Source organism: Actinomycetes bacterium (assembly GCA_024222295.1).
Taxonomy (GTDB): domain Bacteria; phylum Actinomycetota; class Acidimicrobiia; order Acidimicrobiales; family Microtrichaceae; genus JAAEPF01.
Window position 1 is genome coordinate 115,344 of record JAAEPF010000023.1, and the last position, 57,671, is coordinate 173,014.

At 67.0% G+C, this 57,671-nt stretch carries 41 protein-coding genes and 3 tRNA genes (2 of these 44 cut by a window edge); 20 read left to right on the top strand and 24 right to left on the bottom strand.

What is annotated here, in order from left to right; all coding sequences use genetic code 11:
- Positions 1-888 carry the 3' portion of an AMP-binding protein gene (locus GY812_06415; protein ID MCP4435122.1) on the top strand. 816 nt of this gene lie to the left of the window's left edge, so only the last 888 of its 1,704 coding nucleotides appear in the window; the start codon falls outside the window, past its left edge; its stop codon occupies positions 886-888.
- 28 nt (positions 889-916) lie between these two features.
- On the opposite strand, the gene GY812_06420 is transcribed toward GY812_06415, so the two are convergent.
- A complete protein-coding gene (locus GY812_06420; GenBank protein MCP4435123.1) occupies positions 917-1,729 on the bottom strand; it encodes a hypothetical protein in 813 nt (270 codons plus the stop codon).
- 207 nt (positions 1,730-1,936) lie between these two features.
- On the opposite strand from GY812_06420, the gene GY812_06425 reads away from it, so the two are divergent.
- Together GY812_06425 and GY812_06430 are read left to right on the top strand one after the other, a co-directional pair.
- Positions 1,937-3,958, top strand: coding sequence for a hypothetical protein (locus GY812_06425; GenBank protein MCP4435124.1), 2,022 nt, complete (start codon positions 1,937-1,939; stop codon positions 3,956-3,958).
- A gap of 144 nt (positions 3,959-4,102) precedes the next feature.
- Entirely contained in the window at positions 4,103-6,097 is a 1,995-nt protein-coding gene (locus tag GY812_06430; protein ID MCP4435125.1) for a PKD domain-containing protein, read from the top strand.
- A gap of 273 nt (positions 6,098-6,370) precedes the next feature.
- Here GY812_06430 and GY812_06435 read toward each other — a convergent pair whose 3' ends face one another.
- Both GY812_06435 and GY812_06440 read right to left on the bottom strand, forming a co-directional pair.
- On the bottom strand, positions 6,371-7,276 hold the full coding sequence (locus GY812_06435; protein MCP4435126.1) for a GGDEF domain-containing response regulator: 906 nt from the start codon (positions 7,274-7,276) through the stop codon (positions 6,371-6,373).
- Positions 7,273-7,728: a response regulator gene (locus tag GY812_06440; protein MCP4435127.1), complete on the bottom strand. Its 456-nt coding sequence runs from the start codon at positions 7,726-7,728 to the stop codon at positions 7,273-7,275. Before GY812_06440 ends, GY812_06435 begins: the two co-directional genes overlap by 4 nt.
- Before the next feature lie 112 nt (positions 7,729-7,840).
- Between GY812_06440 and GY812_06445 the strand changes: the two genes are divergently transcribed.
- The gene (locus GY812_06445) at positions 7,841-9,601 is read left to right on the top strand and encodes a hypothetical protein (GenBank protein MCP4435128.1); all 1,761 of its coding nucleotides are present in this window, start codon (positions 7,841-7,843) and stop codon (positions 9,599-9,601) included.
- Positions 9,602-9,635: 34 nt separating this feature from the next.
- Here GY812_06445 and GY812_06450 read toward each other — a convergent pair whose 3' ends face one another.
- The 4 genes from GY812_06450 to GY812_06465 all read right to left on the bottom strand — a co-directional run bounded on the left by GY812_06450 (position 9,636) and on the right by GY812_06465 (position 13,091).
- Positions 9,636-12,017, bottom strand: coding sequence for an EAL domain-containing protein (locus GY812_06450; GenBank protein ID MCP4435129.1), 2,382 nt, complete (start codon positions 12,015-12,017; stop codon positions 9,636-9,638).
- Between the two features lie 239 nt (positions 12,018-12,256).
- Positions 12,257-12,330, bottom strand: a tRNA-Arg gene (locus GY812_06455).
- 118 nt (positions 12,331-12,448) lie between these two features.
- Positions 12,449-12,814 carry a hypothetical protein gene (locus GY812_06460; GenBank protein MCP4435130.1) on the bottom strand — a complete coding sequence of 122 codons (366 nt, stop codon included), beginning with the start codon at positions 12,812-12,814 and terminating at the stop codon, positions 12,449-12,451.
- Between the two features lie 185 nt (positions 12,815-12,999).
- Positions 13,000-13,091, bottom strand: a tRNA-Ser gene (locus GY812_06465).
- A gap of 240 nt (positions 13,092-13,331) precedes the next feature.
- Between GY812_06465 and lon the strand changes: the two genes are divergently transcribed.
- Entirely contained in the window at positions 13,332-15,695 is a 2,364-nt protein-coding gene (lon, locus tag GY812_06470; protein MCP4435131.1) for an endopeptidase La, read from the top strand.
- 94 nt (positions 15,696-15,789) lie between these two features.
- Entirely contained in the window at positions 15,790-16,314 is a 525-nt protein-coding gene (locus GY812_06475; protein MCP4435132.1) for a hypothetical protein, read from the top strand.
- Positions 16,315-16,378: 64 nt separating this feature from the next.
- Here the strand turns inward: GY812_06475 and GY812_06480 are convergent.
- The 4 genes from GY812_06480 to pheA all read right to left on the bottom strand — a co-directional run bounded on the left by GY812_06480 (position 16,379) and on the right by pheA (position 20,192).
- Positions 16,379-16,465 (bottom strand) — tRNA-Ser (locus tag GY812_06480).
- A 119-nt stretch (positions 16,466-16,584) separates the two neighbouring features.
- Positions 16,585-17,646, bottom strand: coding sequence for a DUF1501 domain-containing protein (locus GY812_06485; protein ID MCP4435133.1), 1,062 nt, complete (start codon positions 17,644-17,646; stop codon positions 16,585-16,587).
- Positions 17,646-19,160, bottom strand: coding sequence for a DUF1800 domain-containing protein (locus GY812_06490; protein ID MCP4435134.1), 1,515 nt, complete (start codon positions 19,158-19,160; stop codon positions 17,646-17,648). The genes GY812_06485 and GY812_06490 overlap by 1 nt, the downstream gene beginning before the upstream one ends.
- Before the next feature lie 78 nt (positions 19,161-19,238).
- Positions 19,239-20,192, bottom strand: a complete 954-nt coding sequence (gene pheA, locus GY812_06495) for a prephenate dehydratase (protein MCP4435135.1) — start codon at positions 20,190-20,192, stop codon at positions 19,239-19,241.
- A 90-nt stretch (positions 20,193-20,282) separates the two neighbouring features.
- Between pheA and GY812_06500 the strand changes: the two genes are divergently transcribed.
- Positions 20,283-20,648, top strand: a complete 366-nt coding sequence (locus tag GY812_06500; GenBank protein MCP4435136.1) for an META domain-containing protein — start codon at positions 20,283-20,285, stop codon at positions 20,646-20,648.
- 24 nt (positions 20,649-20,672) lie between these two features.
- On the opposite strand, the gene GY812_06505 is transcribed toward GY812_06500, so the two are convergent.
- On the bottom strand, positions 20,673-21,734 hold the full coding sequence (locus tag GY812_06505) for a fatty acid desaturase family protein (GenBank protein ID MCP4435137.1): 1,062 nt from the start codon (positions 21,732-21,734) through the stop codon (positions 20,673-20,675).
- Between the two features lie 142 nt (positions 21,735-21,876).
- Here GY812_06505 and GY812_06510 point away from each other — a divergent pair, with 142 nt between their 5' ends.
- Both GY812_06510 and GY812_06515 read left to right on the top strand, forming a co-directional pair.
- The gene (locus GY812_06510) at positions 21,877-22,608 is read left to right on the top strand and encodes a PaaX domain-containing protein, C- domain protein (GenBank protein ID MCP4435138.1); all 732 of its coding nucleotides are present in this window, start codon (positions 21,877-21,879) and stop codon (positions 22,606-22,608) included.
- A gap of 52 nt (positions 22,609-22,660) precedes the next feature.
- Complete coding sequence (locus GY812_06515; protein ID MCP4435139.1) at positions 22,661-23,377, top strand: MBL fold metallo-hydrolase; 717 nt, start codon at positions 22,661-22,663, stop codon at positions 23,375-23,377.
- Between the two features lie 19 nt (positions 23,378-23,396).
- Here GY812_06515 and GY812_06520 read toward each other — a convergent pair whose 3' ends face one another.
- Together GY812_06520 and GY812_06525 are read right to left on the bottom strand one after the other, a co-directional pair.
- On the bottom strand, positions 23,397-23,978 hold the full coding sequence (locus tag GY812_06520) for a GAF domain-containing protein (protein MCP4435140.1): 582 nt from the start codon (positions 23,976-23,978) through the stop codon (positions 23,397-23,399).
- 104 nt (positions 23,979-24,082) lie between these two features.
- Positions 24,083-24,613, bottom strand: a complete 531-nt coding sequence (locus GY812_06525; GenBank protein MCP4435141.1) for a DoxX family protein — start codon at positions 24,611-24,613, stop codon at positions 24,083-24,085.
- Between the two features lie 145 nt (positions 24,614-24,758).
- On the opposite strand from GY812_06525, the gene GY812_06530 reads away from it, so the two are divergent.
- The 3 genes from GY812_06530 (at position 24,759) to GY812_06540 (ending at position 30,717) form a co-directional block, all read left to right on the top strand.
- Positions 24,759-25,877 (top strand): hypothetical protein, encoded by a 1,119-nt coding sequence (locus tag GY812_06530; GenBank protein ID MCP4435142.1) that lies wholly within the window; start codon positions 24,759-24,761, stop codon positions 25,875-25,877.
- A gap of 724 nt (positions 25,878-26,601) precedes the next feature.
- Positions 26,602-27,096, top strand: a complete 495-nt coding sequence (locus GY812_06535) for a hypothetical protein (GenBank protein MCP4435143.1) — start codon at positions 26,602-26,604, stop codon at positions 27,094-27,096.
- 135 nt (positions 27,097-27,231) lie between these two features.
- Positions 27,232-30,717: an EAL domain-containing protein gene (locus tag GY812_06540; GenBank protein ID MCP4435144.1), complete on the top strand. Its 3,486-nt coding sequence runs from the start codon at positions 27,232-27,234 to the stop codon at positions 30,715-30,717.
- On the opposite strand, the gene GY812_06545 is transcribed toward GY812_06540, so the two are convergent.
- Positions 30,714-30,986: a hypothetical protein gene (locus GY812_06545; GenBank protein MCP4435145.1), complete on the bottom strand. Its 273-nt coding sequence runs from the start codon at positions 30,984-30,986 to the stop codon at positions 30,714-30,716. The genes GY812_06540 and GY812_06545 overlap by 4 nt on opposite strands.
- A 138-nt stretch (positions 30,987-31,124) precedes the next feature.
- Between GY812_06545 and GY812_06550 the strand changes: the two genes are divergently transcribed.
- Positions 31,125-33,038 (top strand): methylmalonyl-CoA mutase, encoded by a 1,914-nt coding sequence (locus GY812_06550; protein ID MCP4435146.1) that lies wholly within the window; start codon positions 31,125-31,127, stop codon positions 33,036-33,038.
- Positions 33,035-35,185 (top strand): methylmalonyl-CoA mutase, encoded by a 2,151-nt coding sequence (scpA, locus tag GY812_06555; protein MCP4435147.1) that lies wholly within the window; start codon positions 33,035-33,037, stop codon positions 35,183-35,185. The genes GY812_06550 and scpA overlap by 4 nt, the downstream gene beginning before the upstream one ends.
- 141 nt (positions 35,186-35,326) lie before the next feature.
- Here scpA and GY812_06560 read toward each other — a convergent pair whose 3' ends face one another.
- From GY812_06560 to GY812_06580, 5 genes are all read right to left on the bottom strand, one after another.
- Entirely contained in the window at positions 35,327-36,103 is a 777-nt protein-coding gene (locus GY812_06560; protein ID MCP4435148.1) for an SDR family oxidoreductase, read from the bottom strand.
- A 69-nt stretch (positions 36,104-36,172) separates the two neighbouring features.
- Entirely contained in the window at positions 36,173-36,571 is a 399-nt protein-coding gene (locus GY812_06565) for a cytochrome c (GenBank protein MCP4435149.1), read from the bottom strand.
- A 22-nt stretch (positions 36,572-36,593) separates the two neighbouring features.
- Entirely contained in the window at positions 36,594-37,493 is a 900-nt protein-coding gene (locus GY812_06570) for a cytochrome c oxidase assembly protein (GenBank protein MCP4435150.1), read from the bottom strand.
- Between the two features lie 61 nt (positions 37,494-37,554).
- Entirely contained in the window at positions 37,555-38,028 is a 474-nt protein-coding gene (locus GY812_06575; GenBank protein MCP4435151.1) for a copper chaperone PCu(A)C, read from the bottom strand.
- Positions 38,025-38,720 carry an SCO family protein gene (locus GY812_06580; GenBank protein MCP4435152.1) on the bottom strand — a complete coding sequence of 232 codons (696 nt, stop codon included), beginning with the start codon at positions 38,718-38,720 and terminating at the stop codon, positions 38,025-38,027. Before GY812_06580 ends, GY812_06575 begins: the two co-directional genes overlap by 4 nt.
- 133 nt (positions 38,721-38,853) lie before the next feature.
- Between GY812_06580 and GY812_06585 the strand changes: the two genes are divergently transcribed.
- Genes GY812_06585 through recD form a run of 3 tightly spaced genes read left to right on the top strand, consistent with a single transcriptional unit; the run spans position 38,854 to position 48,013 of the window.
- Positions 38,854-42,408, top strand: a complete 3,555-nt coding sequence (locus GY812_06585) for an exodeoxyribonuclease V subunit gamma (GenBank protein ID MCP4435153.1) — start codon at positions 38,854-38,856, stop codon at positions 42,406-42,408.
- On the top strand, positions 42,405-46,085 hold the full coding sequence (locus tag GY812_06590; protein ID MCP4435154.1) for a UvrD-helicase domain-containing protein: 3,681 nt from the start codon (positions 42,405-42,407) through the stop codon (positions 46,083-46,085). The genes GY812_06585 and GY812_06590 overlap by 4 nt, the downstream gene beginning before the upstream one ends.
- The gene (recD, locus tag GY812_06595) at positions 46,082-48,013 is read left to right on the top strand and encodes an exodeoxyribonuclease V subunit alpha (GenBank protein MCP4435155.1); all 1,932 of its coding nucleotides are present in this window, start codon (positions 46,082-46,084) and stop codon (positions 48,011-48,013) included. Before GY812_06590 ends, recD begins: the two co-directional genes overlap by 4 nt.
- Positions 48,014-48,036: 23 nt before the next feature.
- Here the strand turns inward: recD and GY812_06600 are convergent, their stop codons facing one another.
- From GY812_06600 to GY812_06610, 3 genes are all read right to left on the bottom strand, one after another.
- Positions 48,037-49,074, bottom strand: a complete 1,038-nt coding sequence (locus GY812_06600; protein MCP4435156.1) for a dihydroorotate dehydrogenase-like protein — start codon at positions 49,072-49,074, stop codon at positions 48,037-48,039.
- Complete coding sequence (nifJ, locus tag GY812_06605; protein ID MCP4435157.1) at positions 49,071-52,655, bottom strand: pyruvate:ferredoxin (flavodoxin) oxidoreductase; 3,585 nt, start codon at positions 52,653-52,655, stop codon at positions 49,071-49,073. Before nifJ ends, GY812_06600 begins: the two co-directional genes overlap by 4 nt.
- Before the next feature lie 110 nt (positions 52,656-52,765).
- On the bottom strand, positions 52,766-54,019 hold the full coding sequence (locus GY812_06610) for a DUF3089 domain-containing protein (GenBank protein MCP4435158.1): 1,254 nt from the start codon (positions 54,017-54,019) through the stop codon (positions 52,766-52,768).
- Between the two features lie 83 nt (positions 54,020-54,102).
- Between GY812_06610 and meaB the strand changes: the two genes are divergently transcribed.
- From meaB to GY812_06625, 3 genes are all read left to right on the top strand, one after another.
- Entirely contained in the window at positions 54,103-55,098 is a 996-nt protein-coding gene (gene meaB, locus GY812_06615; GenBank protein ID MCP4435159.1) for a methylmalonyl Co-A mutase-associated GTPase MeaB, read from the top strand.
- Between the two features lie 97 nt (positions 55,099-55,195).
- Entirely contained in the window at positions 55,196-55,900 is a 705-nt protein-coding gene (locus tag GY812_06620; GenBank protein MCP4435160.1) for a trypsin-like peptidase domain-containing protein, read from the top strand.
- A 79-nt stretch (positions 55,901-55,979) separates the two neighbouring features.
- Entirely contained in the window at positions 55,980-57,377 is a 1,398-nt protein-coding gene (locus tag GY812_06625; protein ID MCP4435161.1) for a wax ester/triacylglycerol synthase family O-acyltransferase, read from the top strand.
- Positions 57,378-57,397: 20 nt separating this feature from the next.
- Here the strand turns inward: GY812_06625 and GY812_06630 are convergent, their stop codons facing one another.
- On the bottom strand, positions 57,398-57,671 hold the final stretch of the coding sequence (locus GY812_06630) for a calcium/sodium antiporter (GenBank protein ID MCP4435162.1). It continues 818 nt past the right edge of the window; the window shows 274 of its 1,092 coding nt (coding positions 819-1,092); its start codon lies beyond the right edge, outside the window; its stop codon occupies positions 57,398-57,400.

Here is a 57,671-nt window from a genome sequence, read left to right on the forward strand (position 1 = left end):
CGCCATGACGACGCCGACAACCCCCTCAAGCTCGTGCTGGCGCCAGAGGCGTCGGCGAGAGACATGGCTGACTTCGAGCGACGGTTCGGCTGCCCAGTCCTTGCCGGCTATGGATCGTCGGAGAACGCGGTCATCCTGTTGCCGGCACCCCGGTCGGCCGCCGGGGCCCTTGGCGTGGCACCGCAAGGGGAGGACATCGCGGTTGTGGACCCCGATACGGGCCAGGAGTGCCCCCCGGCGGAATTCGACTCCAACGGCAGACTGCTCAACGCGGAGCAGGCCACCGGCGAGCTGGTGGGGCGCAACGCGCTGGGCCGCTTCGAGGGCTACTGGAACAACCCGGACGCGAGCACTGAACGAAGCCGCGACGGCTGGTACTGGTCAGGCGACCTCGCCTACCGCGATCGCGACGGTGTGTTCTGGTTCGCCGGTCGCACGTCTGATTGGATCCGCGTCGACGGTGAGAACTTCCCGACCGCTCCTGTGGAGCGCATACTCGAGCAGTTCCACGGGGTGCGCACCGCAGTGGTTTACGGCGTGCCCGACGTGCGCAACGCCGAGGACCAGGTGATGGCGGCGCTGCAACTCCACGATCCGGCGCAGTTCGATCCCGGGGAGTTCCGCACGTTCCTGGCCGGGCGTGCCGATATGGGCACCAAGTGGGCTCCGGGCTTCGTGAGGGTTGCGGCTGACCTTCCGGTCACGGGAACCAACAAGGTCGACAAGCGCGCGATGCGATCGGCCGCGTGGTGCACCAGTGATCCCGTGTGGTGGCGCCCCGACCGTCGCGCCGAGACCTATGTAGAACTCGTCGATGCAGACGTGGAGGGCTTGTTGGAACAGCTGCGGTCGAATCGGCCCGGGGTGGAACTGCAGCCCGAGCCCTGACCCCGGGGAAGCGCTCCGGCGCCTGCTGCTAGGTCTGCGGGGTGGTTGAGACCAGGTCCCAGGTGCCGTCCTCGGTGTAGGTGACGGTGCCGACTGGTGAGTCCGAGTCGATGTTGGACGAACGGATTCCCCGCAAGGGAAGCCCGTCAGAGGCGCGGAACCAGTACTCGTTGCGGTTGGTGCCGGACTGGGCACCCGAGATCTCGTGGTCCTGGGTGATGTGGATTGCCTCGAGCTCCTCGTCGCCGACCGTGAGGGTCACGCGACCGACGTGCGTGTCGATTCCCGAGGTGATCGTCGTGCCCTCGACCGCGTCGTTGGTGCCTGCACAGCTTCTCTGTTCGGCGTGGCCGGCATCCTTGTCGAAGTCGAGGAACAGGATCGGCGGGTCACACACGAACGTGGACAGGTTCTCCACCTGCGCCGCGCCCAGGTCCCACTGCTGGTAGGTGTGCCCCCCGTGTTCCATGATGCGATCACCGTCGCGACAGAGGTTCCAGTCCTGCCAGTGCGCCTCGTTGTAGTCGATCCGCACCGAGTAGCAGTCGGACTCGTCAGCAGCTGAGACGGTCATCGGCATTGTTGCGCCGTCGGCCTGCTCCACCGGCGGGAACGAGATTGCCTCGCGGCCTTCACCGGCCAACTCGTACACCCCCGGGGCGGGTGTCGCAGCGGCATCGGCGGTCGCGCCGGAGTCCTCGTCCTCGGAGCGGAAGTCCTCCAGGGCGTCGTCGACCGAGCGCGCCTCCGGTTCTTCGCGCATGGCGAACAGCACGGCCACCACACCCACGGCCACGACGATCACGGCCCCGATCACGGCGAACGGCATCCACCAGCGCATGACACCAAGGTAGCGACGCAGGGGCGGCGGGCCGGAGTCGACCCGCTCCGAGACCGGGACCAGCCCGGCTGTACGGCCGGATCGGCCACAGGAAGTAGGTGCGGTGCCTCGAGGCTGGATCGCGGTCGGAAACTGAAGCTGGTTCACAACGGGCAAGAACTGATACGGTCCCGAAGGGCAGTTCGGCGACCATCCCCGGGGGGATCGATGAAGCACCGATCGGTTAGGCGATCAGTTGGCGCGCGACTGGCGGCCGTAGCGGCCGTGCTGGCGGTTGTGGGCGCTTCCTGCACGACCACGCCCGGAGGCGGCGGCACACCGCCGTCCGCCCAGCAGTTCTGCGAGTTCTTCGAAGAGGTTTCGGTCGACCCACCCGAGCCCGATGAGACGGTGCTGGTCAAGGACGATGTCGTCGCGATGGCCGAGGACACCAATGTCACCGGCAACGACTGCGACGACTCCAATGCCGAGGTCGAGCTCGACGGCGCGCTGCTGGCAGAAGGCGAAGAGGTGCCCTCCGAGCTCGGAGAGCCTGGAGCCGAGCCCATCGCTGCGATAACCGGCGACGAGATCTCCGCCGGTGAGCCGGTGCTGGACAACGTGAGCGTCCACGCGCTCTCGGCCTCCATCAGCCAGGCGGGAATCGTCCTCACGGGCAACGTGCGCGTGACGATCTCCGGGGTCACCTCGACCATCGGGTTCCAGGGCACGTTCCTGAACCTCGACAACTGGTCGGTCAGCCTTTCCTCCAGCGCCCTCACCATCCCGGGTATCACCACCGGCCCGGTGGTGTTCTCCGGCACGCTTGCCTACAGCTACGGGGTTCCTTCGCTGAACCTCTCGGCGAACGCCTCTGAAGTGCAGATCGGCGACATCAAGGTCACCGGGGCGTCCATCAACCTTTCTGCTTCGCAGGCCACAGGGGTCGAGGCCTCGGTCGCGGGCAGCCTGAAGGTGGGTCCGAGCACGGCCACCGGCACCGTGCACGTCGAGTTCGACCGTGCCGGTGCCCTCGTGTCAGCCAACGCGGACATCTCGGCACACCTCGTCGGCTACCAGGCCGGCGGCGACATGATCGACCTGCAGGGAACCGTGAAGCTCGAGGGCAACGCGGACGAGACCACAGTGTCGTTCAGTGGTAGCGGGATCGTGGGCGACCTCCAGGTCAACGCCGCCAACGGCTCGCTCACGCTTGCCACCAACAAGGCCACCTTCGTCGGCAATCTCGACGTGCAACAGGGCGGCAGCTGGGTGCGCTTCAACGGCTCGATCGTGTGGGACGGGATCACCGCCTACACGCCATTCCTCACCCTCGAGGGCGGCGGCGAGTACTCCGGCACGCTGGCCGACGGCCAGGCCGTACGCGCGGCCGGCACCATCGAGACAACGGTGATCGGCAACCAGCTCCGCACCGTGCTCACCGGCGAATTCGAGGTGGGCACGCTTGCCGCCAGCGGCGAGGCGATCATCGAGGTCAACGGTGCGAGCACCGCCCTCTACATCGACGCCGACCTGGTCGGGGCAGGGTTCGACGCCGGGCTCGACGGCGCCGTGGTGATCACCGACGGGCTCGCCGAACAGGTCCAGCTCACCGCCGCGGTGAACGGCGAAGTGGTACTGGGCGACACCACACTCACGGGAGCGACGCTCGCAATCGAGAGTTCCTACGGCAGTCCGCTCGACATCAGCTTCTCGGGTGGTATCGAGGTCGGCAACGAGACCAACCTCACCGGCAGTGTGGATGCGAGCTTCGGTCCGACCGGAACACTGCTGAGCCTCGTCGGCCAGGTGGACGGGACCCTCACGCTCGATTCATGGGGACTGCTCAACTTCTCGGGTTCGATCGTCGCGAGCCCCGAACAGGTGACCATCACCGGCTCGGGCGGCGTCTCCACGATCAACTTCCCGTTGGGGATCAACTTCAGCGGCTCGCTCACTTCGTCGCTGACCACGCCGAGTTGGTCGCTCAACGGTTCGGCACAGTTCCGCATCGGTTCTCTGGACATTGCAAACGCCAGGGTGAAGCTCACCCAGGGCGCAGGGGCCAGGGTCACCCGCGGCGGTTTCTACTTCTCGATCCTGTTCATCCCGACCTACTTTGAAGCCGACTTCCACCTCTTGCCGGGTGGCGGTTGCTCGAAGGTGGACATCACCGGCGGTTCACTGCTCGCGAGGCCTCTGCTGGCCCTTGCACTGCCCAGCGTGGTGGGCTGCCCGGTCAACATCTGAGCGGTACGGACTGACCCGGTGGGTCCGGCAGGCGGACCCGGACACCGAAAATCGAATGACGTTCATTGACACGTAATCAAGTGATTTGGTAGCAATTGTGAAGTGTCAGCTGGCTGCTGACGGCGATTCCTTTTTGGGGGGAACATGAAAGCACGGCGCGTTCTGGTGTCCGTGGTGGGGGCTGTGGCGCTTGTCGCTCTTGCCTGCACCACGCCGGGAAGTGGGGGAGGCCCCACCACTACGACGGTCCCGACCGGGCCACCCGATGCCGTGGCCGGTGCGTCTCCCACCGTTGGCAACGCGCCGCTCAACGTGAGCTTCGACTCGAGTGGGTCCAATCCCGGCACTGGCACCGGCCTCACCTACGAGTGGGACTTCGGGGATGGAAGCCCGGTGTCCAGCGCCGCCAACCCGTCACACGTGTATGACACGCCGGGTAGCTACGACGCTGTGCTGCTGATGACCAACTCGTTGGGCGGATCGTTCTCGGCACCCGTGACGATCACCGTCAACGTCGACCCCGACCCCAAGTTCTATGCGCGCACCGACGGCAGCAGCGGCGCCGCGTGCGGGCCACTCGCGGATCCGTGCTCGACCATCTCCGAGGCCCAGAGCAACGCGGTCGCCAACGGCATCTCCAAGGTCCGCGTTGCGGGCGGCTCCTACACCGACCCGATCTCGCTCGCTTCGGGCATCGACATCACCGGCGGCTGGGAACAGGACTTCAGCGACTTCGGTCCCTCCGAGGTCACAACGATCTTCGGCACCGGCACCGCGACTCCGGTGACGATCGACGGTGTCAGCAACTCCAGCATCAGCGGTGTCAGCGTCCAGGGTGTCGCGCGGACCTCCGGCAACGCAGTCGGTATCGAGGTGACCGGTGGTGCGACCGGCATCAAGATCGGTGACATCAACAGCCCCGACACGCTTGTGGCCGGTGGCACAGGTCCCAACGCCACCGGCGTGCTCGTGTCGGGCGGCTCGCTGGTCAGCGTCGAGAATGCCGACATCAACAGCGGCACCACAACCGGGGCCGGGTCGAGCGCCTATGGCCTGCGGGCACTGGGGCTCTCGGTCGTCAACGTGACCCTCTCCGAGGTGACCGGCCAACCGGGCATCGACGGTGTCGACGCCCCAGGCGGTACCCCGGCGCAGGCAACCTCCGGCAATGGCGGCGGCGGTGGCAGCGATGCCAGCGGCCCCAGCAGCCCCGGCAACGGTGGTGGCGGCGGTGGCGGCACCACGTACGGCGGCGGCGGTGGCGGTCGCGGCGGCCAGTACAGCGGTAGTGGCAACAGCGGCAGCGGCGGCTCCGGTCCTGGTGCCGGCAGTGGCGGCGGCGGTGGCTGCGGCTCGCTGTTCGGCTGCGGTGGTGAGGCCGGTGGCGGCAGTGAGGGCACCGCGGGCGCTGCAGGAACGGCTGGGGCTGCGGGTTCCAATACGCCGACTGCGGGCGATCTCTGGAGCTCCACCAACGGCACAGCCGGCACAGCTGGTAGCGCGGGCAGCGGCGGCGGCGGCGGTGGTGGCGGCAAGTCCGCCAGTGCTTCCGGCGGTGGCGGTGGCGGTGGCGGCGCCGGTGGCAACGGTGGAGCAGCCGGGTCTGTGGCCGGCACCTCCGGCGGCGGCTCGTTCGGTATCTACGCCAATGACGCCAGCGTCAACGTCTCGTCCTCGACCGCCACGTCCTCTGCCGGCGGAGTCGGCGGCGACGGGGCGGCGGCCGGTCGCGGTGGCAACGGTGGCAACGGTGGCGACGGCGGCAACAAGTCCTGCTGTGAGGCCGGCGGTGGCGGCGGTGGCGGTGGCGGCGGTGCCGGTGGCGGCGGTGGCGGTGCCGGTGGCGGTGCCGGTGGTCCGTCGATCGGGATCTACCACATCGGTGTCGGCACCCTGACGCTCACCGCAAGTGCCCAGTTCCGCCCTGTGTTCCCCTCCTCGGGTGGAACCGGTGGCGCATTTGCAGCGCCGGCGACCGGCGGCGTCGGCGGCATACGCGGCAACTGTGCCCTGATCGGTGGCTGCGGCGGTGGTGCCGACGGCGGCACGTCCGGACCGGGCAACACCGGCCCGGCCGGCGGCCAGGGGCCCAACGGCCAGCTGTTCAGGGTCTGGGACAACGGCACCACGACCAGCTGATCCAGCGCCTGCGGCAGCGGGCTCTCAACGACGACAGACGGGGCCGCCTGTGTGGGGTGGTCCCGTCGTCGTGTCCGAGCCCCGCCGCACCATGGCCCGGTTGATCCCCGAGCGGTTTCGGTGGTGCTCAATCATGTCTGGCGCTATCGGGCACCAACAGAGCCAGTCAGGATCCAGGCACCAGCCTCCCAACTCGGGATCCTGTGCTGGAGTCGGGCGACCGTTTTCGCCTGAGGCATGTGCTTGCGTGTGGACGGTCTCGGGGAGCGCGATCTAGGTGTCGCTGATCTCGCCCGAAGCCTGGCCGTTTTTGCAGCTCTTGTCGCGGTACATGTCGCGATCCGCAGCGTCCAACAGGCCTTCCGGGGTCTGGGCGTCTGTGGGGAAGCGCGCACGGCCCAGCGAGACGCTCGGGTAGATCACACCGGCGTCAGTCGTTATGGGTGACTCGAGGTTGCTGGTGAGTCTCCGGTAGATGGCCTCAAGGTCCCATTCGTCTTCGGCCTCTTCGGCCAGTACCACGAACTCGTCGCCGCCAATCCGGCCGGCCTCATCGGTGGAGCGCATGGACTCACTCAGTCGTTCACCGATTTGGCAGAGCACGGCGTCGCCGATTGCGTGGCCGTACTCGTCGTTGATGGACTTGAAGCGGTCAACATCGATGTAGATCACCGTTACTTTCCGGTTGTAGCGCTTTGACCGCTCCACCATCTTGTTGAGGCTCTCGAACAGCGAGCGACGGTTGGGCAGTCCAGTCAGTGAATCGGTGGCTGCTGCCTGCACGAGTTTCTGGTTCAGATCAAACCGCTCGATCGAGTGACGAATGGTCCTCCGCAAGGCCTTGACCGACACCTCGTCCTTGCTCAGATAGTCCTGGGCGCCCAGTGAGAGGCAGGTCGAGTCCAGCTCCGCGTCGTCGGAACCAGTCAGAACCACCGTAGGAATGGAACCAACTTGCTCCAGCCATGTGCGCAGGGTGTCGAGACCGGCACTGTCATCGAGATTCAGGTCGAGAAGGCAGATGTCGAATGCGGAGTCCGAGGCGGAGTCCACAGCCTCTGTCAAGGAACTGCACTCAGTGGCGATCATATTGGGAATAGCGTTGTTCAACGCTCGCATCAGAAGTCGGCGGTCAACAGTGGAGTCCTCGACGACCAGCACCCGGCGCTCGATGCTCACGTTCGCACGCCCAACGGTGTGGGTGCCTCCGCGAACCTTGCCCAGATGACGCAGATTGCGTCGATCAAGCAGGTCCAGTCCTGCAGATGGTGTGGCTTGCCGACGTGTGCAACTGCACCGAGATCGTACGAGCGCCGAACGTCCTCGGTGGTGGAAGAAGTGCTCAGAACGAGCATTGGGAGGTGCTCGCGCAAGTGACCCGCAGAAGCTGCCTCGAGCAGATGATGCCCGCTGAGCCCGGGGAGATGAAGGTCGACGATTGCCAGTGAGGGCCACGGGTCGGTGGGCTCGAGCGATGACAGATACTCCAGGGCTGCCTCAACGCTGCTTTCGACATGGAGTTCCGGAATCCAGCTGGCTTGCCCCAGGGCTCTGCACAGGACTCGCACGTCGGTAGGGTCGTCCTCGATCAAGAGAAAGACGGGAGTGCCAACGCGAGCAGGGATGACCACGCCTCAAGGCTACCGAGCCTCCGTCGCAATCGCGCCTCCGACTTGGCTGCACACTCGAAGTGCAAGGCGGGTCCGGAGGGTTCAGCTGAGACACGCTGTAGCCTTGATGATCATGAGCTCGCGACGCCGTCTCGTGACTCCACAGCGCCTCACCCTCGCGTTCCTGCTGGTTGTCGGACTCGCGTTTTCGGCTGCAGCGTATTCCGTAGCCAGAAGCATGCTGAGGTCGTCTTCTGAGGCAGAGACCGCAGACGCGTTGGGGTCAGCGGAGGACGCCATGGTGCTTGCCTTCGAGCATGTGAGGAAGGAGATGATGGCTCTCGGTGCTCTGCACTACTCCTCGGAGGAGGTGACGCGGCCCGAGTTCACCTCATTTGTGGTGCAAGACGAAATGCTGCGAAATGGCGTCATCGCCATTGAGTGGGCGCCACTGATCCGGCCTCACCAGAGAACCGAGTTTGAGCTCGACCTAGGTCAATTCATGCATGGTCTCGGGCCATCCTCGCCGAGTGTCGCAGTCCATCCGGCAACGACGAACGACCAAGCCCTGCCGGTCGACTTCGTGGAGCCCTTGACGGGGAACGAGCCTGCCCTGGGCTATGACCTCCTCAGTGAGCCGATACGCCGAGCAGCTGCAGAAAGCGCACGCGACTCGGGACTCATCACGGCGACCAAGGCGATTTCTCTCGTTCAGCGGCAGCCTCCAGACGATGCCGGGATCCTTCTATTCAAACCCATCTACGGGACCGGTGATACTCCTGCCACGGTTGACGATCGAAGAGAGGCGTTCATCGGTGCCTATGTAGCGGTCTACGCCCTTGACGACCTGTTCGAAACTCTGAGGCAGGAGTCGCCTACTGACTTCTGGGTGAGCGAAGAAGCTGGGGACTCCATTCCGGAGGACGGTGCGCAACCATCCGACAGGCTCCTCTATGGCTCCGATGACCTTTCCAGCCAACCCAATACGCGATCAGCCACCATCGACTTTTTCGACCGGACATGGGCAGTCGGCGTAGCACAAGTACCAGTTGCGTATGAGGCCCTTCCCTGGCTCGCACTACTGCTTGCGCTCACGGTTGTCGGTCTGTCGTTGCTGTACCTGGCCAACCTCTACAAAGTGCGTGATCAGGCGGAAGCCAAGAGTCGCATACTGGCCAAGAGCGAGAGCAACCTAAGTCGATCGAATCAGGATCTCCGGGACTTTGTATACGGAGTCTCGCATGATCTGCAGGCACCGCTCCGCCACGTCTCCGGCTCATTGGATCTCTTGGTAGAGGACCTACCCGAGCCCGCAATGGATGAGGAGGTCTCAACGTCGATATCGCACATGCAAACAGCGGTTGACTCCATGGCAGCGCAACTCAAGGGCCTTCTGGAGTATTCACGCCTCGACTCAGTAGCCACGTCGGGAGTACAGGTAGACCTCAACGAGGTCCTCGCCGACGCTCTAATACTGCTATCGGCTGAGATCGAGCAGCTTGGTGCGGAGGTGACGGTTCGTGAGTTGCCGCGGGTTACTGGGAATCGGGAGGCTCTGACAAGCCTCTTCTCCAACCTTGTGAAGAACTCACTGGATTACCGGGACCCGAGTAGGACTCCGAGCATCGAGATACTACAAACCGAGCCCACGCAGTCACATGTAGTCATTCTCGTAATCGACAATGGGCTCGGTATCAAGCCCGCGTTTAGAGTCGAAGTCTTCAAGATGTTCAGACACTTCGGCACCCGTCAGGGTGGTGACGGCTCGGGGATGGGTCTAGCCATCTGCCGGCGCGTTGTCGATCGACATGGAGGTCATATCTATGTCGCCGATCCGCCGACTACGGGTGGTAACACCATGCGAATCGAGTTGCCGAAAGCCGGTGCGGGATGATTCGCGGGACGCCACCACCAACTGCTCCGGGGCGTCAGTATGTCACTGAGCTTTCGATCGGGACTTCCACCGCAGGGGAAAATAGATAGCCTTGGCCGAAATGCCAGCCAGCATCCAATACCGCGCGGGCTTCGTTTTCGGTCTCTACTCCTTCAGCGATTAGGAAGCATCCAAGCGCATTGCCAAGCTGGGCGAGACCAGCCACAAGTTCCATAGCTTGGATCCCCTGTGCGGCGGCTGATGTGAATGAGCGGTCCAGCTTGATACCGGAGATCGGATGCTCTGCAAGCGAGGAGATCGACGAGTAGCCCGTTCCAAAGTCATCCAAGACGAGCTGGACCCCCTCTTTGGAGAGGTCCCAGAGCGCTGACTTGGCGTGACCCTGAAGTACGAATAGACCAGCTTCGGTTATCTCCAACCTCACCCTTTGAGGATCAATCTGGGCGGAGTCCATCTGGGTCTTCAGGAGTTGAGCAAAGCGTGGATCCGATAGCTCGTCGGGCGATGCGTTGATTGACATGTGAGTCAGTGGCTCTAGTTGTGCGAGCTGTAAGAAGGCTGCAGTGATGACCGACTCCGCCACTTTGACCATGACGCCTGCTTCTGCTGCGCCGGCCAGGAAGTCTGCCGCAGAAACCACACTCCTGTCTGCGTTGGTCATCCTGGCGAGTGCCTCGTGCCCAACGATCGTTCGCCTACGCAGGTCGACAATCGGCTGGTACCAGGCTGTGACCCGCTCCTCATCCACCGCCCGTCGAGCGTTCGTAACCGCTCGGAGTCTCTCTGCTGCGGATGAGCCAATGGCCGAGTCGTAGGCAACTACGACGCTGTTCGTCCCTGCCCTCGACTCAAGCTTGGCCGTGTGAAGGGCGGCAGCCGCCCTGTGAAGCACCTCCTCGGCCGATAGGGAGGCCGAACTTGCGGCACCCACGGAACTCGTCACTGTCAATCGGAATCCATCAATATCCATTGGGGCAGTTGTCGCTGTAGCAACGAGGCGTTCAGCGAGACTTCGCACTTCAGCCGCGCTCGAAGACTCAGTGCGAAGCGCGACGACGAACTCGTCTCCGCCAATTCTGCTGACCACATCGACGCCGGAGCGGGTGGCTTCTGTCAGCCGCTCGGCGAACTGCCTGAGGACGTTGTCACCTGCTGAGTGGGACATTCCATCGTTGATGGACTTGAACTTGTCGATGTCTATGAACATGACAGTGAAGTTGCCCCTAGCCATCTCGTCCTCGAGTGTTGCAAGGCATCCATGACGGTTCAGAAGGCCTGTCAACGAGTCGGTAGTGGCCAGTATCTCCATTTGGGAAAGGGTGGTGCTCAGCAGTTCGGTCTTCTGCTTGGCCTGCTCGATCGCATCAGTCTCCAGAGTTGCGTCATCGACAACCACCGCTGCCTGGACGCCGGACGGCCCGTCGATCTTCTGAAGTCGCGCGTAGACACTACGAGCCTCGCCCGATTTCGTCAGAAGCTCGACTGGTCTGGTAGGAACCGTTGTCAGCATCGAGGAATCCCAAAAGTGATCCATCAACCGCTGATGCTCGTCCTCGGAGATGGTCGATCCAAGCAATGCAGAGACCGGAGCACCGAGCACCTCATCTTCTGAGTAGCCTGTGATCTCGGTATAGCCACCGTAGGCCTCCACGATCCGACCAGACCGGTCGACCAAGAGGAAGGCATTCGCATCGTGCTCGAGGATATGTTTCCACTGTGCCTGTGATTCAAACCTGTTGAGGGTGGCTGCGACAATCAGTGAAATGATCGCTAGCTTCAGAAGAAGTACTGGCAAGTTGGGTTCTGAAACCCCAAGATCGAACGGGTCGCCCGAAAGGGTTGTCAATACCGACGTCTCGAGGGGCAAGGCCATACCGGCTGAGCCGAGAAGCGCAACACCTAGACCTAGAAGCGACAGCCGATCAGTTCTTCCGACACCGATCTGTAGGATGACAGCGGAGCCCAGAAAGCCAGCAATCCCAACGGCAACCAGCAGCAAAGCAGAGCTGGCGCTATTGCGTGATTGATAGGCGGCGACAATGAGCAAGCTGCCCGAGAAGACCGCCGAGGCGGATATCAGCGCACGGGAGAACTGATGAACCCTCGACGCCCCCGCGCCCACGAGCCACTTCCTTCTACGCCACGCGGTACGGGCGAAACAGGCGGCGAGACCACCTAGGCACGAGAAGAGTGTTGTGAAAGCGAATGCGACGTCACCCTGCACCAGCAGGATGATTGACAGTAGAAGCGCAGAGGCCAGGAGAATTCTCATTGCAACGGCGCTGCGGACAGAGACAAATGAGGCGGCCCCGATCAGGATGATCCCACCGCCCATGGCGGCCATCGCGCCTGGACGGCCAAGGCCACCGGACGGACCGAACAGTCCTGTGAAGAAGAGAAGTATCCCGAGTGCCAAGAGAAGCGCCGAGCTGGCTACCCGAGTCCAGTCGAGGCGAGGCTTGGTTCCAGCTGCAACTGTGCCATGGGAAGGGGCTGGGGGAGCCGCCGTCTCGTGGCTGGATTCTGGGGGGCCAGCGGGCCCGGGTTCTTGCGACTCCACGCACCAAGTCTGCCCGTAGGAGAGCCGGATTGCTACGGCTGCCAGGTGGAGCCCGGATCGCAGTACGAACCGCTTCGGGTCACGGATCTCGTCAGCGCGCTTGGAGGGACTCGAACCCCCAACCTTCTGATCCGTAGTCAGATGCTCTATCCAATTGAGCTACAAGCGCTGGGCGGGAGATGACTGTAGACGTTCGGGCAGCGACGGGCCACACGGCAATGTCGGTCCGAACGCGGCTCCGGTCCACCCGACATGGGGCCGGGTGGACCGGAATCGGTGCGTGGTCGTCAGACCTTCTTGCCGCAGTGCGGCCACTGGCCACGGCCGGCCATGTGCCACAGAGCTCGCGCCATGGCGTCCTGCTCCCAGGGCCATGCCTCGGCCGGGTCGACGCCGTTGAGGTGGGGGTAATGGGTGCGGGCGACGCTGTTCCATGTGGTGCGGCTGAACTGGTAGGCACCGCGGTACTTGCCCGAGGGGTTCAGGGCGTTGTAGTTGCCGCCGGATTCACATCCCCGCAGGCGTGCAAGCCCGTCGTCGGAGACGACATGGGCGAACTTGTCGGGGAAGGGCGGTGCGCCGGCGCATGACGTGATGGCCACGGCCCCGGCTAGCGCGATGAGAATGGTCGAGAGAGTGCGTCGTGTTCGCATGGGGACCATTGATGCAACAGGACGTCACACAAATGCAACATGAGCGACGCCGAATCGTCATAGACTTCACGCGATCGCTGCTCTCCGAAGGGGTCTGACGTCATGTGACAGTTGTCGTACTGCCCTGGGTGACACCGTTGGGACGCGCAACGGGCGCCGGGTTCACACCCGACGCCCGTTGGCTCTGGCGGAGAGGGTGGGATTTGAACCCACGGAGGGGTTGCCCCCTCACCTCCTTAGCAGGGAGGCCCGATCGGCCTGACTCCGGCACCTCTCCAGAACGCCGGACACTGTAGTGCCTCGTGCCCGAGACGGCGAGGGGGAGCTGTGAGCCCGGCGCGGCGAGGACGCTGCCTGAACGGACAACTGACCGATGGGCTGGGAAACTTGAGTGCTTGGTACTCAAGAAATCGGAATAATTGGTTCGCCCGCCTGTTGTTGCAGGTCCGGGCCAGACAACAACACGAGTAGACGGAGTCACCCAACCGTGAATGAAACAGCCACCTTGACCCTTCCCATGCTCACCCTGACCAGCGGAGTAGTCCTGCCGCAGATGGTCTTGACAGTGGCGCTGGAGACCCCGGAGGCCAATGCCGCGGTCGACGCCGCGCTGGGAACCGAGGGCCTCGTGGTTCTCGTACCCAGGATCGGCGATACGCACGCATCGGTCGGCACGGTCGCGAAGATCGACCAGGCGGGCGAACTGCCGGGAGGCACGCGGGCGGTCTTCCTGCGAGGACTGCACCGCGCACGCCTCGGCGTGGCGGTTCCCGGCACCGGCGATGCCCTGTGGATCGAAGCAGACGAGGTCGCCCCATCCGAGCCGACCGAGGAGGACGAGGCCCTGGCCCGCGAGTACCGGGTCGTGCTCGAGGCCATCCTGGAGCACCGGGGTGCCCCGCAGATCGCGGAGTTCGTACGCAGCGTCGAGGGGCCGGAAGCGCTCGCTGACATCGTTGGCTACAGCCCTGACGTCTCCCTCGAGCACAAGGTCGAGGTCCTGGAGACGCCCGACCTCACCCAGAGGCTGCTGATGGTGCTGGACTGGGGTCGCCAGACGCTCGCGGAGTTGGAACTCTCCGCGAAGGTGCGAAACGAGGTCTCCGACAACCTCGAACAGCGCCAGCGCGAGGCCATTCTTCGTGAGCAGATGAGCGCCATCCGCAAGGAACTCGGCGACGACGAGGGATCCGCGCTCGATGAGTACCGCAAGGCGCTCGAGGAGCGCGATCTGCCGGAGGCCGTGGCCAGCGAACTCGCCTCCGAGATCGACAAGCTAGAGCGCACGCCTGAACAGGCGGCCGAACACGGCTGGATCCGGACCTGGATCGAGACGGTGCTGGAGCTGCCCTGGGACGTGACCGTGCCGGAGCGCCTCGACCTGGAGGCGGCTCGCCGGCAGCTCGACTCGGACCACACCGGGCTCGATGTGGTCAAGGATCGGCTCGGCGAGTTCCTGGCAGTGCGCAAGTTGCGCGCAGACCGCGCGGTGTCCGGTGACACCTCCGAGGCAACCGCCCCCCGCAGCAAGGGAGCCATCCTGGCGCTCGTGGGGCCCCCGGGTGTTGGCAAAACATCACTGGGCCGCTCGGTTGCCGAAGCGCTGGGGCGGCCCTACGTGCGTGTGGCCCTTGGTGGCGTGCGCGACGAGGCGGAGATTCGCGGACACCGCCGCACCTACGTCGGTGCGCGTCCCGGTCGCATCGTGAAGGCGATCGAAGAGGCGGGCGCCATGAACCCTGTGATGGTGCTCGACGAGATCGACAAGGTTGGCGCCGACTGGCGCGGCGACCCGTCCTCCGCGCTGCTCGAAGTGCTCGACCCCGCACAGAACTCGACCTTCCGCGACCACTACCTCGAACTCGACCTGGACCTCAGCGACGTGCTGTTCGTGACCACGGCCAATGTGCTCGACACGATCCCGGCCCCGCTTCTGGACCGTATGGAGGTCATAGAACTGGATGGCTACACGACCGACGAGAAGGTCGCGATCGCGCGGGACCACCTGGTGCGCCGCCAGCTCGAGGAAAGCGGTCTCACCGATGACGACGTGAGCATCGAGGACGATGCCTTGCGGTCCATAGTGGAGGGCCATACCCGTGAGCCTGGCGTCCGCGGCCTCGAGCGGAAGCTGGGCGCCGTGATGCGCAAGGTCGCGGCACGCGTCGCAACAACCGACCAGTCCGGGCCCGCGATTGAGGTGGACCCCGACAAGGTCCGCGAGCTGCTCGGTCGACCGCGGCACCGTGTCGACGAGGATCGGCCCAACGGCCTGCCGGGGATCGCCACCGGACTGGCCGTGACCGGCGTCGGCGGCGATGTGCTCCTCGTTGAGGCTGCCCGGGTCGATGACCGATCCGACGGCGAGCGTGACGGTGACCATCTGTCCTCCGGTGCCCTCGAGCTCACGGGCCAGCTGGGTGACGTGATGGTGGAGTCCGGCCGCATCGCGCTGAGCTACCTGCGTGCCAACCCGGAGGTTCTGCGCACCCGCGGTGGAGTCGCGTCGAAGGTTGATCCGGTCGAATCGGTGCACACCGGCCGCTTCCACGTGCACTTCCCGGCCGGCGCGATCCCGAAGGATGGTCCTTCGGCCGGGGTCACCATGACCACGGCCATGGTGTCGCTGCTGACCGGCCGTCCCATGCGGCCAGAGGTGGCGATGACCGGGGAGGTGAGTCTGCATGGCCGGGTGTTGCCGATCGGCGGTGTGAAACAGAAGCTGCTGGCCGCCCACCGCGGCGGGCTGACCGAAGTGATCCTGCCGGCTGACAACGAGGCCGATCTGGAGGACGTCCCCGACCGGGTGCTCGCGGATCTCGATGTGCACCTGGTGTCGAAGGTCGACGACGTGCTCGACATCGCCCTCGTGCCCGCCTGACCGCCACCACCGCCGCCGCCTGACCCGTTTCGTTGGTGCTGGATCACGCCAGGCGTGACCCAGCACCAACGGAGCCACAGGTCATGATTGCGTGATGGAGTTGGAGCACGCACAGGACTGGGAGGCGCTGGTCGCGTCCATGGAGCGCGAGGACCTCTCGTCTCTGGCCGAGATGGTCCGCGACGAGCAGATGCGACGGGCCCTCGAAGCGGAGGACCTCGATGCCGTGATCAGTGATGCCTTCGACAACGGATTCGACGGCCGCGGGATGGCAGTCGAGCCCTGGCTCACTCCCGGGGGCCTGCTCGTGTGCCCCGGGTCCAAGATCCACCGCTCGAAGCAGTCCCACCGATGCCGGTTCGTGGCTGTGGGGGAGCGCTGGGTGTGGGACGCAGCGGAACGCCTGGGTGACGAGGTGCGACAGTTTCCCCAACGGTCTGACTCGGTGCAGACCGTCACCCTGCTCGCCGCGGTGGACGGACTCGTGGTCGACGTGATCACCTCGAAGGCCTCGGGCGGAGCGCATACGCGCGAGTCGGCTTCGGCGTGGGAGGTGAGACACGGGGAGCTGGTGGCAGTGGCGCCCTCGAGCAACACGTCGGGCAGCCACAACCGCTGAGGCCCGGTTTGTTGGTGCTGGATCACCTGAGAGGTGATCCAGCACCAACAAAGGACGTCTGGAGCGGAGGGAGGGGGATTCGAACCCCCGGAGACCGTGAAGCCTCAACGGTTTTCAAGACCGTCGCAATCGTCCGCTCTGCCATCCCTCCACCGGCGACTGTAGCTGCAGGCGCACGCTCGTCCCATGGTGATGGGCGCCCGGCAACGCGGCAGTTCAGACGCGGGTACGGGGATTCCGCACCGTCCATCGGCTGCGTTCGGCTTCGGCTCAGGTGAACAGGTCCAGGGATCCGCCGGGCGACTCCGGGACCACCTGCGCCGGGTCGGTGCCGAGTACGGCACCGGTCACCTCGGCCATCACCACACGAATATCGTTGACCGTGCGCACGTCTCCCTCGTCGAGATCGGAGAGACCGGGCCAGTCACCCTTGACGCCGCCGTTCACTTCCGGGCCCGCCACGACCACAAGGCTGCCTCGCCCATGGTCACAGCCACCCGAGGAGTTGGGAGCCACGCGGCGCCCGAACTCGGTGATCACCACCACGGTCGCGCCCGGCACCCCGGCCATCAGGGCATCGATGGAGCCATCGAGATCCGCCGCAAGGGACGCGAAGGCGCCATCGTTGGTGCCCTGGTTGTCATGGGTGTCCCATCCACCGATGTTGACGACCGCCACCTCGGCGCCGACGCCCGCGTTCAGCGTCGCCACGGTGTCGGCAACACCGTGGTCGCGGCCGTCACTACCGCCTGCACTGATCGACGAGGCGGTCCTGAGGGCGCCGAAACCGGACACCGCAGCCGCCTTGATCGGTGACGCGCTGGTGGCCCACATCTCCTCGAGGGTGTCGGTGAACTGCGGGAAGGGGTCGAGGCGGCCGTTGCCGATGCTCAACCCAGTGAGAGTTGTCGCTGTCACGACATCAGCCGATCCCGCGAGGAGGCGGGGCACCCCGGCCTGGCCGAAGCTGACGCCGCGGAAGGGGTTGGTGTCGCCGGCACTGGATGCCAAGTGCCTGCCCAGCCAGCCCGTGCCGTCGCCGGATCCGCTCGATTTGCCGGCTTCCTCGACGCGGAACTGGGCGTCGAAGTGCGACCGCGAGAGTTCGGGGATCCCACAGGCGGGCACGAGGGCTACCTCACCCCTGACGAACCGGGCGTGCAGCTCACCGAGGGCCGGGTGCATGGCGAAGGTGCCGTCGAGCGGATTGGCGGCGCCGTCTGCGACGGCCAGGCCACTTCGCACCGAGGCGTAGTCGGCGTCGCCGGTCGGCGGTGCGAGCGACAGGCCGTCCGCACCACCGCGAAGGAACACGACGATCAAGGGTCCCATCACCGCTCCTGGAAGTCGGGGCTGGCGAAAACGAGGGTCCGCACGCCGATGGACTCTGCTTGTGAGCCCGGCTGGGCGCCGAGGTCGTTTCCGAGCGCTGTGGCAAGCTCAGGCGATGGCGCCCTGCCCAGCAGCGCTGTTGCCACCGACGTGCGGTCGGCGCCGTCCTCGGTGGAAGTGCCGGGCAGGGGATCGAGGGTCTGGAAGCCGGCGCCGGCGGTCAAGGCGGCATTCCAGCGGCCGACCATTGCGCCGGGGCTGATCCATGCCCTTCCCGGCAACGGGTAGCCGTTGGGTGCCGGCCAGGCCCAAGGCGACTGGCCCAGCACCCGCACGGTGCGGCCGAGCGGGTTCAGCAGGTCGTCGAGTTGGGACTCGGTGACCGGAGTGCTGCCCATCCGCAACATGGCGGCCACCAGGTCGATCGGACGACGCGGTATCGGGGTGCTGTCGGCGAATGCGGGCGAGTCCACGATCGAGCGAACCGCAGACGCAATCGAGGTGTCATCAGCGGTGAAGGCAGCTGCTGCATCGGCTACCACCGGGTCCGTAGGCGACACACTGTCGCCGACGAGGCGGACCGCCAGGCGGTGGCACACGTGGTTGGCCGTGGCCGGCAGGTGGGCGAGGTGGGCCAGGAAGTCCTCGCCGTCGCGCTCACCGGCACCGCTCGGGCGGTACCCGAGCACGTCGCCGGTCGCCGCCGGTCCGAGGTCATGCCAGGCCTGTCTGTAGGTGTACTCACGGGACTTCCTCACCAGCGAGAAGCCGCTGAGTACGTGGGCCGCCTTGAGCACATCTGTCTCGTCGTATCCACCGTCGACACCGACGGTGTGCAGCTCCATCAGCTCGCGTGCGTAGTTCTCGTTGGGCACGTTGTCGCGATCGGCGCGGCTGCTGGCCTGGTCGAGGTAGGTGAGCATCGCCGCGTGCCGTGCCGAGGCAAGCAGCATGTCGGTGAAGCTGCCCATCGCATGGGGGCGGATCACCTCAGCGTCGTAGTAGGGGACGAAGAAGAGCTCGGGCTGCTGTCCGATCGACACGTGCAGGTGGTCGGACCAGAAGTCCACGAGCAGGGCGTGCAGCTGGCGGGACGACCAGGCGGCGCCGGCGGTCGTGCGGAGGGCGGTGGTCTCCACCGCGGCACGACGCCTGTTCTTGCTGCCCCCGTCCGACGGGGGTGTGGAGGCAATGTCCTCACCGCGGGCGTCGATTGCGGCGAACAGGTCGGCCATGGCGGGTGCCTCCGCCGCTGCAGGGTCCAGCTGGTCGGCCAGGTAGGCGTCCACCCCGCCCTCTGCCAGTGCAAGCAGCTCAGGACTCGGCCCGAAGGAGAGGCGACTGGCGAGCAGGAACGCGGCCGGGTCACCCGCGTTGCCGACCACGGTCGTGGTGGGGGTGGTGGTCGTGGGTGAGGGATGCTTGGGTGGGGTGCATGCCGCGACGGTCCCGGTGGCCCCGCAGATGGCCAACGCTTCCATCACCTGTCGCCTGGTCAGTTGCAGACGTGCCATGGCCGCACTGTGCACCCGAAAGGTTGGAGCGCGGTAAGAGGAAGTTCAGAATTCGTCAACGGTGTGGCCGGCGACGGATCAGCCGATCTGGTCACGCAGCCCCGAGATCCACGATCGTGCATCCTCGTGCGCCGTGTTGGCTGCTGCGCGCCTGTCGGGACCATCGGCGCCAGCCGCTGGATAAGAGCCGAGGAACTTCACACCGCCCTGGTTGGCCTTGAGGGCACGTAGAGCGTCGGCCACCACCTCATCCGCAATGTGTCCCTCGAGGTCGAGCACGAAGCAGTAGTCACCGAGGTGGGTCTTGGTGGGACGGCTGAGCAGCAACGTCAGGTTGATCGACCGGGCGGCGAACTCCTGGAGGATCGACATGAGCGACCCGGGCTCATCCGCGCGCTGGTAGACGACTATCGAGGTCTTGTCGTGCCCCGTCGGTGCCGGAATCCCGTCGCGCCCCACGACCACGAATCGGGTCTGGTTCTCGGGATGGTCCTCTATGCCCGTCGCGGCGATCTCGAGCCCGTAGACCTCCGCGGCGCGTTCATTGCCGATGGCGGCAAGCGTCGGATCGGCCTGCTTCGCGACGAGGGCCGCAGCCTCCGCCGTGGAGTTGGCGGCCAGATGCTCTGCATCGGCGAGGTTGGTGCGCAACCAGGAGCGGCACTGCGCAGTGGCCACCGGGATCGACATCACGCCGCGGATGGCATCGAGCGACGTGCCGGGGGCCACGAGCAGGTTCATCGCCACCGGCTCGAGGAGCTCGCGCTGCACCAGCAACTCGACGTCCATGGCAAGTGTGTCGATCGTGGCGTTGACCGTGCCTTCGATGGCGTTCTCGATCGGCACGACGCCGAAGTCGGCCGGCCCCTCGTGTACCGCGAAGAGCACATCGACCATGGAGTCACATGGCATGAGTTCGCCTGCGCTGAGGTCGGCCTCGCGGTGCAGGGCCTGCTCGGTGAACGTGCCGGCCGGGCCGAGGAACGCGACGCGTCGCTCCTGGTCTCCGGTCGGATCGGGGCTCTGGGGCATGGCACCGAGGCTACCGGCGTCGCCGTCGGTCACCCTCAACCCGTTTCGCGGCTGTGAGGGGGGAGCCGGCAGCAGTCGTAGTCTTGCTGCGTGTACCCCGATGCTCTGGACGGAACCCGATGGGCACTCGAGTACGTGACCCTGCGGGGAGTGAGCCACATGGTGAGTGGCAGGCGTATCCCGGAGCTGGCCTTCCTCGATGGCAGGGTGTCGGGCGACGACGGTGTCAACCTCGGCGAGGGCACCTACTCCTTGCGCGGCAATGCCCTCACGGTTGCGATCGACACCGTGACGTCGCTGCAGTACGGCTCGGAGCCGCTGGTCGAGTACGACCTCTTCGAGTACCTCCGTGGTGCACGCTTGGCCACGGTGCACGCCGACTTCCTGCACATCGCGTTCGGTGAGGGATCCGACGAGCTCGTCTACCACTCCGAGGTACTGGAGACCCCGGCGTGACCGGCCGGCGTCCCGGCACCCCGGTCAGTTCCTCGGGAAGTCGGTGCCACCTGCAGCGGTGTCGCTCAGGTCGACACCCTTTTCGGCCAGGTCGACGTCGTCACCCGGGGCCGGCTCGGGCACGCCGCTTCGGGCGTGGCGCCAAAGGGCCAGGTAGCTGGGCCACTCGAGCTCGGCGGTGATGTAACCCGCCTCTTCGAGCTCGCGCTGCAGTGCGGGGAGCTTGGAGAACGGCACGCCGATGTCGACGTGGTGCGCGAGGTGGTAGCCGGTGTTGAACGGCACGAACACGAACTTGGCGATCCACGACTGCCGGATGTGGTGGGTGGTCACCCTGCGGTCGGGCGACGCCCCCAGGCCGCCGTGTTCGGCAACCGAACGCAGGCGGTTGAGCACCCGCCATACGGTCATCCAGGGCAACAGCCAGAACACGGGCCACACCCACCAGTGACCGGTCGCCAGCCACATTCCGGCAAACATGAGAGCCTGCACCCCGAGGATGCGCAACACGATCGGGCGCGCGGTGGGGCTCCTGAGTGCGCCGAGGAGTCCCATGAGGTTCTTCCACCCGGAGTTGCCGAACAGGTCGCGGCGCATCTTGCGCCACCACGAGTCAGCCGGCACCGGGTATCCGCGGTAGTAGGCGATGTCGGGCTCGTTGCGCCCGAACTCCTCCTTGTGGTGCGCCATGTGGCCGCGCCTGTATGCCTCGATGGGAACGAATGCGGGGTAGGCGACGAGCCAGCGGCCCACCCAGTCGTTGGCCTTCTTGTTGCTGAACAGCAGCCTGTGGGCCGCTTCGTGCATGAGGATGGCGAAGCGCACCATGCCTCGGCCGCACAGCAGCCACGCCAGTATCCACCCGAGCGGGTTGCCCCACCAGGCTGCCAACACCACTGCGCCGACCGACTGGAGCCACACACCGATCACGTGGGCGGCGTTGGCGGCGTTGGGGATGCGGTACAGGTCGTCACGGAGCTCGCCGAGTGGGCGACCGTCTTCGTTGAGGCGGTCGGTGGGCAGTGCATCGGTCAGGGTGCCGTCGGGCGGGAACATCGTTGCGGGCACCACGCGGGCTGAAGTCATGGACACCATCTTACAGATGGGGTCACAGCTGTAGTCAAGGTGTAATGCCATCGGACCCTTGGTAGGATCGACCTCCGTGACCGAGCGCCCCGCCCCCATCGTCGGCGGCAAGCCCCTGCCACCGCTCACCGCCCGCTCCGTCGTGGCGTCCGTGCTGCTCGGTACCCACCCCCCGGTGATGTCGGCGCGTGCCCTGGTGCGCTCCGCCACCTTGTTCGGCCTCGCCGAAGGAACCGTGCGCACCGCGATATCCCGGATGGTGACCAACGGCGAGCTGTCGCCACAGGGTGAGCATCGCTACGAGCTCGCCGGCGACCTCGCCGAACGCCAACGGCGTCAGCAGGCCAGCCGCCGCCCTCGGCTGCGCACGTGGGGTGGCCAGTGGGAGATGTGGGTGGTGCCCACCGCCGCCCGTGAAGCGGGCCGACGCGCCGAGTTGCGACGCGCCGCGCGGGCGCTGCGCCTCGCCGAGGTGCGTGAAGGGGTGTGGATGCGCCCCGACAACCTCGACCCGGCGAGGCTGCCGGGCCAACGGGAAGTCATCGCCGCTCAGGCGCGCCGAATGACGGCCCAGCCAGACGCCGACGACGAGCTGGTGTCGATGCTGTGGGGCCTCGACTCCTGGAACGACGGGGCGCTCGAACTGCGAAGGTTGATGGCTCCGATCAAGAAACGACTCGACGCCGACGATGTGGAGGTGCTGGGCAGCGGATTCGTGCTGGCGGCTGCGGTGCTGCGTCACCTCAACGAAGACCCGTTGCTCCCGCGCGAGTTGTTGTCCCGCCACTGGCAGGGCGACCGCCTGCGGGCCGACTACGAGTCGTATGACGCCGCCTACAGCGCCACGCTCACCCGCTGGCTGCTTGCCGACTGAACCGTCGGGCACCGAGTCGAACGATTCGGTGCCCACGGCGTAGCGTCTTGGTGTGAGCGACGACCGTTTCTACTTCCGCCAGCTCCTTGCCGGAGCCGACTTCGCCGAGTCCGACCTTCTCGCACAGCAGATGGTCAACTTCTCCTACCTGATCGGAGACCGCGAGAGCGGCGAGTGCCTGGTGGTCGATCCTGCGTACGGTGTCGCGGAACTCAAGTCCATCGCCGAGTCCGACGGCATGACCATCGCCGGCGCACTCGTGACCCACTACCACCCCGATCATTGCGGCGGCGACATGATGGGCATGCGCATCGAGGGCGTCACCGAGCTGCTGGCCCTGCAGTCGATGCCGGTGCACGTGCAGGCAGACGAGGCCGAGTACGTGCTCAAGGTCACCGATCTCGAGGCGGGCGACCTGGTCCAGCACAGCTCAGGCGACAAGGTCAGCGTCGGCGAGGTCGACGTGACCCTGCTGCACACTCCCGGCCATACCCCGGGGAGCCAGTGCTTCCTGGTTGAGAACAACCTCGTCGCGGGCGACACGCTCTTCCTACAGGGTTGTGGCCGCACCGACCTGCCCGGCGGTGATCCGGCGCAGCTCTACGAGAGCATCACGACGCGACTCGCCAAGGTGCCCGACACCGCCACCCTGTTTCCCGGCCACCTGTACTCGCCTAAGCCGTCGGAGCAGATGGGCGAGGTACGCCGTTCGAACATGGTGTTCAAGCCCCGCTCGGCTTCGGAATGGCTGCGGATCTTCGGGTCCTGAGGCGGGTCGCTGCGGTTGCTCAGGTGTCGGTGCCACGTCGCCCGCCGGCGACTCCCGCGGCACCGGCACCCGGAAGCACCCGGCAGAGGGTGAACACGCCCAGTGCGCGCAGAGCAGCTCCCACCCGGTCGTCCCACTCACTCATGGGTTCGCTCCAGTAGATCTGAAGAGCCCCCAGCATGCGGTTTCCGTCGCGCAACGGTAGATGCACGGCGCTCGAGTAGCCGAGGTCGCCTGCGCGGCCCGAGACGGGCAGCGGCAGGTCGCCCGCAGCTTCCACGAGTACGAACCGCGACGGCTGCAGTGAGGGCATGGCCCAGGGGAACTCCTCAGCCTGCTGGTCGCGCAACAATGGCGATGCCAGGTGTGGTGGTGCAAGGCCCATGCAACGCACGGTGTTCGAGTCGCACTTGTACAGCGCCACCTGCGCGGCGCCCGTCATCTCGGCTGCCACCTCCACCAGTTCCTGGGCCAGGCGCGAGGGCGTCCAGCTCGCGGCCGAGTCGATCACGGCATCGAGGGCGGCCGTGGGCACTCCGGGCGGAAGGAACGATCGCTCGTCACTGACGGCGTCGAGGCGCGGGTCGTTTCTGATAATCACCAGTCCGGGGATCGGCGCGATCCTCGTCCGACTGAAATCGTTTCGTGCCCACGCGCGCGGGTCGGCGGGCCGATGCCTGCAGGGCGCCTCGTGCAGAAGCTGGTTCAGGTGTCCGCAGTCGGCGGATCCGGGCGGTGGAAGAGCGCAAGCGTGCCGAAGCCAGCGACCAGGCCCAGGCCGGCCGAGATCGCAAGGCCGGTCCAGCCAGCGAGGTCCTCACCGATTCCCAGCAGGTGGTCCACCGACCACTGGCCGGCGCCCAGCGTGCCCACGGCGATCGCCACGGCCCCGATCACGAAGTTGTACTCCCAGCCGTCCTTGAACACGAAGAACTCGCCACGGTGGGTGAACCAGGCCACGACCATCACACCGACCATGCCTGCGGCCGCGAACGGTGTGAGCAGCCCGATGGTCATCAGCACGCCGGTTCCGGTTTCGGTCAGGGCCGCCGCCCACGCGTTGAGCTTGCCCGGCTTCATTCCCATCGACTCGAACCAGCCGGCGGTGCCCTCGATGCGTCCGCCGAGGAACAGCTTCTGGTAGCCGTGGGCGAACAGCATCGGACCCAGCGCCAGGCGCAGGATCAGCATGGCCGTATCGAAGCTGGATGAAGTGTCGGCGAGCAGGGTTCCCATGCAGGCGATCCTAAACGGATGCTGCAGCGCGCTCCCTTTTCGGAACGGCCCGCGCCGCGGGGCTCTGGACAACCCAGGGTGGTGCTGTGGTTGACTTGTCAGGTCGGCACAGTGCCCGCTGGGGGACGCGGACCACAGGTGACGGATGTCTGGAGTCGACAATTCGCCAAGGGCTGCCACGGTGGAGATCGGTGGCGTACCTGTTGGTGACTTGCCGCGCTCGCTGCGACGGCGTGCCGCCGAGCTGCGCCTCGCCGCCACCCGACCCCGCCGGTCAGCAGCCAAGCTGGCCGTGATCGTCGCCGTTGCCGTGGGGGCAGGGGCCTTGGCAGTGGTGCTCGACAACCCGTTGATGTGGGCCGTGTACGCGGTTGTCGCGGGGATCGTGCTCACCTCCCTGTTCGCCGTGGAGCACGAGGCGCTTCACACTTCGCTGTTCGGCCATCCCTTCGCGGATCACGTCGTGGGCACCCTTTGCGGTGTGGTCTGCCTAACTCCGTATGCCGCGTACCGCCCGTTTCACTTCGAGCACCACATCCGTACCCATGTGGAAGGCGACCCCGAGCCGATCGTGGTGGTGCGCGGCCACCTGTCGCACCTCGGCATGGTTGCCTTCGGTGTGCTCGGGCTGGCCGCCATGTTGTGGGCCCAGTTGCTGTCGATGCTGGTCGGCCGCGGTCCGGCATTCGCGCGCCGCAGTCGACGCCATGCTCTGGAATGGACGAGCCTGGTCGCAGGTCTCGCGTTGCCGGTGGCGTGCGTGGTCACCGGCTTGTTCGCCGGTTGGCGTTTGCCTCTCTTGCTGTGGGCCGCACCGCTGGCGGTGTTTCTTCCGCTGGCAGGGTTCGTATCGACCACTGAGCACTATGGGTGCGAGTACGGCCCCGCTCCCGCGGTGCGCACGAGCCGCACGGTGAGGACCAACGCCGCGGCGCGCTGGCTGTTGTGGAACGCCAACTTCCACACGGCTCACCATGTGCTGCCCGGAGTACCCGCGCACAACCTCGCGACCCTGCACGAACTGATCGAGCCGGACTGCGAGTATGTCGCCGACTCGTATGTCGGCTGGCACCTGCAAATGGCCCGGCGCATACGGGCCGGGGACTACGTGGATCCCCCGCCCTGGGATGGCTCCGACGAACCGGCGGACCTCTCCGATGCCGGCCGCGACGACCGCATGTCCACGAGCACGTCGCGTATGGGTTCCACTGGCACGTCGCGAAGGTCGATGGACCCCGTGGCCCAGTCGAAGAACTCGGGGTGAAGGCACGAGCGCTGCACCAGGTCGATCAGGCGCGCTCCCATGGGGAAACACTCGCCGCCCATGTACCAGCGACTCGGCCCGAGTTGTTCGAAGCCGAACGGGTAGCTCGTGTTGAGCAACTCCATCAGCCACCGCTCGCCGACGCCGACCACGCCCGCCGCGTTGCATCGCACCGCGTACTGCCACACCTCGCGGTATAGCCACGACGCCACCCCCGTGCGGCGTGCCGCGTCGGGCACGGCGAGCGAGGCGTACTCGAGTACCGGGTCGGGAAAGGGCCGGTCCTTTTCGAACGATCCGATCTGCAGCTCCTGGTAGTTGCCCAGCGTCACCCTCACGACGCCACGGATCTCGCCGTCGGGTGACGTCACCACCACGAACTCCGACATGTCACGCCAGGGGTCGAACTCGGTGACGCGACCCATATCCGAGCGCTTGCAGAACCCCGCTTCGAGGAAGACTTCGTACTCGACCCTCTCTGCCTCGCCGATCTGGTCGCCGGCGGCCTCGAGGGTCGTCCAGCCCGGTGGCATCTCGGGCGGAGCCACGATCGCGCCCGGCGCCGGGTCACCCGTTGGGTTCTTTCGGCCAGCCGGGTCCGACATGTGCGCGAAACTAGCGCTCCGGTGCTTCAGCGGCCGGGCATCGGACGACGCCCCCTCCGGTCTGGTGGTGATGCGGGGTCACCCCACCATCTGACGGCACGGGGAGTACGGTCGCTGCGGTGGAGCAAGCACGGAGCGCCCCGAACCGACAGGCCTTCGTAACGACTCTCTGGTGGTGGTTCATCACCCTGTTGGTTCTGGTCATCCTCGATGACCTGACCTTCGGGCCGTTCTTCTGGCTGATCGCACGACTCGCCGGTGCGGTGTGGGCCATGTTGGCGGTGTACGCGGTCTACATCCCGGTGCAGCTGTTCCTCGTGAGCCGGGGTACCCGCGACGAACCGGGCAGGGTTGCGCACTGGTTCCTGTCGCGGCTCGACCTCGAACGTCGGTACCGGCAGGTTCAGGACAACGAGTCCAAGGTGCGGTCCCGAGTGGCGGGCGGCGTATCGGCGGTGCTGACCTGCCTGATCATCGGTGGGGTTCTGCCGCCGCTGCTCTTGTGGAGACAAGGATTCGAACGTCGCTACGTGATGCAGATAGCCGGTGTTTGCAGCGTTGTCTATGCAACAGAGTTCGCCTTGCTCCACGGGCTGGTTCCGGCAGTGATCTGATGTCCCAGACCCCGCTGTTACCAAGGCTTTCCTGCTGTCGTGAGACGTCTGCGCGACCGCTATCCCATTTTCTAAACCGCCCAACTGGCATGCCGATCACCGGCGTGGGACAACTCTCTGCGCCCGCACCCTCCGATGAGTCAGACCCCGACGGCAACACCGAAACTCCATTACAACGGCAGTGCCCAGATGAGGCGTTTCCGCTGGTTCGTCGCGGTCTCGGCAGTCTCCCTCGTGGCCATCGTGGCCCTTCCCGAATCCGCCGCAGCCAATGCCGCTTTCATCTACTCCGTATTCGGCATCGGTGTGGCCGTCGTACGCTGCTGGACGCTTCGGGGGCCCGTGCGCTTGCCGGCCGTCATCATCGCCGTGGCCGGTGTGGCCGTGCTTGCCAGCGGGCTTGTCCGTGACCTGGACAGCGTCGGACGACTCGATGACTACCCATTCCCGTCACCCGCCGACGTTCTCGTGGCCCTTGCCACGGTCCTGTTCATCGCCGCCATCTGGATCATCGTGCGCCGCAGAAACCCGTCACTCGGCCTCGACCCGATACTCGACGCGATCGTGGGTGCCTGTGCCGCTGCGCTGCTCAACTGGTCGCTGATCCTGCCCTACCTTCAGGACGACTCGTTTCCCGCCAGCGAGCGCGTCGTAACATTCGGCTTCAGCATCCTGTCATTCATCCTGATGATGCTGGCAGTGCTTGCACTGGTGGCCGGCTCGTTGCCCACCACCAGCAACCGTCTGCTCGCCGCCGCGCTCGTGGCCAGCTTCGCCGTGGACGTGGCCGCCAACCAGGTGGTTGCAGGCAGGATCGAGCCCAACTTGCTCGTTCCGATGACCATGCTCGTGCTCGTGCTCGGCGGCGCCGGTCTCATGCACCCCTCGGTCAAGAGCCTGCTCGACCGCCCTGCCGGTGCAGGCATGGTCAGACGCCTCAGCAACCGACGCATCGCAGTGCTCACATTCGCGCTGGTGACCCCACCTGCGGTGCTCGTGTGGCAGGTGATCGTGGGTGGAACCGGGCTACGACTGCTTCTGCCTGCCATCGGCGCGATCACGCTCGTGCCGCTGGTCCTCGTGCGCCTCGGACGCCTTGTGCGCCAGAACGAGGCCCTTGCCGCACAGGAAGCAACCCTGCGCACAGTTGGTGAGCGATTCGTAGTCGCTGAACGCGAGCTCGACGTGGTCATGGCGGTGCGTGCCGGCCTGGATCAGCTCTTTGGCGAAGAGCTCATCGAAGGTGAGCTCGTGCTCTCCCCGATGGAGGAGACCAGCCGCTACCGCAACCCGCTGCGCCCCGCGATCCAGCCTGCTTTGCGGGCCCTTCAAGCAGAGATCGAGTCGATCGACGGTCCTGTGAACGGCGAGTTCCATTCCCTCGAGTCAGTCGGCCATACCGGTTGCTGGCAGGCCGGCTTGATCGTCGTGCAGGGCGAGGTCAGGGGGGCGATCCTGGCCGCTACGGAGACAGAGATGACCGAAGAGCACCGCAATGCGCTCTCGGCACTGTGTCGTCAGGGAGCCGTCGCGTTCCGTGCGGTGGAACAGACCGAACGGACCGTGCGCGAGCGGTCCGAAGCGCGGTTCGCCTCCCTCATCGAGAACTCGTCGGACATCGTCGCCATCCTCGACGAAGGTGAGCACCTCGCATATGCATCGCCGGTTGCCGAACGGCTTCTCGGTCGTGAGCCGGACCCTGGCGCAGTCTTCGACCTCGAAGAGCTCGTGCACCCCGAAGACCTCGGGGCCGCACGCAGCCTTCTCGACGATGCTCGGTTCAGCGCCCGCTCCACCGGAGAAGTGCGGCTCCGCCACGCAAACGGTGACTACCACTGGTTCGAAGTCATCGTCGCCGACCTCGTGACCGATCCGAACGTCGGCGGACTGCTGCTGAACGCCCGTGCCATCGACGACCGCAAGACCGCCGAGGAGCAGCTGCTGCTCTCCGAGGCCCGCTTCAAGTCGCTGGTACAGCACTCGAGTGACCTCCTTGTCGTGGTCGACCCCCACGACAAGGTCACCTACGCGAGCCCCTCGGCCGAGAAGATGGTGAACGAGAGCCACGGAGGGCTGGTCGGGCGCCACCTGGCCAGCGTGTTTCGCGGTAGCGAGGTGGACTGGCGTGCCGCCCTGCGCTCCGGAGCCGGTGACGACTCGCCGACTTCGATCGAGTTCGGCTTCACAGATGCCGATGGCGACTGGCTGACACTCGAGGCGCTGGTGACCGACTTGCGGGCCGACCCGGCTGTGGGTGGATTCGTGCTCAACGCGCGCGACATCACAGAGCGCAAGTCGATGATGCGCCACCTGCGCCATCAGGCCACCCACGACAGCCTCACCGGTCTGGCAAACCGCGTGCTCGTGGTCGAGGAGCTCGACAACATGCTGTCGCACAACGCGGGCAACAGCTCAGTCGCCGCGATCTGCATCGACCTGGACGACTTCCGCGACATCAACGACAGCCTCGGCCAGGGAACCGGAGACCAGGTCCTGCAGGGGGTTGCGGAACGGCTGCGCTCCGCACTCGAGTTCGGTGACCAGGCAGCCCGCATCGGTGCCGACGAATTCGCAGTGATCGTCGAACGGGCGCACGGCGAGGAGATCGTGCTTGAGATTGCGCAGCAGATCCTCGAGCAGATTGCAGAGCCGCTCAGCATCGATGGCCGCCGACTCACGCTGTCGGCCTCGGCGGGCATCGCAGTCGACCACGACCGCGGTCTCGTCGGTGAGGGCCTGCTGCGCAACTCCATCACGGCCATGCATCAGGCGAAGCGCGACGGCCGTTCCCAGGTGGTCCGCTTCGAGCGGTCCATGCGTACGGCGTCCTCCGATCGTCTCGAGCTGCGAGCCGACCTTGCCCGCGCCATTGGAACCGAACAACTCGTGGTCTTCTACCAACCGATCGTGGACCTGGAGGACGGCAGCATGCTCGGCGCAGAGGCCCTGGTGCGCTGGGACCATCCTGAACGGGGCAGGCTGAGTCCGGCAATGTTTGTCCCGATCGCCGAAGATGCCGGCCTCATCGAAGGACTCGATGCCCAGGTGCGCCGCCAGGCCTGCGAGGACCTCGCGTCGTGGCGTGCCGAGGTGCCCGGGGCGACCGACCTGTACGTCACCACCAACCTCTCGGTCCAGGAGCTGCACTCAGACCACTTGCTGTCGTCGGTGCTCCGCGACCTCCGCGAGACCGGCCTCCCGCCCGACCGCCTGCTGCTGGAGGTGACCGAGTCGAACCTGCTGGACGACAGTGACCTCGTGCGCCAGCACATGGCCTCACTACGTGCCAACGGCATCAAGATCGGCATCGACGACTTCGGCACCGGCTACTCGAGCCTTGGCTACATCCACCGCTTCGAGTTCGACCTGCTCAAGATTGACCGGTCGTTCGTGGTCGGTCTCGCACGGGCAACCAACCAGCGGATCGTGTCGGCGGTGCTCGACCTCGCATCCGACCTCGGCGCCAACGTCGTGGCCGAAGGAATCGAGACCCCATCGCAGGAACAGCAGCTGCTCGACCTCGGATGCCGCCGTGGGCAGGGATACCTCTACTCCCGACCAGTGCCTGCCGCCCAGTTCCGTCGGCTCCTCACATCGACCGAGAGCCTCCAGTCGCACTAGCACGCGGGCAGGAGAGAGCCGTACCGTCGCCGCAGAACGCGCCGGTGGAACCACCGGTCGGCCAGCCGCATCCGCAACAGCAGCTCCCAGGTGCGCGCGTCGGAGCGATAGTGCTTCCGCACCTCAGCGGGGTGGAGGCTCTCACCCAGCCGCTCGTCGCCAGCAACGAGCACAGCACCAACCCATCGCTGAAGCCGTTCCTTGTAGAGGTTCGCCGCCAGGTCCATGACTACGCCCCGCGCCGAGTGGTATTGCGTCGCAGCGTTCATCGGCGGCCCGATGGCGGCGCCGGTCGGCCGTTTGCGCCCACCTGCGCTTGGTAGGGCTCTCAGGCGCTCAAGTACCCTCGCTGGCAGGGCAGCGACGCTGCCCGCAGCCCGCCCCCCGGGCCGACGACGGAGGTGACCGTGGCCGCATCGGCCGAGTCGACTTTCGCCGGCGAGTTCCAGCCGGCGAGCGAGCAGGACTGGCGTGAGGCAGTCGAACGCGTGCTTAAGGGAGCACCCTTCGACCGGCTCGTGTCGCGAACGTCCGATGGCATCGAGGTACAGCCCCTGTTCACCGATGGGCCCGACGATGCGGCCACCGGTGCTCCCGGCGCGCAGCCGTTCACCCGGGGCTTCACCGCCATCCAGCGGCCCGACGGTGCATGGGACCTACGAGCTCCCATCGGCTCCGGCGACGCCGTGGTCGACAACGCCACCGCACTGCGCGAGCTGATGCGAGGGGCAACGTCGCTTGTGCTCTCCGGTGGAGCCATGCACGACAAGCAGACCATGTCGAGCGTGCTCGACGGTGTGATGCTCGACCTCGCACCGGTGGTTCTCGCCCCCGGCGCCGCCTTCATCACCACCGCCGAGTGGCTGATGGAGATCTGGCAGGACAATTCGGTCGCCGACGACAAGGCGCTCGGTGCATTCGGGGCCGATCCGATCGGCACCCTCGCAGCAACTGGCGAACTGCCCCAGGGAGTGGACCGGGCGCTGGCAGACATGGCCGGCCTCGCTTCGATGACCGCGGCCAGGTACCCAGGTGTGCGGGCGATCACGGTCGACGCCACGCCATACAGCGAGGCAGGCGCCACAGAAGGCACCGAACTGGCAGCGATGCTGGCCACGGCGGTCGCGTACCTGCGGGCCCTCGAGCGTACGGACATGTCTGCGGCGGATGCCGGCGGACAGATCGAGGTGACCCTCGGAGCGGATCCCGACTTCTTCACCACGATTGCCAAACTCCGTGCCGCGCGGAGGGTCTGGGCGGCAATGGCCACCGCGTGCGGTGTTGACCCCGCGCAAAACCCACCACGGTTCGTTGCGCGCACCCTTCACCGTGCGATGAGCAGCCGCGATCCGTGGGTCAACATGCTGCGGGTCACCTCGGCTGCCTTTGCGGCCGTACTCGGCGGAGCAGACAGCGTGACCACCCTGTCCTTCGACTCCGAACTCGGTGAACCCGGCGAGCTCGGGCGGCGCATGGCGCGCAACACCCAGCTCCTGCTCGGCGAGGAGTCCGGCATCGGTGCCGTGATCGACCCGGCCGGCGGATCCTGGTACGTGGAGTCGCTCACCGAGCAGCTCGCGGCCGAAGCATGGAGCCAGTTCCGCACCATCGAGGCAGCGGGTGGCCTGCCGGCGGCCCTCCTCGACGGCACCCTCGCCGCCCGCATCGGCCAGGCCCGCGACAAGCACTTGTCGGCGGTGGCGACCCGCAAGGCACCGATCACCGGTGTTTCCGAGTTCCCGCTCATCGACGAGGAACTCCCACAAACCGCACCGACCAGCGCTGCCCGACCTGTGCAGGTGGATGCCGGCGGGTCGGCGACGCGCTGTGAACCACTGCAGCCAGTTCGCTGGGCCGAACAGTTCGAAGCGCTCCGCGACGCCGCCGACGCCGCAGCGGCGTCCGGGGGTAATCCGAGAGTGTTCCTTGCCAACCTCGGCAGCGTCGCGACCCACACCGCACGCGCCACGTGGGCCAAGAACTTCTTCGAAGCCGGCGGCATCGAGGCAGTCACCTCCGCCGCCGGAGCCAGCACGGGTTTCGATGACGACGAACTCCTGGCAGCTGACTTCGCCGGCTCGGGCGCGTCGATCGCATGCATCTGCTCATCTGACGAGGTGTACGCGCAGCGGGGCGCCGAAGCAGCCGCTGCCCTCGGTGGTGCCAAGCGTGTGTACATGGCCGGCAAGCCGGGCGAAGGGCGCGAGCAGCTCGAAGCGGCCGGGGTGGATCAGTTCATACACGTCGGAGTAGATGTGCTCGCAGTGCTGCGAGCCGCACACCAACTGCTCGGAATCAGCCAGTCGGAGGAGGGCCGATGAGCGACCTGTCCGTACCCGACTTCACTTCCATGGACCTGCCGTCCGCGGCGCCCGGCGCCGCACCACCCGTGCAGGGAGAGGGAACCGACCTGCCCGAGGGCATCCACGTCGACCCGTCCTACGACTCGGCATCCCGCAAGGGCCTCGACTTCCTCGGCACCTATCCGGGTCTGGCGCCATTCGTGCGCGGGCCTTACCCCACCATGTACGTCAACCAGCCGTGGACGATCCGTCAGTACGCCGGGTTCTCCACCGCAGAGGACTCCAACGCCTTCTACCGGCGCAACCTCGCTGCCGGCCAGAAGGGCCTGTCTGTCGCGTTCGACCTGCCCACCCACCGCGGGTATGACTCGGACAATCCACGGGTCGCTGGTGACGTGGGTATGGCCGGTGTGGCGATCGACTCCATCTACGACATGCGGGTGCTCTTCGACGGGATCCCGCTCGACAAGATGTCGGTGTCGATGACCATGAACGGTGCTGTGTTGCCGGTGCTCGCCCTCTATGTGGTGGCTGCCGAAGAGCAGGGGGTGAAGCCGGAGCAGCTCGCAGGGACCATCCAGAACGACATCCTCAAGGAGTTCATGGTCCGCAACACCTACATCTACCCGCCGTCGCCGTCGATGAAGATCATCGCCGACATCTTCAGCTTCACTTCGGCCAACATGGGCCGCTTCAATTCGATCTCCATCTCCGGCTACCACATGCAGGAAGCTGGAGCGACGGCCGACCTGGAGCTGGCCTACACGCTCGCCGACGGCCTCGAGTACGTGGGCGCCGGCATCGACGCCGGAATGGACGTGGACGCCTTCGCCCCGCGGCTGTCCTTCTTCTGGGCGATCGGGATGAACTTCTTCACCGAGATCGCAAAGATGCGCGCCGCCCGACTGCTCTGGGCGAAACTCATGAAGGAGCGCTTCGACCCGCAGAACCCGAAGTCGCTCAGCCTGCGAACCCACTCGCAGACGTCGGGCTGGTCGCTCACCGCGCAGGATGTCTTCAACAACGTGATGCGCACCTGCATCGAGGCGATGGCCGCCACCCAGGGCCACACCCAGAGCCTCCACACCAACGCGCTCGACGAGGCCCTCGCACTGCCCACCGACTTCTCCGCACGGATCGCCCGCAACACCCAGCTGTTCCTCCAGCAGGAATCGGGCACAACCAAGGTGATCGATCCTTGGGGCGGCAGCTACTACGTCGAGAAGCTCACCGCAGAGATCGCGGGCAAGGCGCTCGCCCTCATCGAGGAGGTCGACGAACTCGGCGGCATGGCCAAGGCCATCGAGGCGGGCATCCCGAAGCTCCGTATCGAGGAAGCGGCGGCGCGCACCCAGGCGCGCATCGACTCGGGCCGCCAGCCCGTCATCGGGGTCAACAAGTACCAGCTGGATGTCAACGAGGACATCGACGTGCTCAAGGTCGACAACTCGGCGGTGCGGGCCGGCCAGGTCGCCAAGCTGGAGCGTCTTCGCTCCGAGCGCGATGCCGACTCCGTGGAGCAGGCACTTGAGGCACTCACCAACTGCGCTGATGGCCGCGGCGGAAACCTGCTCGAGCTCGCCATCGACGCCGCCCGCCAGAAGGCGACGGTCGGTGAGATCTCGGACGCCCTCGAGAAGGTCTACGGTCGCCACCGAGCCGACATCCGCTCTATCTCGGGCGTGTACCGCCAGGAACTCGACGAATCCGGAGGGGTCGTGGACGATGTTCGCGCAATGGTCGACGAGTTCGAGGCCGTCGAGGGCCGCCGCCCGAGGATCCTGCTGGCCAAGATGGGCCAGGACGGTCACGACCGCGGCCAGAAGGTGGTCGCCACAGGCATGGCCGACCTCGGCTGGGATGTCGACATCGGCCCGTTGTTCCAGACACCGGCCGAAGCGGCCCGTCAGGCCGTCGAGGCCGACGTGCACGTGGTCGCCGCTTCATCTCTTGCGGCCGGGCACCTCACCCTCGTGCCCGAGCTCAGGTCAGCGCTCGAGGAATTCGGTCGGCCCGACATCATGATCGTGGTCGGTGGCGTGGTTCCTCCCCAGGACTACGACGAGCTCTACGCTGCCGGCGCGGAGGCGATCTTCCCGCCGGGCTCCGTCATCGCCGAGTCCGCCAAGGAGCTGCTCGCCAAGCTCGCAGCCAGGCGCGACTGACGGTCCACGGCTGCACGGGAGCCGCGTGTCGGATCCCACAGGCACGCTCGATCACAGGCTGCTGCACAACCCGGGCCCCTGCAGGGGTGCTCATCGGCCCGCCGCCGGCCCCGGCCTGGCGAGGGTCGAGCGGCCGAGCAGTCAGGCGTGGTTGGTGCTCACCCCGCCGTCGACCGGGATCAACGTGCCGGTGAGGTAGGAACCTCCGGATCCGGCCAGGAACAGCACGGCTGCAGCGATGTCCTGCGGTGCCCCGATGCGGCCCAGTGGGATGCCGGCCTCGATGCGTTCCTGCATCCCGGGCGCAGCAAGTACCCGCTCGGTCATCGCGGATTCGAACATGCCGGGGGCGATCGCGTTCACGGTCACATGTTCACCGTTGAGGGTGTGAGCGAGTTGGCGGGTGAGGGAGTGCACGGCGGCCTTGGAAGCGCCATATGTGAACAGCGGAGTGACCGGCACGCGGATGCCGTCGACCGATCCGATCATCACGACCCTGGCCGGGTCGTGCGCGGTTGCGCCGTCCTTGAGCTGCTCGGCGAGGGCCTGGGTGAGCAGGAGCGGTGCGGTGACGTTCAGAGCCAGCATCGCGGCGGACAGGTCTGCATCCGCGCCCGCAGGCGACTCTGGCACGGCCATGCCGGCGTTGTTCACGAGGATGTCGAGCCCTCCAGCGGCACCGACGGCGTCCACCAGAGCGGAGCGTCCTGCCTCGGTCGCCACATCGGCGGCGACACCGCTGCAGTTGCCGAGCTTGGACAGCTCGCTGACCGCAGCGTCGACGTCATCGGCCGTGCGGGACGCGATGATCACCTCAGCGCCGTTGGAGAGCAGCGCCGAGGCGATCATGCGGCCGATGCCACGGGACCCGCCGGTGACGAGGGCACGCTTGCCTGCAACGCTGAACAGTGAGTCGATGGAGAGGTCTGTGTCGCTCATCGGGCCAGCCTGCCACAGATTCCGGAACGCTGTTCCGGGACTCGCGGCTCAGCCGCCCAGTTCTCGGATGTAGGCGGTCACGTCGTCCAACTGCTCCGCGCTGAGTTCCTGGCGCGGCATGGTGGCGCGGTAGCCCTCCACGACCTGTGCCGTGGGGTCTTCGATAGCCCGGCGAAGGTAGTCGTCGTCGGCGACGGCGGTCCCCCCGTCGATGAATGTGACCTCGGATCCGTAGAGGCCCAACCAAGATGGGCCGAGCGAGTCGGAGCCGTCACTGGTGTGGCAGCCGGTGCAGTTGAAGCGTTGTGCGATAGCCAGGCCGCGTGCACCGCTCTCGCTCAGGTCCGCGGCATCGGGTGCAGTGTCCGACGAGCAGGCCGCAACCAGCAGCACGATCGACAGCGCGATGGCAGCGGCCCACCAGATGTGGCAGCGCGAGAGCCTCACCTCGCTCCGGCGGCCATGGTGTTCACTTGCCGCTCGCAGCCGGCGATGCCGGCTTTCGCTGCGAACCCGGGTTGTCGAGGTCGATGTCCTCGCGCCGTACCGGGTCGCGGCGATGGGCGGGACGCACGTTGTCGTTCTGGTACCAGCGGAACCAGATGACTCCCATGACGGTCCAGATGACCGGGATGCTGCCGATCTTCATCACGACGCCTGCGAGTTGCTGGTCGTGGATGGGACTCAGCCCGAGCCGAGGTGCGAGCTCGTAGGTCTCATACAGCGGTACCGGCGAGAAGGTTATGAAGGCGCCGGGGATCATCGGCACGAAGGCAACTGCGAAGAACAGGTAGGCGATGCGGATGGGGTCGGAGCTGTGTACGGCCTCGCGGATCGGGTTGACGATCGGGGCCCACAGCACGAATCCGGACAGTAGCCAGACCATGTCCATGAGGAACGACCCGACCTGGGTGGATCGCAGAGTGTCGACTCCCGTGGGGGAGTGCGTGACCACGAGGATCACGTTGGTGACCAGCACCGCTACGAGCGGCCGGGAGAGCACCAGCCACACGTTGCGCAGGCGCAGTCGTTCCAGCACGGCTTCGGCCATCCACTGGGGGGTGCCGAGGATCAGCAGCGGCGCGGCAGCGAAGGTGTAGAGCATGTACTGCAGCATGTGGACCGAGGCGAGGTATCCGCCCCCGAGCGTTCCGACGGGCCAGTCGGACGCGATCCACAGGAAGAACACGCCAGCGGCGAAGCGCCTCATGTACTTCCTGTCGTGCTCCTGGGCAGGGTGGTCGGCGCGGTGCCTGCGCCAGGCGTTCCAGTACCAGGCGACGATGCCGGCCACCAGAAGCCAGACACCGATGTACGGACTCGGAGTCCAGCTCCAGGGTTCCTCGACCGCGGAGCACCAGAACCTCATCGGGCGGCCACCAGTTCCCTGGCAGGATCGGGGCGGCGGACGGTGGGCATCTCCACAATGTTCACCGCTGCGGCACCCTCTCGGCCAGTTCTTGGAGCGGCACGACCGGTGCCTCGAGCGTGATCGGCTCGCTGTCGGCGAACTCCAGGGTCACGTCGACCTGCTGGCCCGCCTCCAAGGGCTGGGCCAGGCCTTCGAGCATTACGTGTGTGCCACCGGGGTGAAGGGAGGTGGTCTCATGGGCCGGGAGAGTGACGCTGTCGGCGCCGAGCATGAGCAGGATGCCGTCTCGGTCCTCGGTGACGTGCAGCGATGTCGTGCCGGCGCAGTCGCATTCCGCGGCCACGAGCGAGTCGTCGGCGTTGCCGGTGTTGCTCAGGTCGACGTAGAGGGCGGCGGAGTCCCCGGGGTTGGCCCCGACCGCGGCATTGGACGCCTCGACGCCGCCGTTGGCCACGGATCCGCACGCGGATCCCCACGCGATGGTGCCCAGCGTGAGTGCCGCGGGTGCGGCGAACCGAGCGAGGCGGGTCATGCCGCGGGCTGTTCGCCCGCCACGAGCCGGGGCAGGTCGCGCACCCAGTCCTGCTGACGGGTGCCGAACGGGTAGACGATGCGGGCGATGCCGTCGTCCTGGTAGGCAATGATCTGGCTTGCGTGGCCGACGGTGTAGTTACCGTCCTCGTCGGGTGTCTCGCGCACCGCCGGCGGCACGTTGGCGAGCCGCTGTGCCTCGTCGATCTCGTCGGTCGTTCCCCAGAGCCCGACGAAGTCCCTGTTGTAGCCGTCCAGGTAGTCCCGCAGTTCCGCGGCGGTGTCGCGTTCCGGGTCCGCCGTTACGAACACCATCTCCACGTTGTTGGCCACCGCGGGGTCGAGCTCCTCGAGCGCCGACTGCAACGTTCCGAGGCTGATGGGGCAGACGTCGGGGCAGTTGGCGTAACCGAACATCAACAGTGTCAGCCGGCCGTCGGTGTCGGCCCGCAGGTCGAACGGGTTGCCATCGGTGTCGGCGAGGGCGATGGCGGGCTTGTCCTCGGGCTCGGGCAGGACGCGGCCCGCCCATTCGGTTGCGGACGGGTCGTTGCCCGATGTCAGCAGCGCGATGGCCCCGAGCACAACGGCGACGGCCGTGACGAGGATCGCGGCATTGCGCACGCGCGTGTTGCCGTGCGCTGGGACGGGCTCGGGTGGTTCGTCGAGCTCTGTGTCGGGGGTTACTGACAAGGGCACTCTTCCGCTCTGACCGTCCACGTCGCCGCTACGTGGCCGAATCGTCAACCCCTCAAGCGTGGACTGACTGCCGCGCACACGCAAAGCGGCGCCGGGTGTCACAGGGGCCAGCTACCTTCCGTGCCGGATGTTGTATGTGCACACTGCTGGGGAGCTGGGGGTGTTGGCCGACAAGCTGGCCGATGTCCTGTCGGTCGCGCCCAAGGACCCGATGGCCCGGGAGTTCGTCGCGGTTCCCTCAGCTGGCATGCGCACCTGGCTGTCGCTCGAGTTGGCGAAACGCCTGGGGGCCGGCATCGGCGACGACGGGGAGGCGCTGGCCGACGGGGTCAGCGCCAACATCGACTTCGCGTTCCCGGGCACTCTGCGGCTCCGGGTGCTGGAGGCCGATGGCAGCGTCGCGCGCGACTCGGATCCGTGGGATCTCACGCGGTTGCCATGGTCGATCCTCGAAGTGGCCGATTCGCCGGCCGGTAACCCAGCACCAGCCGGGTTGCCTCCAGCACTGCTCGAGTCACCGGTAGGTGGCTCCAGGTACGGAGCCGCGCGAGCTGTTGCCGACCTGTTCGACCGCTACCACCTGCACCGCCCGGCGATGGTTCAGGCATGGGCCGCCGGGCACAACCACGACGGGATCGGCAAGCCGCTCCCTGATCGCCACGTCTGGCAGCCCGAGCTGTGGCGGGCCGTGCGCGACCTGGTCGACGTCCCCAGCCCTCCCGAGCGGATGGACACCGTATTGCCACGGCTGCGCAATGGCGAACTCGACGTCGACCTGCCCGATCGGGTGTGTGTGTTCGGCATGTCCTTGCTCCCCGGCGGGCCGGGATTCATCGACCTGGCCAACGCGTTGGGCCATCTCCGAGAGGTTCACCTGTTCGTGGTCGAGCCGTCACCCGTGCTGGCCGGTCGCTTCGAGGCGGTGGCCGCCGACTCGCACACGGCAGCCACCACAGCGAACACCACCGGCCACCGGCTGCGGTCCGAGGTCGACCCCGCTGCGCTGAAGCACCCCTTGCTGCGTTCATGGGGTCGCCTGCACTACGAGACGGCTTCGGTGCTGGCAGATGCCCGCTCAGATGGCCGGATACCCACCGGGGAGGATGCCGAGCCTGCGGCCCAGTCGTCGGAGCAGAGTCTGCTCGGTCTGTTGCAGTCCCAGATCCGCGCCGATGGGGCGTCGGTCGGCGACCTCGAAGCGGCGCACCCGGCGCTCGAGATGCCTGATGGCCGGCCACGGTCGATCGAGTTCCATGCCTGCTACGGCGATGCCCGCCAGGTCGAGGTGATGCGCGACACCGTCCTTCGCCTGCTGGATGACGACCCGGGCATGCAGGAGGACGACGTCCTGGTGGTCTGCCCCGACCTCGAACGGTTCGCGCCACTGATCGAAGCCACGCTGGGTCCATCAGCTTCAACCGGTGAGCTGGTGGCCGAGGCCGGTGACCTCCCGGCGCTGCGGTACCGGCTGGCCGACCGCTCCCTCGGTTCATCAGTCGCGCTGGTGGGCGCGTTCCAGGCATTGCTGGAGTTGGTGACGGGCCGCTTCGACGCACCCGCAGTGCTCGACTTCCTCGCGCTCGACCCGGTTCGGCAGCGCTTCGGTTTCGACGACGACGCCCTCGCGACCATCACGCAATGGGTGCTCGACGTCAACATTCGTTGGGGACTCGACCCTGGATCGCGAGAGGCCGACGGAGTGCCGGCCACGATCACAACGAACACCTGGCAGGCCGGGATGGACCGGCTGCTGCTCGGCGCCGCGGTCAACGACCCGTCCCAGGCCGGCAGCGGAGATGCCATCCTCACCGACACGGTCGGTGACGTGATCCCGCACGGGGTCGAAGGCTCCGACGTGCGTGTTGCGGGCAGGCTCAGCGATGCACTCTGGCGGCTCGGCCACCTGGCCACGGAGGTCGCGGTCGACCGGCCCGTGTCCGAGTGGGTCGAGCTTTTCAGAGGCGTCGTGGCCGACGTGTTCTCTGTCAGCCGCGAGCAGGGGTGGCAACTCGACCGTCTGTCGCGGTCGTTGGGAGCCATGGTCGACTCGTCGGTGCGCGACCGTGGCGCTGGAGAATCGCCGGCCGGTACGTCGTTGGGCTTCGCGGACTTCCGCGGCCTTGTGGATGACCATCTGGCTGACATCGAGGGGCGTCCGTCATTCATGCGCGGGGGTGTCACGATCAGCTCGCTCACGCCGCTGCGCTGGGTGCCGCACAAGGTGATCGTGATGGTCGGCATGGATGCCGAGTTGCTCGGCTCGGGCACGGCTGACGGTGATGACCTTGCTGCCGTGGAGCCGTTGGTCGGCGACCGCGACCGGCGCGGCGAGCTGCGCCAATCGATGCTCGAGACCGTGCTGTCGGCCGGCGAGCAGCTCGTGGTGATCCGCAACGGCCATGACGTGCGAACCAACCAGATGGTGCCCATGCCGGTCGCGGTGGCCGAGCTGCGCGACGCAGTGTTGGCGATGGTCGCCCCCAACGACCGTGACGGCGTGGCGAAGGCCCTCGAGGTGGCCCATCCGCGCCAACCGTTCGACGAGGCCTACTTCGGCGGCGCCACTGGTCATGGGGGCGAGCCATCCCCGCCGGCAAGGTCGTTCGACCCTGCTGCCTTGCGGGGCGCGCAGGCGAGGCGCGGCCGGGCCGACCAGCTCGCAGCGTTCCTCGATGAGCCACTCGATCCGCTGGAGCTCGCCGAGGTGAGCCTTGCCGACCTGCTGCGCTTCCTGCGCTGCCCGGTACAGCACTTCGTCGAACGGCGACTCGATGTGCGGTTTCCCCGCGAGGCGGACTCACCGGCAGGGATCCTCGCAGCCAACCTCGAACCGCTCAAGGTCTACTCGCTCGGCGATGACCTTCTGACGCTGCTCTGCACCGCAGCGGGTGTCGACGACGCGGTGCAGGTCTGGAACCAGCTCAATGCGAGGACCGGGGCTGTGCCCGCAGCACGGATCGGCGCTCACGAACAGCGCAGGATCGAGCTCCAGGTGCGCGACCTCCATGCTCAGTGCGAAGACGCAGGGGTTTCGTTCATCGACCCGGGGTCAACGGTGGCCATCGATGTGGCCGCCGGCGACGGCACCCGCGTTGTCGGGTCGGTGCAGACCCGTCTCGACACGTCTGGTGGCGCAGCCGACGGGCCGGCACTGGTGCGTTTCGTCAAGCGCCGACCCGAGCACGGCCTGGCTGTCTGGCTCGAACTCGCAGCTCTCACCCTTATGCATCCCGAGCGGCCGTGGCGTGGTGTCGTGGGCACCCGTGCCTCGAGTGGCCAACGCAGCGTCGATGGACTGAGGATCGGCAAGGTTCAGGTGACAGGCCACGCACTCACATCCGCCGACCCGGCCTCCGCAGCCCAGATGGCGCTCGACACCGTGGTCGACCTCTACCGGCGGGGCATGTGTGAGCCGTTACCGCTCCTGCGCAAGCTGTCCGAGCAGGTGTTCGCCAACCCCGACAGTCGACTCGAGTGGCCAGACGAGCATGCCAACGAGGCCGAGATGCTGGTCTACGGCGGGCACTCGGCATCCGGCCTGCGGCAGCTCGACGTGCTCGACCGGGACCCTGCGGGAAGCGCCACGGATCGTCTGGGTCTCTACGCCGAGTACCTGTTCGGCACCCTCGCGGCGACCACCGCGGACCCTGTCGGGTCCAGCAGGTCGGGGGCCGGATCATGAGCCCGATCGACACCTCCGAACCACTGCCGTTCAGCCCGTCGGAGCCACTGCCTTCGGGCGTGTTCGCCGTCGAGGCGAGTGCGGGCACCGGCAAGACCTACACCCTGGCCGGGTTGGCCACCCGCTACCTCGCGGAAGGCACGATCACGGCTTCGGAGTTGCTGATGGTCACCTTCACCCGGGCAGCCACCGGCGAGCTCCGTAGCCGGGTTCGCGAGCGTGTGTCGGAGGCCGCAGAGCACCTCGGGCAGGTCCTGGCAGCACGCGGCGTCGACACGTCAGACCCGTTCCTGGCGTGGATCGCATCGCCGGAGGCACCCGGAGGCACACTCCAGCAGAGGCTGAAACGTCTCGAGGTCGCCCTGTCAGAGTTCGATTCCGCCACGATCACCACAATCCACGGTTTCGCAGCCCAGGTGCTGGGAGCTCTTGGTGTGTCGAGCGGAAGCTCGCTCGAGCTCCGCTTCGCCGAGGATGGCGACGAGTTGCTGCTCGAGGCGTGCAGCGACGTGCTCGTCGCAGCTGCCGCCGATCCTGCCGTGACCGCCGATCTTCCCACCTGGCTGACCTTCACGAAGAAGGTCCGCGCCGTTCTGGGGTCGCCCGATGTGGTGGTGACGCCCGCCGCTGGTGACACCGATGCACCTGGCAAGGCGGTACTTCTCGCACAACTGGTGCGCGACACGCTTGCGCTGATCCGCGACCGGCGTCGACGCCGCGGCACCCAGAGCTTCGACGACCTGCTGGTGCGGTTGCGTGACGCACTCGCCGACCCTGTGCGCGGCCAGGTTGCAGCCAGCATGCTCAGGAGCCGGTTCGGTGTGGCGCTCATCGACGAGTTCCAGGACACCGACCCCGTCCAGTGGGAGATCTTCCACACCCTGTTCGCGCCTTCCGCCACGGTCGGCGGCTCAGCGGGTGACGACGCCGAGGTGGCGGCCCTGGTCCTTGTGGGCGATCCGAAGCAGGCCATCTACTCCTTTCGCGGGGCCGACGTGACCACCTACGTCGCAGCCGTCAACCACACCGATGGCATCGACAAGCGAACGCTCGAGACCAACTGGCGGTCCGACGGACCCGTGCTGGACGCAACCGCCACCCTGTTCGACGGGATCACCTTTGGCGACGGCATCCACTTCGGCCCTGTGGGAGTAGCCGCGGGCAACGAGCTCCAGCAGCTTCGCCGCAGCGATGTCGGCGACGAACCCATGACAGCGGTCGAGGTTCGCTGCCTCACCTCCCCGTCCGTGCGGACCAGCAAGGGGGCGATCAGCTCACCGGTCGCGAAGGACGCAATCAACGCCGACCTGGTGGCCCACACGATCGGCATGCTCGACCGGTGCGTCCTGCCTGATGACCGACCCGGCGCGTCGCGGGGCGCGACCCGGCCGCTGCGGCCGAAGGACATCGCAGTGCTGGTGCGGTCCAACGATTCCGCACAGGCGGTGCAGTCCGCCCTGCTGGCGGCCGGGGTGCCGGCGGTGCTGGCGCGAGGTGCGAGCGTGGTGCAGAGCCCTGCGGCAGAGCAGCTCACATGGCTGCTGGAGGCTCTGGTGAGGCCGTCCGACCAGCGCCGTGCCCGTACGTTCGCGGTGTCGTGGTTCGGCGGCAGGTCACCCGAGTGGGTGGCCGGTGCGACCGAAGGCGACATCGGACAACTCCAGGACCGTCTCGTCGGATGGTCTGCGCTTCTCGCCACCCGCGGGGTCGTCGAGTTCATGCGGACCGTCTGGGCTGAATCGGGTGTGGTCGAGTGCGTGCTGGCGATGCCCGACGGCGACCGCAGCGCGACCGATCTCGAGCATCTGGGCGAGCTGTTGCGCACCGCAGTCGGTGACGCGCCCATGAGCCCCGCCGGGCTGCTCGCAGCACTCGCCGGGCTGCAGGAGGGTGTGAAGACCCAGGCCGACACCGACCGGGACACCGATGTCACTTCGCGGCGAGTCGAATCCGACGCCGAGGCAGTGCAGATCATGACGGTCTGGGTTTCCAAGGGCCTCGAGTTCCCTGTCGTGCTGTGTCCCAACCTGTGGTCCGCACCCAACCCCGACCTCGACTACCACGATCCCGCGACCGGCCTGCGCACAGTCGATGTGGAAGCCCCGGGGGCGGCAGAGAAGCGGCTGGCAGCCGAAGTCGCCATAGCCAGGAGGGAACACGCGGATGAGGCGATGCGGCTGCTCTACGTGGCGCTGACCCGCGCCAGACACCACACGTCGATCTGGTGGGTCAACTCCGCCAGTGCCGACAAGTCGGCGCTGGCCAAGGTGTTGTTCGCCCGCGAGTCCGGCGGCGCCCTGTCCGCAGACCTTCTCGCCGAACACTCGATCAAGGAGCACCTACCGGCCCACGAGGACACAGTCGGGCGACTCGCTCCGCTCGCGGCGCTATCCGATGGCGCGATCGCGGTACGCGACATCGGCGACCCGACGGCGCTTGCCGACGTGCGATGGACTGATCCGACAGCGGGTGTGGAGCAACCAGCGCTCGATGTCGCCGTGTTCGGGCGCCGTGGTGCCACAGCGCTTCAGCGGTCACGGTCGCGTTGGTCCTTCACCGGAATCGTGAGCCGGGACATCACCCACGGCGACCCGTGGGACCTCACGATCGACGACGAGGGCGCGGATGATGAACAGCGCCCGCCGGATGTCGGCCTCGGCGACGACGCGGCCGCCGGAGATGCGGCCGACCCGTTGGCCGCGCAGCCGGGCGGCGCGCAAGACGACGCGCCCGCGGACGGAGGGCCGGCTGTGTCCCCGCTGGCATGGCTGCCCGCAGGCGCCGCCTTCGGAACGCTCGCCCACGACGTGCTGGAGATCGTCGACTTCACTGCGGGCGATCTCTCGTCCGAGGTTCGCGCAGCAGTCGTTGCCCAGCAGCAGTGGCGGTCTCTCAGCCTGCGTCCTGTCGGCGACCAGCGGGCCTTCGGTGACCCGGCAGCCGAGCAGGCGGGCACCGACCTGCTCGTCGACGGTCTGGAGGCCGTGATCGAGACCCCGCTCGGGCCCCTGTTCGACACGGGTACCGGATCACCCCTGCGGATGCGTGACATCGCCCCGGGCGACCGGCTCGACGAGATGGCGTTCGAGCTCAACCTCGCAGGCTTCCACGGTCACGATCGGGTACGCGTGGCACCGACCGACGCCGCCATCGGGCGCCTGCTGCTCGACCACCTGGCAGCCGGGGATCCGTTCAGGCCCTGGGCAGCGCACCTCGCCGACGGAGTGTTCCGCGTCAACCTCGAAGGCCACCTCACGGGCTCGATAGACGCCGTCATCCGTTTGGCGGGCGCGGGCGACCAGCCCGACCGGTTCGTGGTCGTGGACTACAAGACCAACCGGCTGCACGACCATGGCGCCGAGCCCGTTGCCGGCGACTACGGCGCCGCGTCGATGCAGCGTTCGATGATGGAGCACCACTACCCGCTCCAGGCCCTGCTCTACAGCGTTGCCTTGCACCGCTACCTGCGCTGGCGGCTGCCCGACTACGACCCAGCTGCGAATCTCGGTGGCACCGCCTACTTCTTCCTTCGCGGAATGGCCGGTGCGGGCGTCACCACCGACGGTGCAGCACCCGAGGGTGTCTGCTCGTGGAACCCGCCTGAATCGCTCGTGCCCGAGTTGAGCGACCTCCTCGACAGTCGCCATCCGATCCTCGACGCGGGGGTCGGGCGATGAGCGCGCCAACAGCGTTGGCGGGCCGGCGCCAAAGGGATGTTCCCGACTCAGTGGCGTTCCTGGTGCCCTTCGTCGAGGCCGGCGTGTTCAGCGAGGCAGAGGTACACCTCGCAGCCGCGGTGGCCCGCCTCGTTGCCGACACCCCGCCGGACGTGCTGCTGGCGGTGGCGGTTGCTGCGCGCGGCCCGCGTCTCGGCCACATCTGTGTGGTGCTCGACGACGTGGCAGCCACGGTGCTGCCCGAACGACAGGCCGCGGTCGCAGCCGGCAGCACCGGATCCACCGACGAAATCGAGGAGCTTCCATGGCCCGACAGTGCAGCCTGGGCAGCCGCGCTCGAGTCATGGCCAGCTGTGGTCGCCAGCCCGGCCACCGCGGCCGACCTTCCGCTGAAGCCACTCGTGTGGGACGGCACGAGGCTCTATCTCCAGCGGTACTGGAACTACGAGGGGTCAGTGGCTGAGTCCCTGGTGGCGCGTGCGTCCAGTGCTGGAGGACTGTTCGGAAACGTTGACGCCGCGGCGCTGGAGCAGGTGCTGGATGCGCACTTGGGTGCGCCCGCAGCAGACGGTGAGCCCAACCTCCAGCGGTCGGCAGCAGCGGTGGCGCTTCGCTCGCCGCTGTCGGTGATAGCGGGGGGTCCGGGCACCGGCAAGACCACAACGGTCGCGAAGCTCCTGCTCGCCGCTGCCGACCTGGCGATGTCCCAGGGGTTACCCGTTCCCTCCGTCGCACTCGCAGCCCCCACGGGCAAGGCCGCCGCCCGCATGACCGAGGCCGTCACCAAGGCGCTGGGCGATCGCGACTCGCCCAGTGGTCCTGCGACCACGATTCATCGACTGCTGCGGGCGATCCCGGGAGTCGGGTTCAGAGCCAACGAGTCCGAGCCGATCGAGGCCGACCTGGTCGTGGTCGACGAGACCTCGATGGTCGATCTGTCGCTGATGGCCCACCTTCTTGCCGCGGTCAGGCCGGGTGCGTCCCTCGTGCTGGTGGGTGATCCCAACCAGCTCGCCAGCGTCGAGGCTGGCACGGTGTTGGGCGACATCGTGGCGGCGGCGACAGACCCTGCATCCCCACTGGCCGCCAACCTCACGGTGCTCACGCGCGTGCACCGCTACGAGGAGGCTTCCGCGATCGCCTCGCTGGCGGAAGCGATTCGCCAGGGCGACGAGGAGGCGGCCGTGACCACGCTGTCGCCGACGATCACCGATCCGCCGGTGCGTGGAGTCGGCGGCGATGAGACCGAGACCGACACGGAAGGTGAGATGGAGTGGGTCGGCCGCGTGGAACCGACCGACGCGGATTCTCTCGGGCAGATCACCGACGAGCTCGCCGGAGCCGGCGCATCGCTGGTCACCAGCGCGCGAGGCGGCGATGCAGCGGCAGCCGTCGCGGCGGCTGCAAGTGTGAAGCTGCTGGCAGCGACCCGTCGCGGCGAACTCGGGCTCTACAGCTGGACCGACCGCATCGAGGCCGCGGTGGCGGAGGCCGTCGAGGGCGATGCGACCACGCTTCGCCGCGGCGAGCGCTGGTACGTGGGCAAGCCGGTGATGGTCACTGCCAACGATCCGGTCGTCGGGGTGGCCAACGGCGACGTGGGCGTGGTGGTTGACGACCACGGCGAGCGGATGGTGGCGTTGGCCGAGGGCGACGACATGCGCATGGTGCTCTCCGCCAGGTTGGGATCCACCGAGCCGTGGTGGGCGATGACGGTCCACAAGAGCCAGGGATCGGAGTTTGCCGACGTCGTGGTGTCACTTCCCGATCACGACTCGCCGATCCTCACCCGCGAGCTGCTCTACACGGCGGTCACGAGGGCGAAGCGCTCGGTCACGGTCGTGGCCACCGAGGAGCGGATCCGCCAGGCGGTAGGCCGTCCGGTTGCACGTGCCTCCGGTCTGGTCGGCCGACTCTCCGGCTCCTGAGACGCTCCGGCAGAGCGGTCCGCTCAGTCGTCGGTGTAGGTCGTGAGGGCGTGGCGGTACCAGGCCCGCTCGAAGGCTTCCGGGTCGGGCACGTTGCCGGCACTCATTGCGCCACGGGCCTGGCGGATCGACTCGTAGCCGTGGTTCGTGAGGCGGCGGGCCAGGCCGTCGCGGATCACCGAGGCAAACCCGGGGCCGTGGCGGAGCAGCGCCGACGTGCTCATCGCCACGTCGGCTCCCACGAGCACGGCCTTGGCGGCAGCGTCGCCGTCGTGGACCCCGCCGCTCAGCGCTATCGAGCAATCGACCTGGTCGCGCAGCAATGCGGTCCAGCGCATCGGCAGGAGTATCTCCGCCGGCGAGGACAGGTTCACGTCGTCGACCACCGACAGGTTGTCGAGGTCGATGTCGGGCTGCACGAACCGGTTGAACAGCACGAGCCCCGATGCCCCCGCCTCCACCAGCAGCCCGGCCAGGTTGGCCAGCGCCGACCACCATGGCGACAACTTCACCGCCACCGGCACTTCCACTGCGGCGCATACCTGGCTGACGAGGTCGATGAGTCGGCGTTCCACCTCGTCGGGCGTCACGGTCGGGTCTGCTGCCACGAGGTAGGGGTTGACTTCGATCGCGGCTGCGCCGCTGTCGCCCATCATCGCTGCGTACTCGGTCCAGCCGCCCGGCGTGATGCCGTTGAGCGATCCGATCACCGGGATGGCCAGAGCCTCCACCGCGGCCTCGAGGTGGCGCAGGTAGGGGGTGGGGCCGGTGCGGTACTCGTCCATCTCGGGGATGTAGGTGGCTGCCTCCACGAACGCGTCAGCACCCTGGTGCAGCAGGTTCTGGAGCGTCTGGGCGTCCTGTTCGACTTCTTCCTCGTAGAGGCTGGGCAGCACGACGGCTCCCGCGCCCGCGGCTTCGAGGTCGCGTAGCGAGTCCATGTCGCGACCCAGCGGCGATGACGACGCCACGACTGGTGATGCCAGCTCGAGGCCCAGGTAGTCGGTGTGCAGGTCGAAGTCGGCGTCGGATCGGGGGCCGGGCGATGGCGTGGGGTTCATGGCGTCACCTCGTCGTCCGCCCAGCGTTCCATCTCACCGATCTGCTCATAGAGGTTCCATCGCTCGTCGATGTCGTGCTGGGCCAGGGCAAAGAGGCGCTCGGCTGCGGTTGGGTTGGTGCGTTGCAGCAGGGAGAACCGGGTCTGCGACATTGCGAACTCGGAGAAGGGCACGCTGGGTGCCTTCGAGTCGAGCCGAAGGGGGTGGTCGCCGCGGTGCGCATGGCGAGGGTCGAAGCGCCACAACGGCCAGTAGCCGGACTTCACGGCCAGCTTCTGGTACTCGGCACCGCGGCCCATGTCGATGCCATGCGCGATGCAGTGGCTGTAGGCGAGCACAAGTGATGGCCCTTCATACGCCTGTGCCTCCTGGATGGCGCGCACCGACTGGAGGTCGTTGGAGCCGAGCGCGATCTGCGCCACGTAGACGTTGCCGTAGCCGGCGGCGAGCATGCCGAGGTCCTTCTTGCGTTGCTCCTTGCCCCCGGAGGCGAACTTGGCCACCGCCGAGCGGAACGTCGCCTTGGAGGCCTGACCCCCGGTGTTCGAATAGCCCTCTGTGTCCATCACCAGCACGTTCACGTTGTGCCCCGAGGCGAGCACGTGGTCGAGTCCGCCGAAGCCGATGTCGTACGCCCAGCCGTCGCCACCCACGATCCACACCGCAGTGTCCACCAGATCGTCGGCCAGGGTGCGCAGTGTGGCGGCGCCGGGTTCGCCGGAGTCGCGCAGGGCCGCCTGAAGCGCAGCGACCCGCTCGCGTTGGGCGCCGCGTCCGGCGTCATCGGACTGGTCGGCGTGGAGCAGGCCGGTCGCGAGGTCGTCACCGATGACGGAGCCGAGCTCGCCGACCAGACGCCGGGCCGTGGCTGTCCGCTGGTCGAGTGCCAGGCGGATGCCGAGGCCGAACTCTGCGTTGTCCTCGAACAGCGAGTTGGACCATGCCGGGCCGCGGCCGTTGCTGTTCTTCGCCCATGGCGTGGTGGGCAGGTTGCCGCCGTAGATCGACGAGCAGCCGGTCGCATTGGCCACCACCATGTGGTCGCCGGCCACCTGGGTGAGCAGCTTCAGGTAGGGCGTTTCGCCGCAGCCCGAACAGGCGCCGGAGAACTCGAACAGCGGCTCGCGCAGCTGGATGCCCCGTGTGGTGAGCGGATCGGCTTCAGCCGGTGGCGTGTCGGGCAGGGCCTCGAAGAAGCCGGTGGCTTCGCGCTGGGCGCCAGCGGCATCGGCCCACTCGACCATGTTGAGCGCCTTCACCTTCAGCTTCTCGCGGGAACGAGCAGGGCAGACCTCCACGCACAGTCCGCAGCCCGTGCAGTCGTCGGGGTAGACCTGCACGGTGAGCTTGTGGCCGTCGAAGAACTTGGCGTCCTTGGCCAGAAACGAGGCGGGCGCGCCAGCGAGGGACTCGGGCTTGTATGCCTTGGTGCGCACTGCCGCATGCGGGCAGATCACAGCGCACTTGCCGCAGTCGATGCAGAGGTCCGGTTCCCACACGGGTACCTCGGCGGCGATGGCGCGCTTTTCGTACTTCGTGGTGCCGAGCGGGTAGGTGCCGTCGGGTGGGAACGCGCTCACGGGCAGCTTGTCGCCATGGCCTGCCATCAATTCGGCCGTCACACGCTGGATGAAGTCGGGGGCGTCCGGGCCGACCAGAGCCGACCTTGCCTGGCCGGGCTCGACTTCGTCCTCGGCAGGCACGTTCATGGGTTCCAGGTATCCGAGCGCCGCGTCGACGGCTGCGTAGTTGGGGCGCAGCACCGACTCGCCGAGTTTTCCGTAGTCGCGCTCGATTGCGGCCTTGATGGCTGCGGCTGCCTCCTGCTGGTCACTGCCGGTGGACGACACCAGGCCGGCCAGTTCCACGAAGCACGTGAGCATGACGGTGGACACGATCCCGCCGAGACCGGCTTCACGGCTCACCTTCGCCGCGTCGATCACGTGCACGGCGAGCTCGCGGTCTCGGATCTGCGCCTGTACCTCGGAGGGCAGGTGGGCCCAGGTCCACTCGGCACCATGGGGGCTGTTGATGACGACCGTGGCGCCCGGAGCGGCGAGTTCGAGCACGTCGAGGCGGTCAAGCAGTGAGAACTGGTGGATGCCCACGTAGTGGGCGCCGCGGATCAGCCATGGCGCGTCGAGACGGCGGTCCGCGAAACGCAGGTGCGACACGGTCACGGCGCCCGACTTCTTGGAGTCGTAGACGAAGTAGCCCTGGGCATGCTCGCCGCGGGTTTCGGACACGATCTTGCAGGCGTTCTTCGCGGCGCCGACAGTGCCGTCTGACCCGAGTCCCACCAGCACTGCGCGCCGCACGTCCGTGCTCTCCTCGAAGCGGTCGGGGTCGTAGTCGAGCGAGAGCCTTGTGACGTCGTCGGTGATGCCCACGGTGAAGGGACCCGAGGTGTTGTCGTTCGCCAGCGAGTCGAACACCGACGCCGCCATGGCGGCGGTGAACTCCTTGGATCCCAGCCCGTAGCGGCCGCCGATGATCCGTGGCAGCGGGCCGCGCAGACGGCCGTCCTGTGCTGCTGTGGCGAGCGCCATGGTCGTGTCGACCAGCAGGGGCTCGCCCGCTGCGCCGGGCTCCTTGCACCGGTCGAGTACACCGACGGCCTTCACCGAGGCGGGCAGTACATCGGCCAGTGCGTCGATGGGGAACGGGCGGAACAGGCGGACGTGGATGACTCCGCACCGGCGGCCTTCGGCGTTGAGAGCGTCGGCTGCCTTGCGTGCCGCCCACACTCCTGAACCCGACACGACCACGACCTCTGCCGGTTCGTCGTGGCCGTGGTACTCCACGATTCCGTAACGGCGGCCGGTGAGTTCGCCGAACTCCTGCAGTACCTCGGAAACCGTTGCGGCGGTTGCGTCGTGGAATGGGTTGGAGGCCTCGCGTGACTGGAAGAACGCGTCGGGGTTCTGGGCGGTACCGCGCAGCACCGGATCGGCCGCGGATAGCGAGCGCGACCTGTGCTCGTCGACCAGGTCGCCGGGCACGAGTGCCCCAAGCACCGAGTCGTCGAGCACCTCCACACCGGCGAGTTCGTGGCTGGTGCGGAAGCCATCGATCGCGTGGATGAACGGAACGCGGGACCGCAGCGTGGCCGCGTGGGCCACGAGCGCCATGTCCTGTGCCTCCTGCACGGAGGCAGCGTGCAGGATCGCCCAGCCGGTGCCCCGTGTGGCCATCACGTCGCCGTGGTCACCGAAGATCGACAGCGCGTGTGTGGCGATCGCGCGGGCAGCCACATGGATCACCGCCGGGGTGAGTTCGCCGGCGACCTTGTACATGTTGGGCAGCATCAGCAGCAGGCCCTGGCTGGCGGTGAACGTGGTGGCCAGCGCCCCGCCCTGAAGTGCCCCGTGCAGCGTGCCGGCGGCTCCGCCCTCGCTCTGCATCTCGATCACCTTGGGAACGTCACCCCACAGGTTGGTGGTGCCGCGCGAGCTGAGTGTGTCGGCCAGCTCTCCCATCGGCGATGCGGGCGTGATCGGGTAGATGGCCACGACCTCGCTGAGCCGGTGGGCGACGCGGCCGGCGGCTTCGTTGCCGTCCATGATCACCAGAGGCGCCATCTCAGAGTCCCTTCGGCCGTTGCTGGATGTCAGCGGTGACAGTCTGCCAAGGGCAACAGGCTCGTTGACCCCACAAAGGCGGGTTTTTCGTTCCCAGGGTTCTACGAGCGTCAGGCCTGGCCGGACTGGGTGCGCACGACCTCGATCAGGTCACCGATCGTGAAGTTGACGTCGGCCAGATGGGTGCCCCACTCGGGTGTGAGACGGCCGCCCAGTTCCTGGGGCAGCCCGGGTGCGGTGGACGGTGTCACCTGGAGCCAATCGAAGTCCTCGTTGGACACGCATTCGCCCTCGAGCAACTCGGTGTAATGGACCCATGGCGTGCCGACCGCCGGTGAGTCGGGGGCGTGACCGGCTTCGAAGTAGCTGGAGAGGTTGGCTGCCCCGCCCGACAGTGCAGCCGGGTTGTTGCACAGAGCCCGGCCACCGCCGTCGCGGGGCCGGCCGAAGAAGCTGTTGTCCGGCGGCGGCTCGGCTTCGTAGAAGGTGGCGTAGGAGATCACACAGTTGGTCTCGTTGGGTGAGCTGCAGCCGGCGACGTTCTCGAAGCTGTCGTTGTCACCACCGTCCACGGTCACCGAGGAGCCGATCAGAAGTGCGGAGAGCATCTGGTCGCGTAGCTCGTCGTTGCCATCGATCTCCTCGGAGATCAGGCGGTTGAGGTGCCCGGCACCCTGGGAGTGGCCCATCAGCACGAAGGGGCGGCCCTCGTTCTTCGTGGCCAGGTAGTGCATGAAGGAATCGCGCACATCGCCGTAGGCGATGTTGCGCGGGTTGGCGGGATCGTCGGCCGGCAGCGTGGTTGCCGTGCCGGACTCCCGCGCCTCGATGCCGGAGAACATCGCAGTGAGAGGTGTCTGGCGGTAGACGGGTGCGTACACGTTGCAGACTTCGGCGAAGCGAGCCGCCTGGTTCTGTGTGATGCCGATCTCGGACTCGCCCGGGTCGAGGTCCGAGTTGGCGCCGGGGTCGGTGGAGATCGTCGGGTAGTAGTAGATGCAGTCGATCGGCGGGTCGGTTGCCGGCTCGAACGGCTCGACGCTCTGGGTGCCGTCGGGTGCGATCAGTGTGGAGTCGAGGTCGATGTCGCAGCTATCCCCGTCTTTGTCGGGGTGACACAGCCATACGGAGAGGTCCGAGTAGGTGGCGCTCACTGCCGGTTCGGTGAATGCGGTATCAGTTGAGGAATCCGACTCGCCGGACTCTTCGTCGCTTTGCTCGGCGGTGTCGGTCGAGTCGGCGTCCGAGGTGGCGGCCGTGGTCGAGGAGGAAGAACTGTCGTTGCTGTCGTTGGAGCATGCGGCGCCGATGAGTGCCAGCGCGGCCAAGAGTGAGCCGATGGCTCGGAGGAGGGTGCGGTTCATGGCCCGCAGTATTGCCCAATGCTGGGCGGTGGTGCCCAGCAGGTTCCGTCGCACACCGACCGTATCGGTAGCCTCGGCACGGAATGGTAGGACAGCTCACCGCAACGCAGTACGTCGAGGGAGTCACCTCGGCCGACCCGGCGGTGCTCGCAAAGGCGATCACGCTGGTCGAGTCGAGTCATCCCGAGCACCGTCACCTGGCACAGCGCGTGCTCACCGAACTGCTGCCCCGCTCGGGTGGCGCCCACCGCGTCGGGATCACTGGGGTACCAGGCGTCGGCAAGTCGACCTTCATCGACCAGCTGGGGGTGAATCTCACCGGTTCGGGCAAGCGGGTGGCGGTGCTGGCCGTGGACCCCACGAGTTCGCGTACCGGCGGCTCGATCCTCGGCGACAAGACCCGGATGGAGCGACTGGCAACCGATCCCGACGCGTTCATCCGCCCATCTCCCGCGGGGGACTCGCTCGGCGGGGTGGCCGGTGCGACCCGCGAGACGATCGTGTTGTGCGAGGCAGCCGGCTTCGATGTGGTGCTGGTGGAAACGGTGGGTGTCGGCCAGTCCGAAACCGTCGTGGCCGACATGGTCGACTTCTTCTGCGTGCTCATGTTGGCGGGCGCTGGCGACGACCTGCAGGGCATCAAGAAGGGCGTGCTCGAGCTGGCCGACCTGATCGCCGTCAACAAGGCCGACGGCGACAACGCACAGCGTGCAGAGCGCGCGGCGGCCGATTACCGGCTCGCGCTACACATGATGACGCCGGCCACACCGACGTGGACCCCTCCGGTGCTCACATGCTCCGGGCTCGACGACCTGGGCCTGGACGAGCTCTGGGCACAGGTGGAGCTGCACCGGCGCAAGCTCACCGAGACCGGCGAGCTCGAGGACAAGCGGCGCGGCCAGCAGGTGCGGTGGATGTGGTCGATGCTCCGCGACAGGTTGCAGGCCGACCTGAGCGACACGGCGGAAGTCACTGCGGAACTCGAGCGGATGGAACGCGAAGTGCGCGCTGGTCGCTCCACCCCGACCACTGCTGCGGAGGCGGTGTGGAACTTGTACCTACGGGTGCGCCAGGGCTGACCCTGGGGTAGGCGCCGGCCCCCTCCGGGCCGGCCCGGGAACAATCGCCCTGCGCGTTCCACTTGCGGGCGCTGAGCCGTGGGTGTTCCCTTTTGTGATGGCTGGGCGACACGTGAGGGACACGTTGCTTGCTGCGCTTGCGGGCGTATTGCTGGGCACCGGCGTCTACTGGGTGACTGCGCCCGATCTGGCGGCGGGTCAACAGCAGCAGGTGTCGCCCCTCGCGCCGACCGAGATGCAGGACTTGTTGTCCCGATCGGTGTTGCGCGCCGATGTGCGGGCCTGCGGGGTCCACCGCCAGGGAACCGTGACGGTGCTCGACCGCGACGGCAGCCCGAGCGGCTTCACGAACGCGCATGTCGTGCGGGGTGCGGCCACAGCGCAGGTGAGCGGTGGCCGCATGGGCGTTGCCGATGGCCTGGTGTCGAGCTACCTGGCTGACCGTGATGCCGCGGCGGTCGATCTGACGGGACTGTCCCCGTCGGCGGGCAGTGGGCTCGTGGCCGGGCCGCTTCCGTCCGTCGGCGATCCCGTGGTGTTGGCCGGCTTCCCCCGGGGCAGCTGGACCGTTTCGGACGGCAACGTCGCCGCCATCGAGGCGCGCAGCGGGTGGGGTTCGGTGAGCGATGTGCTGCTCGTCGACGTTCCGGTGCAGCAGGGCATCTCGGGCGGTGTCGTGGTCGATGTGGAAGGTCGCGCGGTCGGACTCATCGTTGCCCGGGACCCGGGCACCGGTTGGGCGGTGGCGTATCCGATCGGTGACGTGCTCGATCGCCCAGAAGGTCCTCGGGCATCCTGCTGAACGGGTCCGGTTCGAGTTCTGGGCGCACACGTCCACCGCGCGTGGGAAAATTGTGCCTACAGCTACCTGCGGAGGCCCCATGGCACACGAGCGACTCACGGCCACCGATGCCGCGTTCCTCTACATCGAGACTCCTCACGAACCCCAGCACGTCGGCTCGCTGACCATCCTCGAGGGTGAGCCGTTGCGGGACGCATCCGGCCGGATCCGCATGGAGGAGCTCAGGGGGGCGGTCTCCGATCGCCTTCATCGCGTGCCGCGCATGCGCCAGCGGATCCGCATGGTGCCCTTCAGGCAGGGCCGGCCGGTGTGGGTCGACGACGACCGGTTCGACCTCGACTACCACATGCGCCTCACTGCCCTGCCGCGGCCGGGAACGCGCGAACAGTTGCTCGACCTGATGGGCAGGCTGCAGTCTCAGCCACTCGACCGCACGCGCCCCCTGTGGGAGTTCTGGTTGGTCGACGGACTCGAGGATGGCACCGTCGCGCAGATCAGCAAGATCCACCACTGCGTCGGCGACGGTATCGCCACCGTCGATCTTGCGATGGCACTGGTCGACTTCGAACCGGACCCCGAGCCGCCGCCGGCGGCCCCCACCTGGGTGCCCAATGAACCTCCGTCGGATCGCGAGCTGCTGGTCGAGGCGGTGGCCGAGCAGATCACCCGGCCGGCGACTCTGATACGCAACCTCACAACTGCGGTTCGCAACCCGCGGGCGTTCGCAAGCATGCTGGGTGACGTGGCGTCGACGGCGCTCACCTTCCAGGACCGGCCCCGCCCGGCCCCTTGGAACACCGAGGTCAGCTCGCACCGCCGCTGGGTGGATGCCACCGCGTCGATCGAGCAGGTTGGCCGTATCCGCAGGGCGGCTCCTGTGAAGGTCACGCTCAACGACGTGGTGCTGACAGCGTGCACAACGGCTCTGCGGTCGTTCATGGCCGATCGCGGCGAGGATCTCGACCATGACCGCGCGCTCAAGGCGATGGTGCCCGTTTCGCGGCGGCCCGACGAAGAGCGCGGTGAGCTCGGCAACTCGGTGTCGTTGATCGTGGTCGATCTGCCCGTGCACGAATCCGACCCCGTGCTCTGCCTCGAGGCGATCAGCTCGCAGACCGATGCACTGAAGGACTCGGGGATGGCCGATGGCGCCGAGCGCATCGTGGAGGCTGCGGGCGAGTTCTCACTCGTGGCACCAGAGCTGGCCCGTGTCGTGAGCCGGCAGATCCCGATGAACCTGGTGATCACCAATGTGCCCGGGCCGCCGGTGCCGCTCTGGATGTTCGGTGCGAAGGTGCTCGAGACCTACCCGTATGTGGAGGTGATCGACGGCGAGGGTCTCACCATCGGCGTCGTCTCCTACGAAGGCGTGCTGCACTTCGGGCTCACCGCCGACCGCGATGGCATGGCAGACCTGCCGAAGCTGGCGGACAGCATCTCGCGGGCCTTCGGCGATCTCGAGAGTGCGCTCGGCTGACCGCGGACCACCCACGGCATTCAGGCCCGGATCTCTTCGGGTGGCTCGTACGGACGGGTCCACGCCTGCCACGCGATGACGCCGAGGGTCACGAGAGTGAGTGGGATCACGAAGACGCCCATCACGATCGCGAAGGGGTCCCGCAGGCCACTGCCCGTCTGGTCGAGCACCAGGAACACGATGTAGGCGACGTAGTAGGCGAGGAAGAATGCGCCTTCGGTGCGCGTGATCGAGAACCCCTTGAAGAAGACGGGCAGGCAGGCCGCAGCCACCGCGACCATGATCGGCATGTCG

Coding starts and splice junctions, on each gene's coding strand:
- nifJ (MCP4435157.1), bottom strand. CDS start 52,655: ATGGCGCCTCTGGTGATCATGGACGGCAACGAAGCCGCCGGCCGCGTC.
- lon (MCP4435131.1), top strand. CDS start 13,332: ATGCTCACCCTGACCAGCGGAGTAGTCCTGCCGCAGATGGTCTTGACA.
- GY812_06525 (MCP4435141.1), bottom strand. CDS start 24,613: ATGGGAACCCTGCTCGCCGACACTTCATCCAGCTTCGATACGGCCATG.
- GY812_06625 (MCP4435161.1), top strand. CDS start 55,980: ATGGCACACGAGCGACTCACGGCCACCGATGCCGCGTTCCTCTACATC.
- GY812_06530 (MCP4435142.1), top strand. CDS start 24,759: ATGTCTGGAGTCGACAATTCGCCAAGGGCTGCCACGGTGGAGATCGGT.
- GY812_06570 (MCP4435150.1), bottom strand. CDS start 37,493: ATGAGGTTCTGGTGCTCCGCGGTCGAGGAACCCTGGAGCTGGACTCCG.
- GY812_06590 (MCP4435154.1), top strand. CDS start 42,405: ATGAGCCCGATCGACACCTCCGAACCACTGCCGTTCAGCCCGTCGGAG.
- GY812_06545 (MCP4435145.1), bottom strand. CDS start 30,986: ATGAACGCTGCGACGCAATACCACTCGGCGCGGGGCGTAGTCATGGAC.
- GY812_06425 (MCP4435124.1), top strand. CDS start 1,937: ATGAAGCACCGATCGGTTAGGCGATCAGTTGGCGCGCGACTGGCGGCC.
- meaB (MCP4435159.1), top strand. CDS start 54,103: ATGGTAGGACAGCTCACCGCAACGCAGTACGTCGAGGGAGTCACCTCG.
- pheA (MCP4435135.1), bottom strand. CDS start 20,192: ATGCCCCAGAGCCCCGATCCGACCGGAGACCAGGAGCGACGCGTCGCG.
- GY812_06490 (MCP4435134.1), bottom strand. CDS start 19,160: ATGGCACGTCTGCAACTGACCAGGCGACAGGTGATGGAAGCGTTGGCC.
- GY812_06540 (MCP4435144.1), top strand. CDS start 27,232: ATGAGTCAGACCCCGACGGCAACACCGAAACTCCATTACAACGGCAGT.
- recD (MCP4435155.1), top strand. CDS start 46,082: ATGAGCGCGCCAACAGCGTTGGCGGGCCGGCGCCAAAGGGATGTTCCC.
- GY812_06445 (MCP4435128.1), top strand. CDS start 7,841: ATGAGCTCGCGACGCCGTCTCGTGACTCCACAGCGCCTCACCCTCGCG.
- GY812_06610 (MCP4435158.1), bottom strand. CDS start 54,019: ATGAACCGCACCCTCCTCCGAGCCATCGGCTCACTCTTGGCCGCGCTG.
- GY812_06485 (MCP4435133.1), bottom strand. CDS start 17,646: ATGGGACCCTTGATCGTCGTGTTCCTTCGCGGTGGTGCGGACGGCCTG.
- GY812_06430 (MCP4435125.1), top strand. CDS start 4,103: ATGAAAGCACGGCGCGTTCTGGTGTCCGTGGTGGGGGCTGTGGCGCTT.
- GY812_06420 (MCP4435123.1), bottom strand. CDS start 1,729: ATGCGCTGGTGGATGCCGTTCGCCGTGATCGGGGCCGTGATCGTCGTG.
- GY812_06575 (MCP4435151.1), bottom strand. CDS start 38,028: ATGACCCGCCTCGCTCGGTTCGCCGCACCCGCGGCACTCACGCTGGGC.
- GY812_06620 (MCP4435160.1), top strand. CDS start 55,196: ATGGCTGGGCGACACGTGAGGGACACGTTGCTTGCTGCGCTTGCGGGC.
- GY812_06600 (MCP4435156.1), bottom strand. CDS start 49,074: ATGAACCCCACGCCATCGCCCGGCCCCCGATCCGACGCCGACTTCGAC.
- GY812_06505 (MCP4435137.1), bottom strand. CDS start 21,734: ATGACTTCAGCCCGCGTGGTGCCCGCAACGATGTTCCCGCCCGACGGC.
- GY812_06585 (MCP4435153.1), top strand. CDS start 38,854: ATGTTGTATGTGCACACTGCTGGGGAGCTGGGGGTGTTGGCCGACAAG.
- GY812_06460 (MCP4435130.1), bottom strand. CDS start 12,814: ATGCGAACACGACGCACTCTCTCGACCATTCTCATCGCGCTAGCCGGG.
- scpA (MCP4435147.1), top strand. CDS start 33,035: ATGAGCGACCTGTCCGTACCCGACTTCACTTCCATGGACCTGCCGTCC.
- GY812_06475 (MCP4435132.1), top strand. CDS start 15,790: ATGGAGTTGGAGCACGCACAGGACTGGGAGGCGCTGGTCGCGTCCATG.